The 42673-nt window shown below is 55.2% G+C and carries 24 protein-coding genes and 11 pseudogenes; 12 read left to right on the forward strand and 23 right to left on the reverse strand.

The window, feature by feature from the left end; genetic code table 11:
- The coding region (locus C266_RS09550; RefSeq protein WP_010808311.1) for a hypothetical protein at window positions 1-812 on the forward strand (812 nt) is incomplete at its 5' end.
- A 1402-nt stretch (window positions 813-2214) separates the two neighbouring features.
- A pseudogene (locus C266_RS09555) lies at window positions 2215-3214 on the forward strand (transposase).
- A gap of 145 nt (window positions 3215-3359) precedes the next feature.
- Here the strand turns inward: C266_RS09555 and C266_RS09560 are convergent.
- Together C266_RS09560 and C266_RS09565 are read right to left on the reverse strand one after the other, a co-directional pair.
- Entirely contained in the window at window positions 3360-4718 is a 1359-nt protein-coding gene (locus C266_RS09560; protein ID WP_010808307.1) for an O-antigen ligase, read from the reverse strand.
- Between the two features lie 65 nt (window positions 4719-4783).
- Entirely contained in the window at window positions 4784-5911 is a 1128-nt protein-coding gene (locus C266_RS09565) for a glycosyltransferase (protein ID WP_036662308.1), read from the reverse strand.
- A gap of 201 nt (window positions 5912-6112) precedes the next feature.
- On the opposite strand from C266_RS09565, the pseudogene C266_RS09570 reads away from it, so the two are divergent.
- Window positions 6113-6712: pseudogene (locus C266_RS09570) on the forward strand (IS3 family transposase); the annotation flags it as partial.
- On the opposite strand, the pseudogene C266_RS26760 reads toward C266_RS09570, so the two are convergent.
- Window positions 6709-7246: pseudogene (locus C266_RS26760) on the reverse strand (transposase); the annotation flags it as partial. The pseudogenes C266_RS09570 and C266_RS26760 overlap by 4 nt on opposite strands.
- 345 nt (window positions 7247-7591) lie before the next feature.
- Between C266_RS26760 and C266_RS09580 the strand changes: the two are divergent.
- A pseudogene (locus tag C266_RS09580) lies at window positions 7592-8097 on the forward strand (IS110 family transposase); the annotation flags it as partial.
- Window positions 8098-8112: 15 nt separating this feature from the next.
- Here C266_RS09580 and C266_RS09585 read toward each other — a convergent pair.
- Window positions 8113-9233, reverse strand: a protein-coding gene (locus tag C266_RS09585) for an IS3 family transposase (RefSeq protein WP_371257057.1) whose coding sequence is annotated in 2 segments (ribosomal slippage) — window positions 8113-8993 and window positions 8993-9233 — 1122 coding nt in all. Because the reading frame shifts where the segments join, the coding sequence is not laid out codon by codon here.
- A 66-nt stretch (window positions 9234-9299) separates the two neighbouring features.
- On the opposite strand from C266_RS09585, the pseudogene C266_RS26765 reads away from it, so the two are divergent.
- Window positions 9300-10043, forward strand: a pseudogene (locus C266_RS26765) (transposase); the annotation flags it as partial.
- A 52-nt stretch (window positions 10044-10095) separates the two neighbouring features.
- Here C266_RS26765 and C266_RS26770 read toward each other — a convergent pair.
- The 15 genes and pseudogenes from C266_RS26770 to C266_RS09665 form a co-directional block, all read right to left on the reverse strand.
- Entirely contained in the window at window positions 10096-11076 is a 981-nt protein-coding gene (locus tag C266_RS26770) for a glycosyltransferase (protein ID WP_168162887.1), read from the reverse strand.
- A 293-nt stretch (window positions 11077-11369) separates the two neighbouring features.
- A pseudogene (locus tag C266_RS09600) lies at window positions 11370-12448 on the reverse strand (ISL3 family transposase).
- A 264-nt stretch (window positions 12449-12712) separates the two neighbouring features.
- A complete protein-coding gene (locus C266_RS09605) occupies window positions 12713-16558 on the reverse strand; it encodes a glycosyltransferase (protein ID WP_144265769.1) in 3846 nt (1281 codons plus the stop codon).
- Window positions 16507-17475 (reverse strand): glycosyltransferase, encoded by a 969-nt coding sequence (locus C266_RS09610; protein ID WP_010808297.1) that lies wholly within the window; start codon window positions 17473-17475, stop codon window positions 16507-16509. The genes C266_RS09605 and C266_RS09610 overlap by 52 nt, the downstream gene beginning before the upstream one ends.
- Before the next feature lie 39 nt (window positions 17476-17514).
- Window positions 17515-18267: an SDR family NAD(P)-dependent oxidoreductase gene (locus C266_RS09615; protein WP_036662314.1), complete on the reverse strand. Its 753-nt coding sequence runs from the start codon at window positions 18265-18267 to the stop codon at window positions 17515-17517.
- On the reverse strand, window positions 18264-19475 hold the full coding sequence (locus tag C266_RS09620) for a glycosyltransferase family 1 protein (RefSeq protein WP_010808295.1): 1212 nt from the start codon (window positions 19473-19475) through the stop codon (window positions 18264-18266). Before C266_RS09620 ends, C266_RS09615 begins: the two co-directional genes overlap by 4 nt.
- Window positions 19476-19605: 130 nt before the next feature.
- On the reverse strand, window positions 19606-20784 hold the full coding sequence (locus C266_RS09625; RefSeq protein ID WP_010808294.1) for a 2-deoxy-scyllo-inosose synthase: 1179 nt from the start codon (window positions 20782-20784) through the stop codon (window positions 19606-19608).
- 24 nt (window positions 20785-20808) lie between these two features.
- Window positions 20809-21780 (reverse strand): mannosyltransferase B, encoded by a 972-nt coding sequence (locus C266_RS09630; protein ID WP_010808293.1) that lies wholly within the window; start codon window positions 21778-21780, stop codon window positions 20809-20811.
- Window positions 21773-22624 carry a glycosyltransferase gene (locus C266_RS09635; RefSeq protein ID WP_371257058.1) on the reverse strand — a complete coding sequence of 284 codons (852 nt, stop codon included), beginning with the start codon at window positions 22622-22624 and terminating at the stop codon, window positions 21773-21775. Before C266_RS09635 ends, C266_RS09630 begins: the two co-directional genes overlap by 8 nt.
- A gap of 403 nt (window positions 22625-23027) precedes the next feature.
- Window positions 23028-24149 carry a non-hydrolyzing UDP-N-acetylglucosamine 2-epimerase gene (gene wecB, locus C266_RS09640; protein ID WP_010808291.1) on the reverse strand — a complete coding sequence of 374 codons (1122 nt, stop codon included), beginning with the start codon at window positions 24147-24149 and terminating at the stop codon, window positions 23028-23030.
- The gene (locus C266_RS09645) at window positions 24146-25732 is read right to left on the reverse strand and encodes a polysaccharide deacetylase family protein (protein ID WP_036662318.1); all 1587 of its coding nucleotides are present in this window, start codon (window positions 25730-25732) and stop codon (window positions 24146-24148) included. The genes wecB and C266_RS09645 overlap by 4 nt, the downstream gene beginning before the upstream one ends.
- Entirely contained in the window at window positions 25729-27111 is a 1383-nt protein-coding gene (locus C266_RS09650) for a phenylacetate--CoA ligase family protein (protein WP_010808289.1), read from the reverse strand. The genes C266_RS09645 and C266_RS09650 overlap by 4 nt, the downstream gene beginning before the upstream one ends.
- 27 nt (window positions 27112-27138) lie before the next feature.
- Window positions 27139-27912 carry an ABC transporter ATP-binding protein gene (locus C266_RS09655; RefSeq protein WP_144265774.1) on the reverse strand — a complete coding sequence of 258 codons (774 nt, stop codon included), beginning with the start codon at window positions 27910-27912 and terminating at the stop codon, window positions 27139-27141.
- Window position 27913: 1 nt separating this feature from the next.
- Window positions 27914-28747: an ABC transporter permease gene (locus C266_RS09660; RefSeq protein ID WP_010808287.1), complete on the reverse strand. Its 834-nt coding sequence runs from the start codon at window positions 28745-28747 to the stop codon at window positions 27914-27916.
- The gene (locus C266_RS09665; RefSeq protein WP_036662321.1) at window positions 28734-30149 is read right to left on the reverse strand and encodes a mannose-1-phosphate guanylyltransferase/mannose-6-phosphate isomerase; all 1416 of its coding nucleotides are present in this window, start codon (window positions 30147-30149) and stop codon (window positions 28734-28736) included. The genes C266_RS09660 and C266_RS09665 overlap by 14 nt, the downstream gene beginning before the upstream one ends.
- A gap of 388 nt (window positions 30150-30537) precedes the next feature.
- On the opposite strand from C266_RS09665, the gene C266_RS09670 reads away from it, so the two are divergent.
- The 6 genes and pseudogenes from C266_RS09670 (at window position 30538) to C266_RS09695 (ending at window position 36008) form a co-directional block, all read left to right on the forward strand.
- Window positions 30538-32088 carry an EAL domain-containing protein gene (locus C266_RS09670; protein ID WP_168162888.1) on the forward strand — a complete coding sequence of 517 codons (1551 nt, stop codon included), beginning with the start codon at window positions 30538-30540 and terminating at the stop codon, window positions 32086-32088.
- 449 nt (window positions 32089-32537) lie between these two features.
- Window positions 32538-32882 (forward strand): annotated as a pseudogene (locus C266_RS09675) (transposase); the annotation flags it as partial.
- 144 nt (window positions 32883-33026) lie between these two features.
- Window positions 33027-33435 (forward strand): annotated as a pseudogene (locus tag C266_RS09680) (transposase).
- Between the two features lie 32 nt (window positions 33436-33467).
- A pseudogene (tnpB, locus tag C266_RS09685) lies at window positions 33468-33779 on the forward strand (IS66 family insertion sequence element accessory protein TnpB); the annotation flags it as partial.
- A 77-nt stretch (window positions 33780-33856) separates the two neighbouring features.
- Complete coding sequence (locus C266_RS09690) at window positions 33857-35371, forward strand: IS66 family transposase (RefSeq protein ID WP_371257060.1); 1515 nt, start codon at window positions 33857-33859, stop codon at window positions 35369-35371.
- Window positions 35372-35411: 40 nt separating this feature from the next.
- Window positions 35412-36008, forward strand: a pseudogene (locus C266_RS09695) (plasmid pRiA4b ORF-3 family protein).
- Between the two features lie 344 nt (window positions 36009-36352).
- On the opposite strand, the gene C266_RS09700 reads toward C266_RS09695, so the two are convergent.
- From C266_RS09700 to C266_RS27375, 3 genes are all read right to left on the reverse strand, one after another.
- Window positions 36353-39691: an ATP-binding protein gene (locus C266_RS09700; protein WP_010808282.1), complete on the reverse strand. Its 3339-nt coding sequence runs from the start codon at window positions 39689-39691 to the stop codon at window positions 36353-36355.
- 182 nt (window positions 39692-39873) lie between these two features.
- Window positions 39874-40518, reverse strand: a complete 645-nt coding sequence (locus C266_RS09705) for a response regulator transcription factor (RefSeq protein WP_010808281.1) — start codon at window positions 40516-40518, stop codon at window positions 39874-39876.
- A gap of 69 nt (window positions 40519-40587) precedes the next feature.
- Window positions 40588-40989, reverse strand: a complete 402-nt coding sequence (locus C266_RS27375) for a response regulator transcription factor (protein ID WP_144265771.1) — start codon at window positions 40987-40989, stop codon at window positions 40588-40590.
- Between the two features lie 618 nt (window positions 40990-41607).
- Between C266_RS27375 and C266_RS28045 the strand changes: the two are divergent.
- Window positions 41608-41871, forward strand: a pseudogene (locus C266_RS28045) (DDE-type integrase/transposase/recombinase); the annotation flags it as partial.
- A 95-nt stretch (window positions 41872-41966) separates the two neighbouring features.
- Here C266_RS28045 and C266_RS27700 read toward each other — a convergent pair.
- Window positions 41967-42673: hypothetical protein (locus tag C266_RS27700; RefSeq protein WP_010808280.1), on the reverse strand; the 707-nt coding region annotated here is incomplete at its 5' end.

Here is a 42673-nt window from a genome sequence, read left to right on the forward strand (position 1 = left end):
TTGATGCAGCCGTCAAGCCTGCCGTTGATGCAGCCGTCAAGCTTGCCGTTGATGCAGCCGTCAAGCCTGCCGTTGATGCAGCCGTCAAGCCTGCCGTTGATGCAGCCGTCAGGACTGCCACTAACGATGCGACGGCTGGAATCAAGGACACCGTACTGAACGACTTGGAAAAAGGGCTCCCCGGGAAAATATTAGGCCAGCTAAAGTCACCCGACTTCGAGCCCGCACTCGTCGCTGCCACTACTGGCCGAAAATTGCTTCACGCGTACGACGCGGATGCAGAACTCGGCAAACAGGGCCATGTGAACTTCACTCTCGATGGAGCCTACACAGATTTCGAGGTGGAATTCAGCAACGTACGAACTAATCAGGACAACGGCGTGTACTTCGGTTTGCAGGTCTCACGCGATAATGGGAAGAATTGGGTAACAACGGGCTATGCTTTGTCTCAGCTTGAGGATCGCGGGATGGCTAATGGCAAGGCAGATACCGAGCTTCATTCACTAAACGCATCTGCGTTGACTTTGCAAGGGGAACTGAGCGCTCAAGCAAGTACTAGTATCTCCGGTCGAATCCGATTGGTACAGCCACACAAAAATGGGGTATTTCACCATTTCTTGATGGATAGTATTTCCACTCTGAAAACTGGAGAACACGTACGCACCGAAGGTGGTGGCGTTTTGATCGGGAGTACGGATTCGTACAATGCCATCCAGTTGTTTTTCTACCCCGCAGGCGGTAAGGCTACGGGGAACATTGAAGCGGGCAGGTTCCGTCTCTACGGCTTGACTAGCTCCGTATCAGGGAAATAGTAACTAATTAAGTATTGAGGCGGTACCGAAGGGACTTGCCGCGAAAGCCGCAAGTCCTTTTTTGTCTGGCCAGATTCGCCCGCAGGGCGGGGGGGATAGGTCCGTAATCATGATCAGCAAAGCTGAGGGGAAATGGATATAAGAACGATAGCCATAGCGAGCGATCAGCACGTGTTCCATGGCGCTGTCGGCAATGCGGGGCACACTTCGCGACAAGTGCCAGTCCAATAGCCCACGCGGGTGACAGTCGATCACCAGCGCCAGCGTCACCCATCCGTCCCGCCCCGACCACACGCGACACAAATCCGTTGATCAACGCTCATTGGGCGTCTTCGCCACCGATGACAGAGCTTGAATCCACGGTCTAAAGCCGACTGATTGCTTGCGAATCTGCCGGCCCATCAACTGGAACATTCGCCGCCCAATGTTCTTGTTAACACTAGCAGGTGCGCGACCGTCCGGTAGCCAACCGATGGCGACTCCTCAATCGGCGCTTTGATCGGTGCGGCAAACCTCGCGTCGACCTTGGGTGCCGATTTCACAGGCCCGCAGTGCGCCGAACCCAACGGCACAGCTTGGCAAGCGAGACGGCGATGCCGTCGGCTTGAAGTCCCTGACGGCTCGCCGCGGCCACCGCACTCTTGCGCTTGGCCATCCACCTATTGCTCCCTATCCAGACGAATATCGCAAAACGATACTCGACATCATATCCAACTCGCCTCAAAGGAGAAACGTCGAATTCTCGAACTACATAGCAAACCAGCATTTCGAAGGCGACGATCTGTTGCTGTTTCTTCAAACAGTCAAGTTGACATAATAAGAGCACAGCCTGAAATAGCTATTCACGCACTCCTTCCATCAGTCAACATTCCCGCTCACGACAAATCCTACGCACTTCGGCTGTAACTTTCGGCCGAACATGTCGCTCCGCCCAACAGATCGCCAACTCGGCAGAAACAAATCTAGGGTTATCCTCTGCGTCAAAGATTCGTCCAACCTCATATTCGGCAAGACTCACCGGCAAAGGAACAAACGTTCGATCGGATACTGTTGCCACAGCCACCCACCCGACAAGCGGGTGCCGCTCTTCCGATTGAGTAGGCACAGCGCTGAGCACGAGGCGGAATCTCCCCTCGTAAATAATTTTTTCCATACATACCCTCCGATGCTGAAGACACCCATCCGATTCAGATCTCGAATATGCGCAAATCGATGCTCAACACAGATCGCTCCGTTACTATGTTTGCACCTCGATAATCGAGGTTTTGGCCGGTCAGGCCCGGCATGATTTCTGCCCCCAGTCATAGCCATGTCCGGGGCGCTGTCACCGAGTCGGGTGGGTGGCCAGTGATCGCTCATAGGGGTTTTGGCACAGGAACTCCCGAGGCCGTCCGTAACGTGGATGCTGAGACTTGCCACCATGGTTTTTTGCAGACCGATTCATTTCCTGTGCATACCGCAATGCAAAACACTTCGTTTCCACTTCATGACGCCGTCGATGTCTTCGTTGGCGTCGACGTCGGCAACGGCCATCACCAACCACGCCGTAGCCCTCGATCGCAATGGCACGCGCCTGTACAACAAGCCGCTGCCTAACGATGAAGCCCAACTGCGAACCCTCATCACTGAATTCAAGGCGCGTGACCAACACCTACCAGTAATCGCATTCGCGGCCTGCTCATGCAGATTCATCCCGCGCTTGAGCGAGTGCCCGGGCCTCGCCTGGATCACCCAGCACGACTCGAGCTATACCCCTCGCCGGCAGCACTAGCCGCCGCCGGCCAGAAAACCCTCGCCAACCGCCTCATCAAGCTCGCGCCGCGCATTGGCAAAAGCCTGGCTGCTGACATTACGCAGGCTCTGTCCGAACAGACGGCAGTTGTGCCCGCCCCCCATGCCACCACGCTGGTCGTGCCGCGTCTGGCACAACAACTGGCCGCCCTGCGCAAGCAACGCGATGAGATGGCCGCTGAAGTCGAGCGCTTGGTACAAAGCAACCCTCCTTTGGCCGGTCCTGAGCAGCATGCCCGGAGTCAGGCTCAGGACCGCCGCGCGACTCCTGACCGAGGTCGCTCACAAGGCTTCCTCGGCCGCTCATCTCGCCGCTTACGCCGGCCTGGCGCTGGTAACTCGGCGCTCAGGCACCTCGATTCGCGGTGCCCCCCTCCCGGCGCCGCAACAAGGTACTCAAACGCGCCTTGTTTCTCTCTGCCTTTGCCGCCTTGCGAGATCCAATCTCCCGCGCTTACTACAGCCGAAAAATCCAGCAGAGCAAGCACCACGACCAGACGCTTATCGCGCTGGCACGCCGACGCTGCGACGTGCTCTTTGCCATGCTGCGCGACGGCACTTTTATCCCCCCCTTGTGCTTGACGAACTACATAGCCCGCCCTCCCCCTTGAGCAAGGGGCACAGGCGTCTCCGTTCGAACATACGCACCATCAAGCCTGCCGCGTGGCCAGCTTCGACGACGCCCTGAAGTTCGTTCAGGCATACACGGCTTGAACAGCGACACTACAGCCGCATTTCTTCAACGATCAAGCGACTTCAGCTATGACGATCGAATACATCCTCTCCTGAGCAAGGTTTTGCCACGCCGCCAGCCCCAACACAACCCACAGCAAGACCCGCAAGTACGGCCAAAATCCCCGCATAGACTGAAGCGGTCACCTTCAGCGTGAAGGTATCGACCGTCAACCCAAAAACAAAGAAACTCAGGACGAAAATCAGCCCCATGAGTGAAGTTCGCCGAGGGATGAGTTCGGCAGATCGGCGTCCCCGCCAGAACATCCACCACGGCATGGCATACAACGCCAGCGCAGCAAACAGTCCTGGGATACCGTAGTCAACGGCGTACGCAATGATCTGATTGTGGGTCTCTCCACGCCCCAACTGTGCCGCATGCGGAGAAAGGACTCCATCCTCTTCCAATTTCGCCATAACACGTTTAAACCCATTCGCACCGAGTCCGGTCCACGGCCTTTCCAGAAATAGCATGGCGCCGACCTGATACAACTTGAGACGAACACCAACATTGGTATCGTCATCGCCATATCGCATTGCACCGATATCAGTACGAGCTTCACCGAAGCGGGACATGACCGTCGGCGCAAATCTGAAAGGAAGCGCAAGCACAACCGCTATCACCGCCAGCGCCGCCAGCTTGGATCGCCACGTGCGCCCCCGCATGCCAACATAGACCACCAGCAACGCAATAGCTGGCAACGCAATCCACCCTCCACGAGACCCTCCAGCAAGCGATGCATATCCAGCCCCCACCGCCCCGATCACCTTTAGTGCAAGCACGGCGCAACTATCCCGCGCAAGCCAGTGAATCGAAACCAACGACAGCACCATCAAGACGGTCGCAATGTCGCCAAAATGGATCGGATTCAGGAACGCGCTTCCAATTCGCCCATATCCCCAATCCCGAGGTGCAAAAACGACTACGGCTGCCACTGCGACGCCTCCCAACGAAAAACACAATCCGCTCCATGACAGGATAACGAAACGCCGTGCGCGCAACACTAGAAAAATCGGGATCGCAATGAGGAAACGAGAGGCAGAATCAAATGTGCTCGCAACGAAATTTCCATGCAGCGCCTCACTGACAAAAATGCTGGCAATCGGTGCCGCCATGGCGACGCAGAAGATGCGTACATCGACATTTCGAAGGCTCAACGCCACTCCACTACGATAATTGCGGTGGAAGCATAAACGTAGAGAAATCAATGCAACCACGATAAGCAGAGCATTAGCCGCGTGGGGAATGCTCAGAGCAGCCGCAGGGAATACGGTGATCAGTAGCCCCGGGAGCCACTTCGCGAGATGGCTGGAAATACTATTCTTCGTGTTCGGCATAGGAAACCAGAACTTGTCGCCACGCGCCAACGTGACTTCGGCCACACATCGTTCGCCTCGCCTGAAGCTGACGGACACACCAACCGCCCAAACACCTCGCATCATGACAATCACGCCACAACGGCGTCGTAGAGTTTGCGGTGAGACGCCCCCAGCACCGCCCCAGAAAACAGTCGCTCGTAACGCGCTCTTGCAGCAGCGCCCATCCGCGACGCGCGGGCTTCGTCAGCGAAGAGGACATTTAACGCTTCCGCCATCAGATGAGGCGACTCAGGGGGCACAACGAATCCCGTCACACCATCTTCATTCACGTACGATGTGCCCGACCCAACTTCGCAGCAAACCATCGGCTTGCCAAACATTGAAGCTTCCGCGAGCACCATTCCAAACGCCTCAGACCGCAAGTGGGAGGGCAACACCAGGGCTCGACACCCGGCAAGCAACGCCGTCTTCTCCTCGCGGGAAACCTGCCCAGCGAATATGACGTTGGACGCACCTCGACCGACGGCAAATCGCTGCAAGCGCCCCAAACTCGGCCCATCCCCGGCAATTACGATATGTGCGTGAATTGATGACGCCGCCTCAATGAGCGTGTGCAGCCCTTTGTAGTAGCGCAGCGCTCCGAGGAATAGGAAATATGGCCGAGCTCCCAACTGCAATCGCGCAAGCACTTCGGGATCGAAATTCCTCGGGCCGTTACCCGCGAAATAATCACAGATTCCCAGTGGAATTACATGCAATCGCTCTGGCCGCCCCCAAGCTCTCAACACAGGGCTCGATTCCACATAAGGCGGCGAAGTCGCTATAACGGCCGACATCGAACGCAACATCTGTCGCGCCAGCGGTGCATAAATAAGCTTGAGTTTCGTTTGCCGAACGACATCCGAGTGATACGTCATCACCGCCGGCTTTGCTCTATCGCCCAGCATCCGCAACACATCGCCAAAGGGCCAAGGAAAATGAAAATGCAGAACATCCGCCCAACGGGCCAACTCTCGATATCGCAACAACGAGCCCAAACCGCCGATATCACAAGACGCGGGCGCGGCCCATGATTTCGCTCGAACCACCCCTCCTTCCGGGAAAAGCAATTCGCAAGGAACCGGATTTGGCGATAGCGTGAAAATTTTCGACTCAACACCGTACTCTCGAGTCGCGAGGCAGATTTGCTTAATTGCCTCTTGCACGCCCCCGGGTGCGTCAGGGAAATACGTTCGATATATATGGAGTACATTCATTTTCGGCATCGCAACAAGCGGCACCGCGCACAGCGACCGTAACCGAGAGACAAAATCGTATAATTCAAGAGCACCTCAAATTTTTCAGCAAAGAGCCTCACTACCGCACATTCTCAGCAAGCCCCCGAAAGCGACATAGGCCGAAGCCCAAACACACAAAGCCCAGACGGTCAACCCAGGACGCTCACGTGAGATAGTTCGGGATTTGGCTGGAACCACAAGCGCATCTACCGGATTTATCGCGGGCTGGAACTCAATATGCGAATCAGGCCGAAGAAGCGCTTGGTGCGCGAAACGCCGCAGCCGCTGTCGGTGCCGCACGCCATCAACGAAGTGTGGTCAATGGACTTCATGCATGACCAGCTCGTTGACGGGCGCAGCATCCGGACGCTGAACGTGATTGATGATTTCAACCGCGAGGCGCTGGGCATTGAGGTGGATTTCTCGCTGCCGTCCGAGCGGGTGATCCGCACGCTGAAGCAGCACATGGAATGGCGCGGCAAGCCGAAGGTGATTCGTTGTGACAACGGCCCGGAATACCAGAGTGCGGCCATTGTGACGTGGACGCAGAAGCAAGGCATCCGGCTGGAATACATCGAGCCGGGCAAGCCGCAGCAAAACGCGTATATCGAACGGTTCAACCGGACCGCGCGCTATGAATGGCTGTCGCAGTATCTGTGGGAGGACCTGGAGCAGGTTCGGGAGACAGCGGCCGACTGGATGTGGACTTACAATCACGAACGCCCGAATATGGCATTGGGCGGTTTTACCCCGAAGCAGCGGCTGGCCATGGCCGCTTAGAGTCGCGAACAAAACCGATCAACGAGCCGAGCACAAATGACGGCGCATGCAAGACGGAGCAAGGCGAGATGGGTCTGAAGCGAACGCTCGAAGCGAATTCGCAATTTGCCGAATCCAGCAAGCCATGCATGCGTGCGCTCAACACCCCATCGATGCTTGTCAAGGCGGTCGTTCTTCTCGACGCCTCAGCGACCTATCTTGGTGATGATGCCGCGCTTGTGCAAGTGCTGCCGACAACGCGCGAAGTCGTAGCCCTTGTCGGCGTGCAGTTTGTCAGGGCGGCATCGGGGATGACCACCAAGGCTCGATACTGACGCGCCGTCAATGCTGGCTCGGCTCCAGTCGATTTGGTCGTGTTCACGCAGGCGCTTGAGCAGCACGAGATGCAGGCGTTCCCCGGAGACCATCGAATTGCCAGTCTCGCAATCGACGCCAGCACGTCATGCCGCTGCCGAAACCTACCCCTTACGGCAAGTCTTCCCACGGAATTCCGGTGCGCGAGACAAACAGGATACCGTTCAACGCTGCCCGATCAAGTTCATTTCTAAGTTTTCTTCGAAACATGCCATCTCTAACGCCCATCGGGCAAGTTCCGATGCCATGATTTTGTTAGCGACTCTTAGTTTCTACTTCTCGCGCCCGTGGAAAACGGGAGCATTGCCGCAAAATTTACCCGCCCAAATCAGCCCCCGTTACTATCTTCACGCCCCGATAATTGGGGCTTTTGCCAGCCAGGCCCGGCATGATTAAGTCCCCCAGTCGTACTCATGATCCGGGGGGTGTTGTCACCGGGCCTGGTGGGTGGCTGGTGATCGCTCATAGGGGTTTGGCACGGGTTTTCCGACGCCGTCCGTAACGTGGATGCCGAGACTTGCCACCATGGTTTTTTGCAGGCCAATTCGTCATTTGAGCAAACTGCAATGCATAACTTTTAACTTCATGACGCCGTCGATGTCTTCATCGGTGTCGACGTCGGCAAAGGCCACCACCATGCCGCGGCCCTCGATCGCAACGGCCGTCGCCTCTACAATAAGGCCCTGCCTAACGATGAGACACAGTTGCGAGCCCTCATTAATGAGCTAAAGGCTCACGGCCAGCTCCTGTTCGTCGTTGATCAGCCCGCCACCATTGGCGCGCTGCCGCTCGCCGTCGCCCAAGACGCCGGTGCACTCGTCGCCTACTTACCCGGCCTGGCCATGCGACGCATCGCAGACCTGCATGCTGGCGAAGCCAAGACCGACGCACGTGACGCCGCTGTCATCGCCGAAGCCGCACGCGCCATGCCGCATACGCTGCGCTCGCTGCGGCTGGCCGATGAGCCGCTCGCCGAGCTAACCATGCTGTGCGGCTTCGACGACGATCTAGCCGCCCAAGTTAATCAAACTGACCTGCCCCCGGTTTTAGTCCGAAACGCTTTTAGAGTCCGAGGTTAAAAACTTCTGTTCTTCATGCGCCCGAGAAAACTGCTCGGGCGTCAGGTAGCCGAGAGAGCTGTGAGGCCGCTCTGTGTTGTACTCGATACGCCACGATTCAATCAAGTGCTTGGCGTGACGCAGCGAGACGAACCAGTGTTCGTTCAGACATTCGTCACGAAACCGCCCGTTGAAGCTCTCGATGTAGGCGTTCTCCACAGGTTTGCCGGGTCGGATGAACGACAGCGTGATGCCGACCTCGTACGCCCAGGCATCCAATACCTTGCCAGCGAACTCCGGCCCGTTGTCCACGGTGATGGATAACGGCAATCCGCGCATCTCCCGCAAACGTTCCAACACTTGTCTCACGCGCTGCCCAGGCAGTGAAGTGTCGACCTCGATGACAAGGCATTCACGCGTGTAATCGTCGACCACATTCAGGCACCGAAACCGCCGACCGTACGCCAAGCCGTCAGAGACGAAGTCCATTGACCAGCTTTGATTCGGTCCTGTTGGTAGCGGTCGAGGTGTCCGTTCGACTGCGGCAATGCGCTTGCGCCGTCGTTTGCGCACGCTCAATCCCGCCTGACTGTACAGCCGCCAAACCCGCTTGTGGTTCGCCAGCCAACCCTCCCGACGCAACAGCACGTGAATGCGGCGATAGCCATACCGGCGCTTCTGCGCCGCAATGGCCACCATTCTGCTCGTCAATTCGACGTCGTCGGTTCGGCTCGACTCATAACGGAACAACGACCGCGAAATTCCCACCAGCCCGCAAGCCCGGGTGACACCCATCGCGCGCTCGGTCATCAACGTTCGGACCGCTTCGCGTTTGGCTTGCGGGCTTGCTACTTTCGGGCAAGCAGGTCCTTCAGCGCTGCGTTGTCCAGCATCGAATCGGCCAGCAATCGCTTCAGCCGGCCATTCTCCTGCTCAAGCTCCTTAAGACGCTGCGCATCCGACACGGTCATCCCGCCGAATTTGGCTTTCCAGTTGTAGTAGGTCGCTTCCGAGATTCCGTACTTACGGCACAACTCGGCCGGCTTGAGACCCGCCTCGCCTTCCTTCAACACGCCAATGATTTGCTCTTCGCTGAATCGCTTCTTCACTTCCGTTCCCCTTCGTTGGAACGGACTCTACACCGTCTGCGGACTATTCAGGGGGAGCAGGTCAAAACCAGCAACCGCATTCGCGGCTTACTCACGCAAATTCATCCCGCGCTTGAACGCGTGCTCGGGCCTCGCCTCGATCACCCCGCCGTGCTCGATCTGCTTGAGCGCTACCCCTCGCCTGCGGCACTCGCGGCCGCAGGCCAGAAGACACTCGCTAATCGCCTCATCAAGCTCGCGCCACGCATTGGCAAAAACATAGCCGCTGACATTGCACAGGCGCTGTCCGAGCAAACCGTAGTCGTGCCCGGCACGCATGCCGCCACGCTGGTGATGCCGCGCCTGGCCCAGCAACTGGCTGCCCTGCGCAAACAACGCGATGAAATTGCCGTCGAAGTCGAGCGCCTGGTGCAAAGCAACCCTCTTTGGCCGGTCCTGAGTAGCATGCCCGGAGTCGGGCTCAGGACCGCTGCACGACTCCTGACCGAAGTGGCCCACAAGGCGTTTGCCTCGGCCGCCCATCTGGCCGCGTATGCAGGTCTCGCGCCGGTAACCCGGCGCTCAGGCTCCTCGATTCGAGGTGAACACCCCTCCCGACGCGGCAATAAGGTGCTCAAACGCGCCTTGTTTCTCTCAGCCTTTGCCGCTTTGCGAGCCCCCATCTCGCAGGCTTACTACCGCCGAAAGATCCAGCAGGGCAAGCGCCATAACCAAGCGCTTATCGCGCTGGCTCGCCGCCGCTGCGACGTGCTCTTTGCCATGCTGCGCGACCGTACTCTTTATCAACCAAAACCCGCCCCTTGTGCTTGACGAACTACATAGGGGCACCCCCCAAAAAGTCTTGACGAAAGTCCCATGAAAATTATCTGGACATTATCGCAACCAACTCATCGACGCACTGCGACCAAGTCTGATGAAAAAAAACACTCGGAATTTTGGCTTCGTATTGACTCACCAATGTCGGCGTAATCACCAATGATCTAATTATTTGGAATGCCTGCTGGTAATCGTATGGATCGAACATTAGTTCCGGAAACGGATTAATTTCTGGAAGACTTGATGTGTTAGATGTGACGCATACTTTCTTGTGAAAATAGCTCTCACAAACCGGCAACCCCACTCCCTCATAAAATGACGGGAATACAGTAAAAAGACTGCCTTTTATAAAGCTGACCATCCGATCATCGGAAACACCAGATCGAATCTCAACCAATCCTTCAAGTATTGGATCATGAGCGAACAGATGCAAAACATCCCCCGCCAACCAACCGGGGCGCCCGATCAAAAGCAGCTTAGGACATGCCTGGCCGAGCTCTTGCGCAAGATTTCGCCAAACGAAATATAGAAGAAGATGGTTCTTCCTAACTTCCATTGTCGCCGTACACAGCACATACCCCGCCCCAGCACTCTCCATTTTCCCCTCGCGGACGTCAGCAACATCGCAGCCAAGCTTGACAACAGCAGTTTCAGCAAACGGATCCAATAATTCTCTAACATCGTGAGCCGTACTATTCGAAACACAAACATACAGATCACACACCTGCGGCAACGCGCGCAAGAACTCACGAACGCGAGCACCAAAATCCAGCTCAAAAAAATGTGGGAATTTTATCGCAATGAGGTCGTGCACCAAGTACCCAAACACTACGAAAGGGCACTTCCCCCTTAACCGGATCAGCGCGGAAAAATACGATGGATGATCCCAACCAACTTCGGAAAAAAGGATCCGTTCACGGGGTCTTAGCACGGCCTCCAACGGTACGTCATCCGGTAACATATCAGGGCCGAAACTGGTGATACTGGACGCTAGACCTTCGAGTGAAACTCCTCTCTGGATTGCCATGAAAACTCGACGGGTTCGATGGTAGTAAAACCATCGAACATCTTGTCGCCGCAGTCCGCAACGAAAGATACTTTGCGCAACACGGGGGATTCCATGTGGCTCCGCTCCCCAATGCTCAAGAAGTGAAATCTCGATCCATACCTGACGCCCCTCCATCCATCCCTCCAATTGTAGTTATCCACATCTATCGGACTCCAACCCACTCGTCGTCAGGTCCAGTCGAGGACTGAGCCCGTCTAACTCGAAGAGTAATCGCTACCCGATACAAACATCATAAGCCCCCCCAAAAAAGTTCATCGTTGATTGCCGCGGAAGGCTGCGCGGATTTTGAGGAAGAAATATTCCTCGTCACGGTATCCGTAGGCGCGGCGTTTGATGACTTTGATGGCGTTGTTGATGCCCTCAACAACGACGCCGGTGTTCAGAAGGTATCGGCAGCAGGCTAGGATGCAGTGCCAGTACCTTGGAGGCGCCGCGCAAATAGTTTCAGCGCAGCGATACCGCTGTCGTTGGCCTGTGCAATCCATTGTTCCCACGCCTTTTTCGCCCAAGCTGGCTTTCGGTAGAACCACAGCCGCTTAAGTTTGTCGCGTAGCAAATAGACACACAGCAGGGGTTGGTTGGCCTGATCGACCCGGACCCGGTCGATAACTTCGCGCCCATACTTAGCAACGACATGGAACAAGTCGTAGACGATTTCGGCTTGCGGACAATTCGCTTTGATCTCGAGTTCGTAGGCTGTGATCATGTCAATCGCAACAGTCTCAATACGCCCGGCAACGCCCTCGGGGAGTTGCTCAAAGAAAACTCGGACGGTTTCGCGCGAACGGCCATTTCCAATCCATAGCACCGGCCGACTGAGCGGCTCGACCACAACCGTAGCGTTGGCCTTTGTGCAGCGCGAATTCATCCATCGCCAGATACCGGACCTGAGTCCAATCCGGCTCGGCAATGCTTGCTCGTAGACTCGTCTTGTCGATCGCTTTAACCGTATGCCAATCCAAACAATAGAACGCTGCAACGGCTTGTAAATTCGTCGACTTGAGCAGAATTTCACACGCCTTTGCGAAGCGTGCCGTGACCCACTGGTAACGCCCGAGCCAGTCCAACGTCTCAAGCCTGGTGCCACCACACTGTTCGCACCACAGCCGACGACGCGGCACATGCATCACCACTCGACACTCTCAAACAGGGGAAGATCACGAACCCGGTGCACTGTCGCCTCGTGGATTTGCGAGCAACGCTTACCACACTGCTCACATAGCATCACCCGGCTTGATGGCTTCAGATACCCTGACAGGGTGCGGCCATCCTTCGATGGCCACTCCACCCGTTCGACTCCGTATTCCGTCCAACCACCAAGGGCCTCCAGCGCTTTTCAATCTAGCGATTTGTCCTCCGAACACCGCCTCCATTGGCCTCAGATTATCAATTGCCCTGAAAACCTCCACGGCTTTCCACGATGAGCCTAAAAAATCCTGAGGACATTGGATCCATTCGCACGTCGGATAGTCGAGGCGCGGGCAGGATTTGCAAACATCACCTGACGAGCAGTAGCAGTCAATGAGGGAACCGTGAATGTACTCGTCCCAGATGGTTGCCCGAGGCAAGTACCCATGCATTCTTGCAAACTCGCCTAATGCCGATGGGCCTCCATCGTCACTAAACGGCCGAGCCGGTAAGCGCTTTGCGCCCATGTTTCCCATTTGATGACTTGGGAGTCGGAAGCCAAGTTATCCGCGGACATGTCTAGCCAGCCTTTTACGGCCACTTCGACATCTTCGGGCAGCACGCCACTGAAATAGAACGCGCCCCCCTCCGCAAGGTCACGGAACACCCGAATATCACGAGCGATAATCGGTAAATTGTGCTGTGCCGCCTCAATCAAAGGTAGACCGTAGCCTTCGCATTCGGAAGCTGCTATCAAACATGATGCAACGTCATAGACGCGATTTAGATGTTGATCGCTAATTCCTTGGAGCCAAAATAAACGGCGCCCCAGTTCCGAACAATTTCTAATTCGCTCTACCGTTTCGGGTATCGTCCCCCTGTCTTCAGACACGACCGACCTCCATCCTTCCGAACCTACAATGACGAGATTCACATCTAATCCTCGCCGCCATAGCCGCTCAAAACCTTCAAGCACCTGCAGGTACCCCTTTCGCGGTTCGACAGTTCCTACCATCAAAAACGTTGGGCGCTTTGCAAAAAATTCGAGGATCATTTCATCCTCGGCGGAAAGCCCCTCTGTAGCAAACGAGGACATGATATCCGCGCCGTGACCTGATACCAGTAAGCGAGGTAAAGGAGCGGGCCCGCTCAAATTTTCCGCCATCCAGTCTGCAACCTCCCTCCTGACGTCTTCGGAGATGCACACCAGAACATCTGCGCTCGCACAAACTGCTTCCATCCACGCCTGATGGGTTCCGTCAGCGAACGGAGGAAAGAACTCCGGGTGAGTAATCGGCAACAGGTCATGAATCATGAAACCCACCGTTGCGCCACACTCTCGCCAGTACCGATACAGACCACATTTGTCTGCCGCAATCACCCCGCCCGGGAACAAATCGAGTGCAACCAATACGTCCCCTTGCGCAGGAACAACAACATCATCCAGCGGCGGTACCAACCCGTAACCTTCCTGCGACGCAAGGTACCTCCGAGCTCGCCGAACCCGCCAACGCCCAGCCTCCTCCGCCAAAGCGACAGGCACCACATTAAACCCTGGAGGTGGCGACACAAGCAGCTCACGCAATAACGCCCTCGCGACACGTTCGATGCCAGTCCTCAAATCATTGCGCGTTGTTGCCGACACATCAAGATAAAGACATCGCTTTACGGGTTCGAAAATAAGATCAGCCGCCTTCTCTGCAACATCATCTGCCAGTGCTCTCGGACCTTTCTCGAACTGCCCCCAAAAACGTAGCGTCGCTTGTTTCATTGACTGGAGCGAAACGGATTGCACTACCTCTTCTATCACCCTCGCATATTCTTCCGCTGTCTTGCGGGGATCGTGCTGCTCTAGGACATACGCCCGCGCTCGCACCGCCAATTGCTGGCGCAACACTTCGTCCCCCCACAAGCGCTCTAGAGCATCGATCAAATCGTCGAGAGCGAACTTGTCTGCGAGCTTGACCAGAACATCGCTTGGCCAGTCGTTCATTGGACCGTGCGCGTTAATGATGAGTGGCACGCCGTGAGCCATGCAATCAAGCACAGTGCCGGACGTCTCACCTCGCGAAACGGCACGCAATTGCACAGCACAATCTGCAATCGAGAGATACTCGATGAAAGTCTCTCGCTCCACGAAACCCGTGACTTGAATTCGCTCCTCCCCATCAATGCTTGCGATCGTCTCATCAAGGTAGCGACCATAGTCAGATCCCTCCTTACCCCCGACGAAAACCAACTTACAGCGAGGATTCCCAGCAAGACTCGAGCGATGCCACGCATCCAGGAGCGTGTGATTGAGTTTCGAGCAATCCATAAAACCGAACGAGCACACGATGAAATCGTCCTCGTCGAATCCCAATTGGCGCCGCGTATCAAATCGATGTTTCGGCGAAGCCTCAGTCCGATGATGAGGAATCACATGGACTTTCCGTGCAAATTCGGCCCCATAGAACTTATGAGCAAGTTCCCTGCAGTAATCAGAATGAGCAATAATGCCAAGTGAGCTCAAGAATATGTCGTAGTTACACGGCCAATTTAGCTTTGCCGCATGGCCTCCATTATTCGAAAGGAATTCGAGCGCACCATATCCATGTGATCTTTCTAGTACCTTGTCCGCCGCCCCCTTCTCATAACCACTTTCATCCATCCAGAAGATCAGGCTGCTGATGAAGAAATCGTGCAACACCACTACACCAGGTATTCGCCTCATCAGGTCTAGCATATGAGCGTGGAACGGCGAATTACCGACCTGATATACGACTCGGTCGAAAAACGCACCATTGTCTTCGAACCATGCGACAGTTCGAATCTCAATGTCTCCTCCAAGCACCGAGCAATCAGCGAATTTTTGATCAGAAATTACCGTGATGTCGTATGTCTTTCGCAAAACTGGCAGAAGCTCAGCGACATAGTCTGCAATGCCCGTCTTCTCCGGTGGCACAGGAGAAACAACGGCCAAGCGTGGCTTAGCTTCTACAGTAGTCGATGGGACGTAACGGGTCGAGCACCTATTTCTATACGCAACACCGAGTTCAAGTGCGTGAATCGCACGCTGTGCCGTCTGGTCCCAAGAAAACGCCGCCGATCGTTTCTCCCCATGCCGGCGCAGCACTGTACGAAAATCCTGATCTGTCAGTGCACGGATCATCAGATCCCGTAACTGTGGCACCGATGTCGGATCAAACATTGCGTCATCATGCCCGATAACCTCCGGGAGGCTAGCCCGATTGGCTCCAAGCACTACAGCACCGCTCACCATTGCCTCAAGCGGTGGTAATCCGAACCCCTCGTGGAGTGAGGGAAATACGAAGAGTTCGCAAGCTCGGTAGAGCCCCGCGAGATCTCCGTCACCAACATGGTTCAATACCCGCAGTTGATGAGGGTCTAACCCGGCCTCGGAAGCAACACGCCGCATTTCCTCGATCTTCTCCGATTCAGCCGAACCGACCAATACAACCAACCGCTCTCTCCGAAGTCCCTCCGGCATTGCACCGAAGGCTCGCACCAACTGTGCCAAGTTCTTTCGCCTCTCCAGGCTCCCGACCGACATTACGAAAGGTCGATCGATATCGAACTTTTTCAGTAACGCATCCAGCTCGCCGCGCTCATACTCAATCGGAGAAAAAATATCGTCGCAAGCGGCTGATATGTTGACAACGCGGCTGCCCAACTCCGGAAATGCGCCCGCGCACTCCCGCCTCGCATAGTCGGATACGGATAGCAATAGGTCCGCTCGCTTGAGAGACGCGATTTTGAGATCGTAATAGTGCTTGTAATGCGACGGCCAATCCGGATCCGGATTCAGATATGGAATCAGATCGTGCAGCACAACGGACGTAAATGGTCCATCGCCCAACAGACCAACAGACGTGATTGCATCATCATCAAACCCTTCAAAAAGGCTAGTAATTATCAAGGCATCCGGATTAAGTTTTTTTATGAATCTCTCACGTGCAAGTTCTGCGATCCGAGCACGGCCGAAATTTGAAACATCCGACTCGGCCACGGGGCCTTCTGCCTCAAAGACTAGAATATCTTCGGAAGAAATCTCACCGAGAAAAAGTTGACACATATCCTCAACTACTTCTGGATACAATCCATTAAGAAGAACCTTGACAGAATGCTCGCCACGATTTCGAATCAACGCTTTCGAGAATGCTAGTGAAAATCGACCGATCCCACGAAGCCGACTGGCCGATTGCCCCCCCTGAATGTCGATGAGAATTTTCACTTTATCTCTCAAAAATTCATAAAAAATCAAATCAACGACTGGTAACACTGCACCAATGACGGTATAACCTGAGGCCAAAGCAAATGGTCACGTGCAACCCAAGTTGAATGCTCTGCCGTTGCCGAACTTACCGCTCGTATCCCCGCCTTAATTGAGTCAGATGACCCTGGGTCAATCCAGGTAACTGAGCCACCAAAATATTCGGTAGTCGATCCGACTCGAGTCAACAATATCTTCGCACCGGCCACGGCCGCTTCGATCGCTGCTATGCTTGGTGTTTCCAGCAAACTCGGCATTGCAAAAAATTCACAACCCGCGATTGCCGAACGTAGGTCTTCAGACGCGTACGGCAACGTGTCGACAATACGCAGCCTCCCCTCTCCCGCATCGGCACAAGCTTCCGCATAAACTTTGTCCCGTACTCCACCGACAATCACCATTGTCAGGTCGGGACGCTCCGAGCGAAGTAATTTGATGAACTCAAGTTGGTTCTTTCTCGGCTCGATATTCGCGACGTTGAGTACATACGGCCCATCAATCGAAAACTTGTTTCGAAATATTTGGGGGTCTGATTTGATCAAAAACTCGGCATCCGCCCCATTACGCACCGTGTAAAATTTCTCGCGAGCCATTCCATACACGTCGCTCAACGCGTCTCCCTCCAAGTCGGAATTCACAATCACCCGATCTGCGAGTTCCAAAATGTCCCAAATACAATCTGAGTAGTTTTTCCTAGTTTCGCGCGTCGCCCAAAAATTGGGACTAACCACGAGTTTTCTACCATTCATCTTCGCGTATGCACACATATCGAGTACGCTCGGCATTACGGAAAATACGTGGAAAATATGGTGTTTTTCCAGCAATGGTCGCCACATGTCGTAAAAGCTAACATGCACCCCAAAGCGAGAAAGATGGTGAGCGTAAGCGGACATTTGTCGCTCACCTCCGCCGGGGACATCCATCGCCCATGGATAGCTGTAGAACAAAACGTTCATAAACCTCTTCCCATTTACCGCCGAACTTTCATTTCGACATCAACCCTGGTTCCAAACCGTATGCATCAACCAGTCACGCCCCGTTATGCCTGATGCCTCTTCGGACAATATGAATGCCACTAGATTTGCCACCTCAGTCGGGGTGTTAAACCGTTTCAACTCAAGCGGGGCGCAAATGTCCCGATAAAATCGCTCAACGGTCGCGCCACGCTTTGCCGCCATACGAGCAACGTCCTTCATCGACATCTCTGTTCCGACCCAGCCGGGACACACGGCATTAACCGTAACACCTTGATCCCCCAGCTCCTTTGCCCAGCATTTCGTCATGCCGATCAAGCCAAATTTCGACGCGCAATATGCGGAATACCCAGCCCGTCCTTCATGACCAAGCTGCGATGCAATGTTGACGATGCGACCGGGGCGAGAGACATGTGGCATTAGACCTTTTGTCAAGAGATAGGGTGCAGTTAGATTAGTCAACAACACATCATCCAATGGGTCATCACCAGATTCGAGTAACCCCAACGTCCTACATATACCAGCGTTGTTCACGATGCCCCATAGCTCGCCTTTCCATGCTCTCGCGAACACTTTGACCGCGCTCACGTCTGCGAGATCTAGTGCGTGGACGCGAGCCCCTGGTTGCCGCGCAATTGCTTTCTCTCGCAGATCATTCGCTGATACGTCACAGCTCGTGAGCAAATCCAGCACGTATCCTTTTTCAGCCAGTGTCTCGGCAATCGCAAAACCTATGCCACGACTAGCTCCCGTAACTAAAACGCGTTTGCTCATCGCTGCTCCCCGATCCAGAAAAACTCGTCGCCATGCATTCTCCCGAGCGCTGACATCAATTGCCTCGCGGAATCTCGCCATGAGAGCACTCGCATCTGGTCAGGATAAGTGCACCGGCCAGTGTCTCTATCCGTCAACCACCGGCGAAGCAGACCTTGAAGCTCTCCCGCCGACGATTCCTGGAAGTAGGTTGCCGCCTCGCCGCAAACTTCGCGAAACACGGGGATATCGCGAACGATTAGTGGAAGCCGATAGTGGGCAGCCTCCACCAATGGCAAGCCGAACCCCTCAGCCAACGAAAGGGCAAGCATTGCGGACGAAGCCATATACACCTGACAAAGATATTCGTCGCTAATACCATCCAACCAGAACAACTGCGTACCTAATCGTGGATGACTCCTGATACGCTCAATCAGGTGCTCCATTCGCCACCCTTGCCTACCGACAAATACCAGCCTGACATCCTCGCCTTGTGCCCAGAACCCCTCCATCGCATCAAGCGCAATTTCGTGCCCTTTACGCGGCTCCAAAGTCCCCACCATTAAGAATGTTGTTGATGACTTAATGCGACTCAACACGTCGACTGCGTCGCAAGGCAAACCGGATGATGGGCGACTCTCAGCGATATCCGAACCCAAATGAAAATAGTCCAGCCTGGGCGGGATGCGACGTTTAGGCGGATGCGTTGCCAGCCACGCCTCGACGTCATTGCGAACCTCGGCGGAAATACATAACAGTCCATCACTCTCTTCGCCAACGCATTCGAACCAATAGCGGAAGAGTTTCAGATAATCATTGCCTTCGAACCAAGCATTCGTGCCCTCGAACCACTCCGGATGCATCAGCGGAATTAGGTCATGGATCACGAAATAAATACCGACACCGCATGAACGAAAACGGCTGAGTTCGTCGCGCAACGATCGAGTCATGTTGTACGCGAGATCCACACTCAGGAATATGTCTCCAGCGGCAGGTTCAATTGCAACGTCGCTCGATGAATTAAGATTCACCTCACACAGCGGTTGGTCAAATGAGGTCACCGCAAAATATCTCCCCACCCGAGCATCCCCTCGCACCGCAACCACATACCAGCCAAGTGGCGGGGCTTGTCTGAGCGCCTGCAGCAACGCTCGTGTCACCCGTTGAATCCCTGTTCCCTTATCGAACCGGGTCAATTCGGTCACATCAAAGAGCAATCGATGGCCCATGAAACCCCATTCCCAAACGAGCCTCGAACACCACCTCAGATGACAGATGGCGCCAGTCGGCAATTGTTGTAAAGCTATGCTGCATGGTCTTCAAGATTACGTATCGATAGGTAAGGTCGGCATCGAGTGACTAGCAGACACACACAATCTCACGCTGCCCATGTCGCCGATTCCTCTCAATTGCGTCAAAGATGACCGACTGTTCGACGTAGTGACCGAAATTTCCGTTGTCAGTCGGCGCCATCACGCCAGCAGTTCGCACCAGCCCCATATACGCTTTACCCTCAAGAAAATGCTTGTCGTAACGCATCTTTTCCCAAAGATCGGAAAGCGAGAGCGCATCCGGGACTGACGTTGGCAAACCAATTCGGCGAAATACATCGTAATGCCGCTCAACGGTTTCCTCATCCGACAATCCCAGTAGTAGCGCCACTTCAGCGGATACACACATTCCGATTGCTATCGCCTCTCCGTGGTAGACATCACCATCTGACAAGTGCTCGATAGCATGCCCAATCGCGTGACCATATTGCTTCAGCGTTTCGTCATAGTCAGAATCAAGATCACCGCTCATGACCTCAAGTTTGAGCGCAATCGACCTGGTCACGACCTCTGACAAAAAAACCGTGTCCGTCAGATGCTCGCTGTGCGACATTAGGTACGATAAGAATCGGGAATCCTGGCAGATCGCATGCTTTATCGTCTCGGCGAGCCCGTCGCGAATCAAGCGCACGTCAAGCGTGCGCAACACCAGCGGGTCAACAATGATCTTGGAGGCAGGGTAATAGCTTCCGACCAAATTCTTGCCATGATCGAAGTTGATCGCCTGTTTGAAATCAATTGCTGCATCGACCTGTGACAATAGACTTGTCGGGAAATGCACGAGCCCAATCCCACGGTATAGCGTCGACGCCAGGAAGCCCGCGAGATTGTTCACAACCCCTCCCCCAAGACTGAAAATAACCGAGTGCTTGTCAAAGCCATAGTCCAGTGCCTTCCCAACCAAACCTGAATACACATTGAAACTCTTCGAGCTTTCGCTCGCGGGCACGACCAGCGTACGAACAGAACGCCCCGAGCGCTCAATACCCTCAAGTACGTTTCGCAGATATAGTTTCTCTACGTTCTTATCCGTGACGAGGAGATGCTTAGATGACTTACGAATATGATCAAAAACCCCCATCTCATCAAGGTGACGAAGAGCATCATTCCTAACAACAACGTCACTTTCCAGTGTTCGATGCGCGCGAAAACTAAAAGTTTGGGATTCGTTTTTTTCTCTCATATGCCCCAGAAGAATGACTGTCATCTCCGCGTGAGGATTCATCGCAGCTCAGGGCCGAACACGTAGCACACGAGCCAATGGCTCGAGACACTGTGGCATCAGATGCCTGTTGTGGACATTGCACCTCAACTGCCGAGAAACTGGCGTATTGAGGGCTGCAGTCACCCCGGCCCGAATGGATTCGGTCGATAACGGATCCACATGATGCACTAACGTAAAATCGAAATGCTCTGCCGTCCACGGACCTGCGGAGAGAACCAGCGGCACGCACGAAAGAGCCGCTTCGAATGACGAAAAACCCGGAGGCTCGAGCGACACTTCGATAAATGCTTTCGCCCCATGCAGGGCGGAACGCAGCATTTCCGACTTCGGCACCAAGTGCGGTAGGAACTTGAAATGCGACGGTGCCACTTTAACGCACGCCTCGTAGTAGTCACGGTCGCGGTAGTCGCCGACGATAACAAGGGGAATCTGGGAATCACGCAACGCGCGAATAGCCGTCAGCTGATTTTTGCTCTCTTCGACCATTCCGAGGGAAAGCAGATAGTCGCCTAGCCTGTGCGTTTTTCTGAACAGATGCCTGTCGACAGATTCTTCAAAGCACGAATCCACTCCCCAGCGACAATAAACGACCTTAGATGCCGCCGGCATGACATGCCCGGCCACGTTCTCGTACTCAGATCGTGACTTGAACACAATGACATCAGCGAGCTCAAAGAACTCAGCTGTACACGATTTTTCATCGCCCCCTGGGGAGCCCGTCCACCATAAGCCCGGCATGAGCACCAGCTTCTTGCCCGCAGCCTTTACCGCGCGCACGAAGTCTATCCCGGTCGGCATCACGGAGTAATGCAACACCACGTCGTATCTGTCGAGCGGTTGTGAAGTAGGGCCGTATAGATCAGCCTTGACTTCAAGTAGTCTGAGATTGGCTAGCAAGTCGACCAGCTCCAACTCCCCCCCACCGCGGTGCAGGAACGCGGTCGGATAGGTCGTGATAAGGACCTTCGATTCACTCATTTCCTATTCCCTTGCTAGTTCCTGGCGATCCATCTGGCTGATCAAAGCCGGCAAGAAGCGGCCGAATGCAATCCAGCATTTTTGCAATGCGGGCATCCCAGGTATTGTCACCAACGTAGTCACTTGATTCGTCGGCAGTCAACCGCCCACGGTGTAGCTGGCGCGCAATCGCAGCAACAAACTCATCCGGCGTCCCACCAACTTCGAGGCCGTCGAATCCCCCCCGTATGAAATCGAGAGGCGTGGACACGACAGGTAGTCCCGCCGCCAAGTACTCGAAGAATTTCATCGGGAACATTGCCTGCGTGTAGGTGTTCAACGATGTGGGGAGCAATCCGACACTCATTCCGCGTAAGTACAACGGCAAGTCCTCATAGCTTCGGTAGCCTATGAAGTGCACGTTGGGATACGCCCTCAACTGGGAAATCACTTCGTTCCGCTGTCCCTCGCGCTCTTCGCCAATAAAGATCCATTGCCAAGCCGGGGCCTTATTAACCGCAGCCAAGATCAGCGAGAAATCCAACTTAAAATCGGACAGGACGCCGTGATACACGAGACGCGGACAGGGAATTACCTCGAGATCGGCCGGTAACCTACCCGATGTCAGTGCTTGCCTAAAATGGGCCACGTCGGCCACATTACCGAAATAGTGCGTGTTGGCATTAAATGGTAGACATCTTTCGAGCAAACGAATCGTCGTGGTGAAGACCACCGCGCACTCCCGAAGGAGCTCCTGCTCGGCTCCGTTGAGCATTGCGGCGTCAGTGCCAGGAACTGCGGCGAGATCATCGACACAGTGATAGACCAACGGCCCATGCTGTAGGTGTCCGACAGAATCGAGCATGAATGGATGGTATGTCCAAATCACGGGATCAACGAGTTCTTGCTTGCGCGCGAAGCGTGCGATGCTCCAACCTAGCAATGATTGGTTGAAGAACCGCACAATTGGCCAATGATGTTTAAACGGGAACATCAACGGCGAAATTACCCAAGTGTTCTTTGCGCAGTGCCATGGCCCGATAAAGTTGGAACGCAGCCCCCGCCAAAGTCGGCGCCACGTGCGCACCCAGTCGGTACCACTCGTAATCTTCGGCGGGCGCAGACCCGGACTTTCTATGTAGAGCACCCGCCAACCCAACCGAGTTAAGGTTCGGGCCGTGTGCTGTTTGTTCGTCAGATAGGGGGCGTCCCAATCCGCCGTGGAAAACAATATGCAATCCCCCACAGCGTGGCTATTGTCGGCCGCACTAACCACGGAACACCTCGAATGTCTGCCCCAACAGACTGGCAACGACGCGCTCAGATGCAAGTCCATCGCCGTAGGGATTGGGATGATTGTGCAGCATCGCCCTTCGCGCAGGATCATCTAGCCAAGACATCACCGCAGCCTCAATGCCTTTAGGATGCCGACCCGCGAGGGAAGCAAACCCTGCCTCAATACCTTCGCACCGCTCGGTATGGTCGCGCATCACCACGACGGGCACACCAAACGTCGGTGCCTCTTCTTGAATCCCCCCGGAATCGCTAACCACAAGCGTACTTTGGCTGATGAGATATAGGCTCGAAGCGTAGTCCACCGGATCGATAAGGGCGAGATTCGGAAGATCACGGAGCTCTCGCATCACCGGTCCAACTACCGCAGGATTGAGATGGACGGGAAACACCCACTGGTACTGTGAATATCGACGACACAAGTTGCGAAGTACCTGGCAAATTCCGATTAACGTATCACCGAGATTTTCACGGCGATGACAAGTGATCAGAACATGAGGCCGTTTCGCCGAATTCCACATGAGTAACCTGAGGCTCTCTGGCGCTTGCGCCCATAACTGTCGAGTCTGAAAAATCGCATCGACGACTGTATTTCCAGTGACAACGATGCTCGCGTCATCGGTTCCCTCTCGCAGTAAATTCTTACGCGCCAGTTCCGTCGGCGCGAAATGCCTGCTGGCAATCCGGGCCAACAGACTCCGATTCGCCTCCTCGGGAAATGGATTCCCCATGTCCCCGGTACGCAATCCAGCTTCTAAATGTGCGACGGCAATACCTCTGTGGAACGCCGCCAATGCGGTGCATAGCGCTGTCGTCGTATCGCCGTGCACCAAAATCCAATCGGGACGAACACGTTCAACCACACCATCCATTTCCGTCAGCAGCTTCGCCGACAGCATGTTCAATGATTGCCCCGGACTCATCGTACTCAAACGAATGTCCGGATCAATCCCGAAGAAATCCAGCGCCTGCACAAGCATCTCTCGGTGCTGTCCGCTCGTGCAAACGACAGTTTCGATCTTCGTTCGCATGGCTTCGATCACCGGAGCGAGTTTGATCACTTCGGGGCGCGTCCCCATGACGACCAATACCTTCATATGCACCGCGCCAATGAATCGACGGCAACACGCTCACCTCGGAACTCGACGGAGAGCGACAAGCGATCAAACGACGGGCATTGCTGCGGCACCTGCACCCGAAACTTGCCCTCGTCTTCCGTCACATTGGTCTTCGATTTCGCAAGCAGAAAATCGAGTGCGACGTCTTCGTTCATGAAAAGCGGCTTGCTTGCGCGAGCCGAGATATAAGCTATCAATTGCTCGTGTGCATCGATACGCTCTGCTTCGGTCGACCAGCCATACTGATAACGTTTGGAAAATGGGTGATCAAGGTACCCAAACAACGTTTTGGATTGGTAGGCAATGTCGAAGGCTCGCTTGAACGTCTCAAGCGGATCGCCGTCGGCCAAAAGGCAATCTCCGTGGAACATCGTTTGCTGGCTATGTCCGATAAAACCACTCGGCATATTTGCAAGCATGCCGCCACGCGCGATCAGGAATTCCGGATCATTGCGAATGATGCCCCCCACACATCCCTCGTAGCCGGCATCAGACAGCGCTTCGAGTGCATATGCCGGATTCTGATGAAACGGCGACACTGCGTAGCGGATAGGCCTCCCCGTTATCGCCTCGATCCGTTGCTTGGACTCAATGCACTCGGATAATGCAGCGTCATAGCTCCCCCCCCAATTCGAGGCATGCGTAGCCGAATGCGACAAGATGGCGGTGGAGCGGTCGGAAGCCAGCTCGCGAAGAGCATTGCTATCCGCTGGACTGTTAAGGTTCGAGGTATGAACCGCAAGCGAGAAAGGAATACCGAGGCGTTGATACGCATGCCAAAGGGCCCGAACCGATTCCACACATTCGTCACAATCCATGCGCGAAGTGATGGCCGCATCGTAGCCCCATGGAATCTCACTCAGCACGGGCTGGCAAGGAAGTCGACTTGCTCTATGCGCTGACAGAAAATTTTCAATCAGGCGCCATTCGAACGAATCGCAAGGCCCTACTGATCGGTTGAACCAAAGCAAACCTGCCTCACCCAGCTCCCACAAGCCGCCGTAAGAATATGCGCGCGCTCCGTCAATATGGACGGAAGCAAGTCGCGCCTCTGTAGGAACATCCAATGGCTCTTGAACCGACCAGACTGATCTGTCGCTGCGAATCGCACCGAATCCCAAATTGTTCCATTCGTCGGCAAAATCGAATCTCTCGAACGGGCGCACCCACTCATCGTCTGCCCCGAGACTGGCCGCCAGCGACGTGTACTGCACTATCGCACCACTCTCACTTGCACCGCCCAACATGGCTGGAGCGCTTCGCGCTGCGCTAGCCATCGACTCAGGCCAGGATGACGTCCGGACACAACCCAGACGCTGTGCGAGTAACGCCGGTATGCGGCCGAATATCAGCAGTTTGCCAGGCGTAGCGTCAAGCCATTGGAGCAAAAGGTCGCCCCACATGTCGGGCGCGTCGACCGCGACAAGTATCGACTTATCGCGCAATGCTGAAGGACACGGCGATATTCGATGAGCCTGGGTGGCGCTGACTGAGCGGCGTAAAGCGGCGATTACAAGCCGCCCGGCATCTGCCGATGGTGCAGGGAACAGTACGCCAATCATGGGGCCACCACGCGGCGAAACTTGGCTCGACGACCTACCCGCTGAAGTTCATCATGGCCACAATACGAGATCGTGAATGCGCCTCTCCAGTATTGCGTCAACTTTCGCGTAGTCGTGCCTTCATCGGCCCAGGGTTCGAGCACAATACGCAACGTGGGCGGAGATGTCCGCAGATCAATCTGAAACTCTTGTATGCCACCCACGCGATGATCGAGAACATCCTGAATGTGATGAGTCGGATGCGATATGCCATTTATTGGAACGACATCGTGTATCCTCCCGACGACGTCCGCCAGGAAAATGCCACTCTCACGACGTTCGATGCGAGCGAGGTCTCCCGTCGCGTATCGAATCATGGGCATCAAGCGGTTTCTGAATCCAGTGAAGACGAGCTCACTCACCCCGCTGTCCTGCCCGTCGGCCTGACGACTTTCCGGCCAGCATTCCGATTCGAGAACCTGGAGCCCGACGTCGGATTCGTCAAGCTCATATGCTACGACGCCAAGTTCCGCGAGGCCGTAACGATTAATCACTTGGCAACGCAACGCCCGCTTGATGATCTCGCGCTGATGCGGCGCTAACAACTCGCCGCTCGACTCAAACACGTCGAACGTCGAGCCGCCACCATATTTTCGATCCACGTATTGTGCCAGTGCATATATCGTCGACGGGTGAGCCTGCACCAGAAACGGTTTGCGTCGAAGAAGCGTTCTCCAGATTTCCTCCAACCCCTGATCGTCGATGCGGTTGAAAAAAATATTGCTTCGGTTCATTGCGAAACACTTAAGGTCTTCGCGCGAAGGCCATTTCGGCAGCTCATCCTCGGGAAAACGACAAGCGAAATGCAACTCAGAGCGTAGCTTGTGTTTGCCAATGCGCTGACGCGCATAATTGGAAACCGCAGACGAATAGTCGACGGCTTCCTGATCATAGAAGATAGTGCAAGATGACCCCGTAGATCCACCAGTTTTGCAAGCGTGGTATCGACTGTCTCTTAGCGGCCGAGAATGTAAACGATCTCCCTGCTCACGAATGACATCCTTAGTCAGAAATGGCAAGTCGTCGAGGTAACGTACATCTCGCAGGACGCTCATCGGATCAAAGTTCGTCTTGCGAAACAAGTCGCGGTAGTAGGGCACACAGTTACCGGCAAACTGCAGAATGCCGGTCAATCGTCGAATTGCAATTTCCCGACGCTGCCCGAATGGCAGCGCATAATGAGATCGCAACTCTGAGATTTTCGACCGGATATCACGCCCTTCGAGCCGCTCAGCGAACGGGTAAGCCACGTACGCACCAATCGCCTGCTTCAGAGTGCGGAATGGTTGATGCTGAAGGAGCGTCTCACCGTAGCGAATTATTGAATGATCTGCACGCATATGCTACGACCGTTTCCCGACCTCAAATCAGAGATGATCAAGCTCATAGTCAACTTGTGGCATGCCCCCTGCGGCAAGAGCAGCAACTGGCTCGTCGGACGTTATCCTTCCGTGCTCAATGTTGATTCGTCGAGTACATACCCGTTCAATCAAAGACATGTCATGCGTCGCGATGACGACAATCGATGAATTCCCGACCAGCGCCTCTAAACGCTGTTCAGCCTTAGCGTTGAATTCAGCGTCACCAACGCTAAGCCACTCGTCCATGATCAGGATGTCCGGCTCTATGCTCGTCGAAATTGCGAACGAGAGTCGCAGCATCATTCCGCTAGAATACGTGCGCACAGGGAGGTTCAAATACTCACCGAGCTCGCTGAAATCCGCGATTTCATCCGTCTTTTTTCGAATATTCTGCGGCTTCAAACCATCAAGGATGCCGCGAAGATAAATGTTCTCGAAACCCGTTGCGTCGGGATCCAACCCCATTGATACGTCCAGTAAGGATGCAATCTTTCCCTGGACTCGCAGCGTCCCTCGCACCGGCTCGTACACACCGGATAGCACCCGCAGTAATGTGGTCTTGCCCGCCCCGTTGTGACCAATGAGTCCAACGCGCTCACCATCCGTGAAGTGAAAACTCAGATCGTCAAGAGCCCTGACGACCGTGTGCCTACCGGCATCCTGAGCAATTCGCCCCCCCGTTGTCAGATTTAATACGGACTTCTTTAGCGACCGATGTGAGTTCTCGTATATGGGAAACTCGACGCATATCCGCTCGGCTAAAATTGATGATTTCACGATATCAAAGCCAATAAGGAACGCGATTTCTGGCACGCAACATCAGCGCTTGCGCTACCGCAAATCCAACTACCAGTAAGCCAGCGGACCATACCCACGACTCCCAATGTAAAGGGCGTCCCGTAATCGGTGCGCGTACGGTTTCGATCAGATGGTATAAAGGGTTGTACTCTGCTGCCCAAGTGCGCTGCTTCAGAATCTCAGGCGACCACATGATTGGCGTAAAGAAAAAAACGACCTGAACAAGGCTCACAACAATCGGCGGGATATCTCTGAACCGCGCCCCCAAAACCCCGAGAATGATGCCGAGCCAGACGCCATGCAGTAAGAGCATGAACAGCCCCACGGGCACAAGCAAAAACTCTCTCGACGGCCAACGACCGAAAGCAACAAGCGTCAGCACGACGACGGGAAGGCTGTGCAATAGAATCAGGAAATTTCGCCAAACAACCCTGCAAACGTGAATCGTGAGTGGAATACGAATTTGCCTAATCAGATAAGCCGAGCTGATGAAAGCGTTGCACCCCTCATTAGCTACCGAGGCCAAATAGCCCCACAACACCAATCCCACTGCGAGATACGGCAAATAGTCTTCCACTTCTTGGTGCAGGATTGTTGAGTACAGAACCCCCAATACCAAGACCATAATGGCTGTACTGAGCGTGAACCAGAACGGCCCAATGATTGAGCGGCGATAGCGCTGCCGAATATCGTGCCACCCTAACGCCGCCCAGACACGCACGGACTTCAAGCCGACGATCAGGTCATCACGACCGTCATGGCGTGCCAAGTCATCGGATGAAGCGCCAGCCCCCTCCCGCACGTCAGACGCGCCCATAGACATCTTCAAAACGAACGATGTCATCCTCACCGAGATAATCGCCCACCTGAACTTCAATGAGCACAAGCGCGGTGTCACCGGAATTCTCAAGGCGATGCTTCTGTCCTGCTGGGATATAGGTAGATTGATTCGCAGAGATAACGAACCCCTTATCTCCATTGATCACCGTCGCTACTCCTCCCACTACAATCCAGTGCTCACTGCGGTAGTGGTGCATCTGCAAACTAAGACTGCCGCCCGGCTTGACCTCAATACGCTTAATCTTGAAGTCCGCACCCTCATCGAGAACGGTGTAGCTTCCCCAGGGGCGAGACACTGTGCGGTGCGTTTTATGAGTAACGTGGTCACTCGCCTTCAACTGTGCATAGATATGCCTTACATCTTGCTCCCTACCGCGACCGGCAATCAGAAGTGCATCCGGCTCATCAACAACGATCAGGTTATCGACACCAACCGCACCGACCACGCGATCACGACTGGCTAGATAGCAGTTGTCGACGTCAAACAAGAATGCCTCGCCTTTCACCCGATTGCCGTTACCATCCGGCTTGCAAAGCTCTGTGAGCGCAGCCCAAGAACCGATGTCACTCCAACCTATATCGCACGGCACGACCGCCAAGTTGTCACATTTCTCCATCACGGCGTAGTCGATGGAACACTCCCGCACGACACCGAAGCTCTTCGACTCAAGCTGGATCTGAATGCCGTTATCATCCGTCAAAATGGGGGAAGAGCGCAGGCACGTGGCAGTGTCATTCAGGATATCGGGGCAATGCTGCCTCATCTCGCGCAGCATTGTGGATGCCGCGAAGCAGAAAATGCCAGAGTTCCACAGAAAGTTTTCTGACTGTATGTATTCGCGAGCCTTTTCGAGCGTTGGCTTTTCGACGAAACGCAACACCCTACTTCCGGCCGCCTCGATATAGCCATAACCAGTCTCAGGCGACGCAGGATTGATGCCAAACGTAACGACCTGCCCCAGTTCCGCCTTTGCAACTGCACGCTCAACGGCAGTTCCGAAAGCGCCGTGATCTGAGATCAAGTGATCGGCAGCAAGCACCAGCATCAACGTATCTTGTCCGTGGGTGTCCGCAGCATGTGAAGCCGCAGCAGCGATCGCAGCAGCGGTGTTGCGACCTACTGGCTCACAAAGGAACGTTGCGGCCAGCCCCCTCTCGTTAACCTGCCGAAACTCATCCACCACCTGATGATAAAGATCCCGGCTCGTTACGACGTAGACCTGATCAACCCCGGAAAGGCCTGCCGCCCTCAAGAGGGCCTTTTGCAGAAGGCTCAGCCCGTCCGAAAGCTTCAGAAATTGCTTCGGATGCGACTCACGAGAGACTGGCCAAAGCCGCGCCCCAACCCCGCCACACAGGATCACAGGAATTAAACTCACGGCAACCTCCCTCCCATCATTTCAATTACCATCCCAAAGCGCTCAACAACGAGTACGGATAACATCGGGCGATCATCTGAAAAATCGAAGAAACAGAGAATGGGCCGACGCCCAAAGCAATTGAGCTTAGGGCACTGAAATCTACAGACCGACCCGCCCCCGATAGCTTCTCGCCACGCAAAATCCAACCGAATGGGCGCCGCCCCATTGAATCAAAGCGCAGCATTGGCAAGTATGGCGCCAACTCTCGCGAGCGCGCGGCAGACGCACGCGCAAGCCTCGCCGCGGGAAAATAGCCAATGGATGACGGGCCTACACGCCTAGGAATGCCATGAGAATAAAACGCCCCGCCCTTGTGTTCGCCTCAATATTTGTTACGGGCGCGATCATGATTGCCTCTGTCGTATCGGGCATATACATTGCCAATCGGCAAATCCGGCGCAACGAAATCGAGGCGCTGCAGGAATTCGCCGAGCGCGCGGTCAAACAAGCCGACCTCGTACAAGGGCAAGCCGCTCAAGCGCTGCAAGCCTCCGAGGCGCTTCGAGCAACCACCTGCTCTCACGAATATCTGAAGGCCATCGGGCGTGTCACGCTCAGTTTTCGATACGTCCGGGATGTCGGGGCGTATCGTGAAGATAGGTATTTATGCTCGTCGTTGCTTGGCGACATTCGCGCAGACGGGATCGAACTCGGGACACCTGATTGGACATCCAAATCGGGATATCGGATTTGGACCACACCGAGGAACACCCCCGGCAAGCCACAGGAGAGTTTTCTCGTCGGCCGAAACGGTCACTTTGTCGCCGTTGATCCAATCATGTTTGTTGACCTCGTAGACATCGACCGCCGCAGCATTGCAGTCATTGACACCGAAACTGGCAATCTAATTGCAAAAACCCCCGGTAGCGAATCTGCACCGATGCTGGCCGCCTATCACGGTGGAGGCGGCACTGACGCCGCCGAATGGAATTACGTGGTCACAACATCACACAACCACCCACTAACGATCGTAGTAAGAGCCAAGCATCTGGCCGCAATGACAGCTGGCGGATGGATTATCGGCTGGTGGGCCCTATTGGGGGGGCTCGTCGGAAGTGCCGTGGCTTGGGGGGTGCTCTGGTTCCTATCTCGACAGATTTCAATGCCAATAGCGTTGAAATCCGCGATCAAGAAGAAAGCGCTCGACGTGCACTACCAGCCGATCATTGACTTAAGAACCGGATCAGCGGTCGGCTTCGAAGCTCTCGTACGGTGGCAACTAGGCAATAAGCAAGTTCCCCCAGACGAGTTCATTGCCTTAGCAGAGAAAGGCGGTCTGATCCAACAGTTGACCGACCTCGTGACCAGTACCGCACTCTCAGAACTGGCTGACGTGCTTTCATCGACCCCATCTCTCTACGTCTCCATCAATGCAAGCGCATCCGATTTAGAAACGGAACGATTCACACAGCTACTCCAAGATTGCTGCCAAAAGTTCACCATCGCCCCACGACAGGTCCGGGTGGAGATCACGGAGCGCAGCCTCATAGATACAAGGTCCGCGCGCGAAACACTAAAGGCACTCCAGCACGCCGGGCACGCGATATATATCGACGATTTCGGAACTGGGTACTCAAGCCTCAGCTACCTGCATAAGTTTGACGTAGACGCACTCAAAATCGATAAATCATTCATCGATGCCATCGGACGCGATTCAGCATCGAGCCTAATTGCGCCGCACGTTATCTCAATGGCCCAACACTTAGGTATTGGGGTCATTGCCGAAGGCGTAGAGCTGGAGTCACAAGCCGCATACCTGCTCGCACACGGCGTGCGCTATGCGCAAGGATGGCTTTATGCTCGCGCAATGCCGATTCTCGACCTAAAAGCATACCTCGCAAATCAGGCCAACGCCCCCCTCTCAAGGGATGCAGAACACTGCGAATACAACACCTAGGCGGAATACCAGAAAGACCGCGCAACGTCTGGGCTGCGCCCCATGTATGCGAAGCTATCATCTTAGGTATCCTATTTGAATTATTGCTATTCAAGGAATGATTGGCGGTGCGATTTTCGAAACGGCACAAGAACTTACGCGATGATGCAACTTCACGAGACCGTGAACCCGAGTTTTTCCAAAAAATCCCCGATTTATTTGAAAAGAACAGCCACCGCCACTTTGGAGATGTTGAGTTACATCTACTTTTACTAGCGGTATTATTTACATTGATCGGAGTTTGCATTTTATTCGCCGCCGTCCTGGCTGTAGCTCCCGATTGGCTGCCCTGCCTCGGATAATTCGTCGGCAGCGACGTTAACAGACCGTTGAATACCTCCCGCAGACGTCATCCGAGCGGGAGGGGCAAACGTTGAAACAAGGAATCGACCAACACTGAGAGCGAAACGATGCGCGGAGCGGACGGCTACACCGAGACGATGTTCACGATGGCCAAGCTCGATGACTTCGTGCCGATCAATCATCCGCTACGACCGATTTGCCTCTGGCTGAACGACACTCTGAAGCGCCTGGATGGAGTGTTCGCGCGCATGTACGAAAGTGACGCGAGAGGCGGCAGGCCGAGCATCGCGCCTGAGAAGCTGATTCGCGCATTGTTGCTGCAAGTGTTGTATTCGATTCGCAGCGAGCGCATGCAGATGGAGTAAATCTCCCGCAACATGCTGCTTCGTTGGTTTGTGGGCTTGGCGATGGACGATGCTGCGTGGGACCACTCGACGTTCAGCAAGAACCGAAAATGAATCGAGCAGGTGTTTGGCCGGGGCAAAAACGGTTGGGCGGGTTCGGCAAATCATGTGCCGAGGGCGCGGTAAGCGTGTCCCCAACACCGTCTCGACGATGTGAAAGGAAGTTGCCAGAGTAGTCCCCACCAAAAAGTAGTGGGGACCACAGTGGCGACAGAAGCACCGAAGAGAACTTCACGCAAAGGCATTCCGAATCACCCCATCGAATTCCGACGGCATCTGGCCAAACTGGCCTGCGAGCCGGGCGTATCGGTGGCGCGTCTGGCGATGGAACACGGGGTGAATGCGAACCTGGTGTTCAAATGGCGCCGAGCCCTGCGTGCCGGCGAATACGATCCGGGAGATTTGCTGCCCGTGACGGTGGAGGCGCCGATGCAAGAGATTGAGCAGCCGGCTCCGGCACCAGTTGCCAGCGCTGCTCCAGCCGGCGCCATCGAGATCAGCATGGGCAACATCCGCGTGCGCATCGAAGCGCTCACCCAACGAGGCCACGTTACTGCTCGTGCTCCGCATGTTGCGCGGCACGTCTGGATCGACAGCATGATCGGCCTACCTAGCCACACGAAGATCTGGTTGGCCACCGGCGTGACCGACATGCGCTCGGGTTTCAATAGCTTGGCTGCGAAGGTCCAGACCGTGCTGGAGCGAGACCCGTTCAGCGGCCACGTGTTCTTGTTCCGCGGCAGGCGTGGCGATCTGGTCAAAGTGTTGTGGTGGAGCGGCGACGGCATGTGCCTTCTGATGAAACGTCTGGAACGCGGTCGGTTCGTGTGGCCATGGGCGGACGGTGGCGTGGTGTGCCTGAGCCAGGCGCAACTGTCGATGCTGCTCGAAGGTATCGACTGGCGGCAACCGGTACGCACGACGGAGCCGACATCGGCGTTGTAAACCTGTCGGCCGCCGCGTAGACTGCCGGCATGACCACGGCAAACGCCTATCCGGACGACATCGAAGCGCTCAAGGCCATGCTGCTTGAGCGCGATGCACGCATTGGGCATCTGAAAGATGTGGTCGAATCGCACAAGGCCGCGAGCGCCACCGCCAAGGCCGAGATCGAGCATCTGAAGTTGCTGATCGCGAAGCTACGCCGCATGCAGTTCGGCCGCAGTTCCGAGAAGCTCGACCGTCAGATCGAGCAACTCGAGTTGCGACTGGAAGAGCTCGAGGCCGACGAAGGTGCTGCCCCCATCGAGATTCCGAAGACGCCGCGTACCGCACCGGAACAAGCGCCGCGCAAACCGCTGCCCGAGCATCTGCCACGCAAGATCCAGACGTACTGGCCGCAATCGGGCGAAACCTGCGCGGCGTGCGGCGGCCCCATGAAGCAACTCGGCGAGGACATCTCCGAGCAGCCGGAATATGTACCGGCCAGCTTCCGCGTGATCCGCCATGTGCGCCCGAAACTTGCATGCACGTGCTGCGACCACATTGCACAAGCTGCTGCGCCGAGCCGCCCCATCGAGCGCGGCCTGGCTGGTCCGGGCTTGCTGGCCCATGTGCTGGTCTCGAAGTTCGCGGATCACCTGCCGCTGTATCGCCAGTCGGCGATCTATGCGCGTGAGGGTGTCGATCTGGATCGCTCGCTGCTGGCGAAATGGGTGGGCCATGGCGCGAGCCTGCTGCAACCACTGGTCGACGCCTTGCGCCGGCACGTCATGGCGGCCACGAAACTGCATGCGGACGATACGCCAGTGCCGGTGCTCGCGCCAGGTAATGGCAAGACCAAGACCGGACGGCTGTGGGTCTATGTTCGCGACGACCGGAACTCGGCCGACATGACGCCGCCGGCCGTTTGGTTCGCCTATACGCCCGACCGCAAGGGCATCCATCCGCAGCAGCATCTCGAATTGTTCAACGGCACGTTGCAGGCCGATGCATACGGCGGATACCAAGCGATTCACGAAACCGGGCGGGTAGCCGAAGCAGCCTGCTGGGCACATGCCCGGCGACAGTTCTACGAACTGCACGCCGCACGCCCGAATGCCTTGAACACCGAGGCGCTGGAACGTATCGGCGCGTTGTACAAGATCGAGGAAGAGATCCGGGGCAAACCACCCGACGAACGCCGAGAGTATCGACAGGCGCAAGCGCGTCCACTACTCGATCAACTCCACGCGTGGCTGAGCGCCATGCTGGAGACGCTCTCGCGCAAATCCGACACGAGTCGGGCGATTCTCTATGCACTGAACCGTTGGGAAGCGCTCACGCGCTACAGTGACGACGGGCGTCTGGAAATCGATAACCTGCCAGTTGAGCGCGCATTGCGCGGGGTGGCGATCGGGCGACGGAATTACCTGTTCGCCGGTGCGGACTCAGGTGGCGAGCGTGCGACGGCGATCTACAGTCTGATCGGTACGGCCAAGCTCAACGGCATCGATCCCGAGGCGTATCTGCGCGCCGTGCTCACGCGCATTGCAGACCATCCGATCAACCGGGTCGAAGACCTGCTGCCCTGGAATGCGACCACTCTGGCGTCGTAAGGCGATAATGCCGCTGGCTTCCCGTTCTCCCGGAGATCAGATGGCGAAATCGTTCCAGCGCTTTACCCTGCACGTGCAGCTTCAACACATCGCGCCGCCCATCTGGCGCAGGATCGAGGTTGAAGGAACCGAGTCGCTGCGCAAACTGCACCATATCCTGCAAGCGGCCTTCGGTTGGGAGGACACCCACCTGCGCGACTTCCTGATCGATGGTATGACCTATGCCATGTTCTAGGTCGATGACGTGCTGGACTTCGCTGATCCGGGCACGACCGCCGATGACCGCAAGGTTCGACTGCAGAAGGTCCTGAAACCTGGCTCGCGCTTCCTCTACCGGTACGACTTCGGAGACGGCTGGGATCACGCCATCGTCGTTGAAAAAATGGAAACCATTGAGAGCGAGCCGTGGGGCGCGGCCCAGGTCATTGATGGTGCTCGCGCGTGCCCGCCGGAGGATGTGGGCGGCCCGCATGGCTACGAAGCGTTCCTGAACGCGCTATGCAACGATCCAAATAGCGAAGAGGCTGACCATTACCGAAACTGGGTCGGCCCCGGCTTCGACGCCGAACTGTTCGATTTGCGTGCTGTCAATACCACACTGCTACGCATGGCTTCCAATCGTTGGGGAAACCGGTAACTCACACCGTCAACACGGTATTGGCTCCACGCTTACAGGGCGCGCGCGGGTCGAGCAGTTGTTCCTGATGACGCAGGCTGCCTACAACCTCACGCACATGCGAACGCTCGCAGCGAAAGCGGCGTAGAGGCGAAACTCAGCGAGCGAATGACATCGAATCGGTCTGAATTAAGGAAATCCAGCATCAATACGACATGACCCGAATCGGCGCGGCAGCGCTTTTGGAAAGCCACCACCCGCCACAACGGGAATACTTCAACAGCCTGTTAAGCCGCCCGTATCGCATCCCAATGCGAATTGAACCTGATAAGAGGGCCGCTCTCCTGACGAGACTAGCCCCCCGTTCAGATAACGGACAAAAGACCTCTCTGAGCACCAAGGGCTCGGGAGTGTCGGCTGTAGATAGCGACCACTCGATCTACGGCATCGATAAACTCAACGACCATAGACACGGCCTTTTCATCCTCATCTTGCGCCAGCAATTCGCCAATTCTCACCGCCTCGTCAACGAGAATTCGATTGCCCAGCGCAGAAAGGGCCCCACTTGTCCGATGGAGCAGTTTAGCCAGTATGGAGCGATCACTGGCAAGCATGGCCTGTCTCATCGCATCTCGATCCGTCTCCCAACTGCGGATAAATGCGGTCCACATTTGTATTTTGACTCCCCAATTGGGAGAGTCGCTACGATAGTTTTTTTTCCAAAGCGGCATGCCTCCTAAGCGCGTAGATCCTTCGCGTTTCGATACGAGCTCGAGCGCTCGGGACAAGGCATCAAGAAAAACCGGCTTATGTAAGATGCCTGAGAAACCTGACGTATTCGCGACCACTTCGCCGCCCGCCGCAGTCACAACAATCACACTCGTCTCATCATTGCTATCCCGTAACTGAGTCAAAACTTGACGCCCCCCCATGTTGGGCATATTCAAGTCGACCAGCAAAATGTCCGCCTTTCTCTGATAATGCAGCCCAAGCGCCTCAGCGCCATCGGTCGTCACCCTGACATCGGAGTACCCTAACCGGGCTAATTGATCGCTCAATAACACACGATTTACCTCGTCGTCATCCGCAATCAGGATGCTTTCCTTGTGGCAAGGCGCGGGCAGGGATGGAGAGGAAGGAATCTCTCCCGGGACCTCCGTCCACAACGAGATCAAAAATCCCACAGATTCGAGCGGATCAAGTGATGAAAGATGCCAATGATCATCAGCTGCTTTGGCTGCCTGCATTGGGCCATCGGGCGTTAGAAGGAGCGCACCCAACGCGGCAGGAGTGACGCGCGCGTCCGGAAAGACCTCGTTCGCCCCACCGTCATATAGGGCGATGGTCATGTGACACGAAGAATCGATGGTCTGTTTCACAGTAGCACCGGCAATTGTCAGGCGCTCGATCAAATAATCAACGCCATTCGCCCCGGTTTGCACTACGCAAACAACCATTCCATCCAAGCTCCCCGCGTACCCCGTGGACGCCGATACTGCGGAAGCGAGAACATTCACACGAAATCGGGCTCCATAACCGAGTTGACTCGACACTTCGACATCCCCCTGCATCAGCAGGGCCAACTGTCGGCAAAGATACAGACCCAATCCGGTCCCCCCAAATCGTCGAGCAATCGTCTCGTCAGCCTGCTCAAGGGCACGAAAAAGCGATTGCTGCGCCTCTTCTGCAATGCCGATACCCGTGTCTTGAACATCGACCCATATTCGCACCATCGAATCTAATTCGATTGCCATTCGAACACGAATCGAAATCGCGCCACTTCCCGTAAACTTGGTGGCGTTACTAAGCAGGTTATGGAGAATTTGCGCAAACCGATGGTCGTCGAGCATAACCGCTCCGTCCAACGCGGGCTCCACAGCGCAGGAGAGCGAAAGCCCCTTCCCTGTCACTATTGGCGCATAGTTCTGAACACATCGAGCCACGACACGGGTGACACAAATTTGACGGGGTGACAATTTCAGCCCCCCTCCTTCAATCTTGGCCACGTCAAGCATGTCATTGACCAACGTCAACAATCCGTCAAACGAACGCTGAATGACATTAACTCGCTTGCGCTGCTCAGCCCCAAGCTCCTCCTGTGCAAGCAACTCCAAGTTACCCATCGCGCCATGCAGGGGCGTTCGAATCTCGTGACCAATTACAGCGACGTATTGCGATTTCGCCTGATTAGCAAGCTCTGCCGCGGCTTTGGCAGACTGCAAAAGGGCCTCGGCGTCCCTTCTGTCTGATACGTCCTGCACGCCAATGACAACAACGTCTCCACCATCGAATCGGGCCACGGACGAAGTTACACCAAGATAGAGGCTTCGGCCGACGGAAACCACCCACTCAAGTTCCTGAGGTGCACGAACCTCCGGATTTGGTAATCCCAATCGCGCCACTTCGCCGCAAAAGCGCTCAAACGTTGCAACATCATTCGTTTCCAGCAAACTGCAAATGATGTTATTCGCAAAGAGAATTTCCCCGCCCTGCAACGAGCGCACGATCACGCCCACAGGCAAGGTACTCAAGACACATCGCCGAAATGATTCGAGCTCTACGACCTGAGCTGTTTGTCGCTCAAGTGGCCCTGCCACAGTCTTTCGATAAAAAAAATACCCCCCCCACAGAAGAATGAGCACTAGCAGCAATATTCCGCAAGCCCCCCAATACACACCATCCACAGCTGAAAGAATGCCTCCAAAAGGTATGACATAGACCGCTATCCAGTCCGGCCCCGAGACCCGCTGAAAGATGACCAATGCTCCACCCGCCCAAAATACCCCGCCATTGGCGGCACTGACTATTCGCTCCTTTTCACGAGCAACAAGGTCGTACACTTGACGATCCTCCGCGCCGCTAACACCATACTTCAGGGGGTCGCCGTGTTCCGAGAACACATAAAATCCCGGAAGGTTTTCCTGGTTTCGAAAATGTTGAACAAACTGCGCACTTGGTATCCCGACGGCCAACATCGCGACACGTTCACCATCCCGGATCATCGGAATAACAAAACTCGCCGCATATTCAGCCCCCCCTTCTCTTTGCGACAGCCAAACGGGCCGACGACGCTCGTCACCGAGGATGCCGTCATGGTATCCATTTTCAATCTCGGCGATCAGGTTCTGCGCGGCCCCACGCCGTCCCAGTCTACGAGCGGAATCTTGCAATTCCAATTCATCGACCATAGGCGATACCGCAAGAAATGCTCCATCCGGCGCGTACACCATTGCCGTTAAATGAACACCCGATTGCCGGCGAGCGTCAATTGCGGGTGCCGATGACAAACTTCGGACAATGCGTAGGTATTGGCTAAGACGTGCTTCCTCACTCGCACCGGTCAGATCACTCAGGATAGTAAACGGAGCTGCAGTCAGATCATTCGCACTGTGTACCAGCCCATCATTCGCGAGGAGGGCCTGCTGATATCGGTGCACCGGAATCGTCTCGCGTTCGTGAAACGACCAGAGCCCCTCGTACATATCAACGAATTGCATCAATCTCGCAGAAACTCGATTAGCGGTCAGCTCCAATCGTTCTCGCCTTTCGATGAATTCATTCATCTTCCGTTCTTGCGCGTGCTCCCACCCTCGGGCCAATATGAGGATCGAGGACGCAACCAACGCAAACGACAACAATATCTGGGCTGCCAACAAAGCCGTTGCGTTATATCTCCAGGCCTTCGCAATGAGGGACTTCGACATGCTTACCTCCGAAGGGCGGCCCCCTCACTGCGCATGCAGGCAGCAGGAGAAGCAGGACATAGCCCGCTCCAATCGTCAGCGGCGCACTAGTCACGAATATGAATTACGTTCAATAGGTTCAATGTCACCGGCCGTCGGCATCGAGGTGCGTTGTCGCCCCACCTCCAATGACCTGGTGAAACCTAATGGTAATTTCTAACCGCAGTGACAAGCTCAACATCATTCTTGACACCGAGCTTCTGCATGGCGGCATTCTTCTGATTGCTAATGGTCTTGGGGCTACGTTTGAGCCTGGTTGCTATCTCGGTGATGGACAGCCCATCGCAGATCATTCGAACAACGACCGCCTCCTTCTCCGAGAGCGATGCCAGCCCTACGGCTTCACGCCTCCCCGAGTAAATTGTGGCGAGTAATTGGCTCGCCAATGACTCTGGGAGATATCCGGCCTGCCGATTTACGCTGCGAATCGCTTGGCCCAGATCGGCATAGTCCGCCTTGTCCTTGCCAATGAAGCCAGCAGCCCCGGCGCTCATCGCCTCCACAATGATGTGCGGCGCGGTGTGCATGCTCAAGAAGAGGACTTTCGTTTGCGGCGAATACCGTTGAATACGCCGCAACAATGCAACTCCGTCAGCGTGGGCGTCCGAGGTAAACTCATAGTCGCATAGCAGAACATCGACGGGGTTGTCCAGCAAGCATGACATTAGATCAGTAATATTGTCGACAAGAAACCGAACATCAATATCCGCACACCGACTCAGTGCACTTTGTGCGCCAAGCAATACGACCTGATGATCGTCTGCAACCCCAACTCGAATTTTTTCCATCCCGATCCTCCTGCAGCAACACTTAAGCTCACCGGATCGCATCAGCCCATCCAGTAAGCACCTTCCTACCTAGCAGGGATACCCACCGCCGGCGGCAGCTCTGACAACAGAAGGAAGTGCGGCAAACTCAACCGCCCCGCCAAATACAAAATCAAACACCCCATCCACGATTACCGCGCCATTGCGAGGCGGGGGGCCGACCAGCACGATACAGGGGATAGAAGCCTTGTTCTGGCCGCCATCATGTTTCCATCGTTTGCACAGATCACCGAACGACATGGCATCACAAACAATGACACCTCCATTCTCGATAGGGGCTTCTTTCACGCGGGCAGAGAAAATCACTGAGATTCCCTCATCATGACTCAATACCCCCCTGATGGCACTGCGGACAATATCACTATCCGAAACAATCCCAACACGCACCATGCCTTTATCGCAATCCACCTCTCCCACACACATTTCCACCATAACAGCCTCGAGAACAGGACCAAAAAGAGTGTTGCTCTCCGACAGCACGCCAAAAATAGGCGTCAGCCCAAATCATTCCGGCCGCGCAAATTGCAATTTTTTTTGAAAAAAAAATGAAAGAGAGCCAGCTCCCCGACACCTATGGTTAAGACTCTCCCCCGGCCAACTAATAGCGGGGTTTACGCTTAGAATTCGGCTGTAGTCTGACGGAGGACACCATGCGGGGCGACGGGTATTCACGCGAAATGGCCTGGCTACACGCGGTAACTCTAACCTGCTGCACCCTGATCGGCACGAGTACAGCTCACCTTATTCTGCTATCACAACTCCGCTTCGAAAATCTGCCGGACGCCAATCAAGCACGTCCATCGGGAACATGTGATTCACCAACAACGTGCTCCGATCTGCTAATTGATTTTCCCTCGGCGCGCCAACTGAGTATCAAACCAAGCCCCCCCAAAAAAACAACAATAGTAAGATTCATTTCTTACAACACCCGGAAGATGCGCAACGACAGAGGCGCGGACACCCTCAACGAAAATGCACAAGTTCATCACAATAAACAAGGAAAGGACGCGCCCCGGAAGGGTAGCGGCCTAATCCCTCCGGGCACTTGCTTACAAGCGAGCCACCATCGAGCGAGCGGACATTCCGAATCGCCAGTCCGTAGTGGATGCACCCAATCGAGTTTGGCGCCGTAACATCACTTACGTCTGGGCTCAGGGCCGATGGCATTATTTGGCCCCGGTTTTGGACCTGTTCACACGCCGCGTCGTTGGTTGGGCGCTCTCAACGCGCCCTGATGCCGATTTGGTGGTGCAAGCGCAGGAGATGGCGCGGTCGGATAGCGGAAGAAACTTAACGCGGTGTCCGGGGCGGGTTGACCACTACAGGCGACTTGGCCAGCCCTGCAAGACTGGCTCGCTAGCCGGTTACCTTGGGCTGCATGATACTTATTTGGTACCTGACCGAAAGACTCAATTGCCTCGGTATAAGTCGCTTGTGATCGAAGGCATCACGCGTCGATAAAGTTCGGTTAGGTCGGCGGAAGTCGCATTGGCTTTCACCGCCTCGATTAGCCTTAAAATATCAATGTCACGAGATCGCCCACATCGGGAATCGCGAGTCTGCTCACATTCGAGCGCCAACTCAAGCACACATTTGACTCTGGGAGTCTTCTCGCACTCAATAGCTCTTATCAATAAATCGAAATGTTGCTCCCGGTCCGTCGGTACCTGATCAGACGCAGCCTTAGCCCGTGCTTGCGCATCGTCGGACTCCCGCTTTTGCGCTTCCAACCGCCGCCCATCAAGGGCCACCTTCTCCTGATCGAGAAGCGCCTGTTTCGCAGCCGCATCTGAAGCAAGTTTGGCAAGCCCTAACGCATCAATAGACTCCTGGGTTTGCCATTGGCGGCGCAAATGGTCCGTCTGTGCCTGATCAGACGCAGCCTTAGCCCGTGCTTGCGCATCGTCGGACTCCCGCTTTTGCGCTTCCAGCCGCTGCCCATCAAGGACAGCCTGCCGCTGAGCGTCCGCTTGCGCTTGGTCTGACGCGCCCTTAGCCCGCGCTTGCGCATCAGCAAGCTCCCGCTTTTGCGCTTCCAACCGCCGCCCATCAAGGGCCACCTTCTCCTGATCGAGAAGCGCCTGTTTCGCAGCCGCATCTGAAGCAAGTTTGGCAA

The organism is Pandoraea sp. SD6-2, from assembly GCF_000389825.1.
Classification (GTDB): domain Bacteria; phylum Pseudomonadota; class Gammaproteobacteria; order Burkholderiales; family Burkholderiaceae; genus Pandoraea; species Pandoraea communis.

Bases quoted from the DNA above. Each gene is read 5' to 3' on its own strand.
- C266_RS09565 (WP_036662308.1), bottom strand. From the start codon at position 5,911: ATGAATGTACTCCATATATATCGAACGTATTTCCCTGACGCACCCGGG.
- C266_RS26770 (WP_168162887.1), bottom strand. From the start codon at position 11,076: ATGGCAATCCAGAGAGGAGTTTCACTCGAAGGTCTAGCGTCCAGTATC.
- C266_RS09610 (WP_010808297.1), bottom strand. From the start codon at position 17,475: ATGAACGTTTTGTTCTACAGCTATCCATGGGCGATGGATGTCCCCGGC.
- C266_RS09615 (WP_036662314.1), bottom strand. From the start codon at position 18,267: ATGAGCAAACGCGTTTTAGTTACGGGAGCTAGTCGTGGCATAGGTTTT.
- C266_RS09620 (WP_010808295.1), bottom strand. From the start codon at position 19,475: ATGGGCCATCGATTGCTCTTTGATGTGACCGAATTGACCCGGTTCGAT.
- C266_RS09625 (WP_010808294.1), bottom strand. From the start codon at position 20,784: ATGACAGTCATTCTTCTGGGGCATATGAGAGAAAAAAACGAATCCCAA.
- C266_RS09630 (WP_010808293.1), bottom strand. From the start codon at position 21,780: ATGAGTGAATCGAAGGTCCTTATCACGACCTATCCGACCGCGTTCCTG.
- C266_RS09635 (WP_371257058.1), bottom strand. From the start codon at position 22,624: ATGCTCGATTCTGTCGGACACCTACAGCATGGGCCGTTGGTCTATCAC.
- wecB (WP_010808291.1), bottom strand. From the start codon at position 24,149: ATGAAGGTATTGGTCGTCATGGGGACGCGCCCCGAAGTGATCAAACTC.
- C266_RS09645 (WP_036662318.1), bottom strand. From the start codon at position 25,732: ATGATTGGCGTACTGTTCCCTGCACCATCGGCAGATGCCGGGCGGCTT.
- C266_RS09650 (WP_010808289.1), bottom strand. From the start codon at position 27,111: ATGCGTGCAGATCATTCAATAATTCGCTACGGTGAGACGCTCCTTCAG.
- C266_RS09660 (WP_010808287.1), bottom strand. From the start codon at position 28,747: ATGGGCGCGTCTGACGTGCGGGAGGGGGCTGGCGCTTCATCCGATGAC.
- C266_RS09670 (WP_168162888.1), top strand. From the start codon at position 30,538: ATGATTGCCTCTGTCGTATCGGGCATATACATTGCCAATCGGCAAATC.
- C266_RS09690 (WP_371257060.1), top strand. From the start codon at position 33,857: ATGCTGCTTGAGCGCGATGCACGCATTGGGCATCTGAAAGATGTGGTC.
- C266_RS09700 (WP_010808282.1), bottom strand. From the start codon at position 39,691: ATGTCGAAGTCCCTCATTGCGAAGGCCTGGAGATATAACGCAACGGCT.
- C266_RS09705 (WP_010808281.1), bottom strand. From the start codon at position 40,518: ATGGAAAAAATTCGAGTTGGGGTTGCAGACGATCATCAGGTCGTATTG.
- C266_RS27375 (WP_144265771.1), bottom strand. From the start codon at position 40,989: ATGGTGGAAATGTGTGTGGGAGAGGTGGATTGCGATAAAGGCATGGTG.